This is a genomic window from Roseivivax sediminis, assembly GCF_900112685.1.
Lineage (GTDB): Bacteria > Pseudomonadota > Alphaproteobacteria > Rhodobacterales > Rhodobacteraceae > Roseivivax > Roseivivax sediminis.
Genome location: NZ_FOMS01000006.1, coordinates 115,344 through 169,754, shown reverse-complemented (window position 1 = coordinate 169,754; position 54,411 = coordinate 115,344). Strand labels below are relative to the sequence as shown.

The window sequence follows — 54,411 nt, the reverse complement described above, 5'->3', positions numbered from 1 at the left end:
CCTGGCGCGCCGTCTCGGCGCGGAACTTGCCCGGCAGGGAACCGCTTTGTGGCTCGACGCTGCGCCAGGGGTGGCGGTGCGGACCGGGGCCGAGCTTACGACGGAACTGGCCGGAGACGCATCCTTGCGAGGGTCCGGACTGATTCATGCGGTGATTGACCCGAACGATTGTTCGCCATCCCAGACCGACGTGGTTCTGACGCGCCTTGACCGGCGAATTGCGCTGCCCACAACCGGTATCGCGACGCTCGTCTACGCGATCACGTCATCCGACAATATCGAGAACGCGTTTCGCGCTGGGGCCTATGGCGTGTGTATCTGCGATGACTGACAGCCGGCGGAGAAAGGTGTGAGAACGAAGGAGATTCACAATGATTGGCTCCGCGGCGAGTAACCTGCTGGACCCCGCTGTCCTCTTTTTCGTTTTGGGCGCGGGTATTGGGTTACTGCGCTCCAATCTGGAAATCCCTTCAGCGCTTGCCCGTTTCCTGACACTTTATCTATTGATTGCTCTTGGCTTGAAGGGAGGCGCGGCGCTGTCCACCGGTGGACTGCCTGCCGAAGGCATCCTCGCCATTGGCGCTGCGATGGGTATGGCGACCTTCGTTCCTGCTTATGCTTTCTACTTGCTGTCCCGGCGTATCGACCCGTTCGACAGCGCGGCAATTGCGGCCACCTACGGATCGGTTAGCGCGGTCACTTTCATCACGGCACAACAATTTCTCACGGCCAGGGATGTCGATTTCGGCGGCTACATGACTGTTGCCATGGTGCTGATGGAAACTCCGGCGATCATCATGGCAGTGTTTCTTGCGACCATGGTTCGTTCCCGCCAGGCCGTTGCCAAGGCGGCATCTGCTCCTGAGTATGACGAGGCATTTGAACCACTTTCGACGCGCGAGGTCCTGCGAGAAGCTCTAACGGACGGCGCCCAACTCGTGCTGATCGGCAGCCTTGTCATCGGTTATCTTGCCGGAACGGAGGGTAAGGAAGAACTGCTGCCTTTCACCTCAGGCATCTTCAAGGGGATGCTTGCCTTCTTCCTGCTCGAGATGGGCTTGCTTGTCGGCCGGCAGATCAGCGAAGGCAGAGCGAAGCTCGACAAGGCGCTCTTTGCCTTCTCCTTCCTGTCGCCACCCGTCAATGCCGCGATTGCGCTGGTCCTAGCCTACATGATAGGGTTGCAGGTCGGCGACGCGGTGCTGCTTGCGATTCTGGCGTCATCGGCGTCGTATATCGTGGTACCGGCGGTCGTGCGATACGCGATCCCGGAGGCCCGGCCAGGCGTCTATTTCACGATGGCATTGGGGCTTACGTTTCCCTTCAATATTCTGATCGGGATCCCCCTCTATTTCGCGGCTGCAGAGTACGTCTGGCCATAGGTGCGCGCTTGAACGATTATCGTTTCAAACTTCGAACAACAGGACCGACGCAGCATGAGAGAAATCGAAAACAAGAAACTCCTGACGATCATTGCACCGGGCGAACTTCAGCGCATGGTTGTCGAACAGCTCAAGAAACGCGGAATCGGCGGCTACACAGTTGTCGCTGCATCCGGTGCGGGGACGTCGGGCCTGCGATCAGGTATGCTTGTCAGTGATTCTAGCGTCATCTTGTATGTTATCATGTCCGAGGAGCGGCTCCGGGAAGTGCTTGTCGACATGGACCAGTTCATGTCGCGGGGTTATCGGGTAAAAGCATTCTATCAGGACATCAGCATCTTGCCGCGAAAAGAGGCCAAGCCCAAGTCCGGCGAAGCTGTCACCGATTAACCTTGGATGAAGCTGGGTGCAAAATGCAAATTCCGAGGCATGTCGCCCCCTCGTTCCGAGAAATAGTCGCCCCCAGGAAGGGGGTGCTTGGGCCGGGTAGAGATGATGCTGATGAGAAAGTCCTCGTCCCAACCTGCCGTCAGTCCGTTTCGTCGTCATGGAAAGCTTGGCTGGATGACGGCGCAACAGATCCTTAGCGTCCGCTCCAAACTGCGGTGAGTGATTTCATTGGATTATGATTCTGTCGGGTTGCCAAGATTCAACGGAGAACATGGTGCCCTGGACCGAAATCACTTGCCACACTATGATATCTACAACAATAAAATCAGGTCTGGCGGTGTCGAGTTGCGTCCAGGCGCTGCTGAGCTGATCCGGCGATGTCGGGACGCAGCTCAGTCCGGCGGGTGACCGATCGGACGCCTTCGATCCCTCCAATCGCAATTGATATCCACGCAACAGGCTGATAACAAGGCAGGCAAGGTGGAAACTAAGTTGCATACTCATGCGGTCAAGCACAGTCGTCATACTGTCGGCCTCCGGCAGTGATTGGACAGAAGCCGTCGAAGTTCTGTCAGAGCGCTACACATATCGAGTGGTGTTGACAGGATCCATCGGAGAGGCGCTGACAGCGATGGGTAGCCTCAATGTGGATCTCGTAGTCGCGGAGGATCGACTGGACGAAATGGTCGGGATCGATTTCCTGACACGCCTGCGGGTCTCGCACCCCGATATCATGCGCGTCTACGTCACACGCTCGACCGCGCGGGTGTCGGACCAATTGCTGACGCAAGCCGCCATCTACCAGTTTCTCCTGACGCCGCTCGATCCAACGCAACTGGGATTGGCCATCGAGCGCGCACTCGAGGCTCGCGAACTCGCGCGGCGGCATCGTATCCTATCGCGCGAGTTTAAGATACAGGGCGACTCGTACATATTCACTGAGCACAAGGGCCCGGCCTTTCGTCCCGAAAGTCATCGGTTCGAGAAACTTGTCTATGCGAGCGAGAAGATGGCCGAGATGTGCAATCTTGCCCGTCAGGCCGCTACCACCGAACTTCCGATCTTGATCCAGGGGGAGACTGGAACAGGTAAAGAACTGCTGGCGAGGGCCATCCACTACAATTCACTTCGTCGCAGCAGCCCGCTGCTTGTTCAGAACTGTGGTGGCTTGCCCGACGAATTACTGCAATCTGAACTATTCGGCCATCAGCGTGGTGCATTCACCGGCGCTATTTCAGACCGGCTAGGGCTTTTTCGCGCGGCTGACGGCGGGACAGTGTTCCTAGACGAGATTTCGGAAGTTTCGCCATCTTTCCAAGTAAGTCTGTTACGCTTTCTCCAGGAGGGAGAGGTCAAGCCGCTGGGCTCGGACAAGGTGATCCACTGCAATGTGCGGATCATTGCGGCATCCAACCAATCTTTGAAACAGCTGGTAGAGCGCCGGGAGTTTCGCCAGGATCTCTATTTCCGGCTCAAGGGTTTCGAGTTCGAAATTCCACCGCTGCGGGACAGGCCCGATGATATCGCTCCGCTGGCAGAGTTCTTTGCTGCTAAACATGCCGATTCCATGGGTCGCAAGGTGTTGGGCATCACCGCAAATGCTATCGAGAAATTGGCGGCCGGCGACTTTCCCGGGAATGTTCGCGAACTGGAGAACGAGATCCGGCGAATGGTGGCGCTCGCTAAGGACGGCGAATACGTTACCGCGCGCGACATGTCGCCCGAATTCCTCGCAGCGGCTGCACGAAAATCGTCCGACGGATTGCGTGGCTTCCTGCCCGACGGGAAGACACTTAAGGATCAAGTCGAAAGCCTGGAGAAGCAAATCCTCGGACACGCGCTGCTGCGCAATCACTGGAACCAGAGCCGTACGGCCGTCGAACTCGGCCTCTCGCGTGTCGGCCTCGCTAACAAGATCAAGCGTTACAATTTGAACGAGCTAGGATGACGCCACAATTAGGATGACGCCACAATGATGGACGAAAAGGACGGCCGGGACAACGATGTAATTCGTTTTCCGCAGTCGCGTGTCACCCCGGGTGGAGGCAATCCGATAACGGTCCTTGGTTTCGGCAGGATGGCCGGCATTTTTGGCGTGCCTGAACGGCAGACGACCGGCCATTGGTGCAGCCGCTGCCGGGGGGTATGGTATGGTTATGTTCTTGAAGTCGACTGCCCCGTCTGCGGAAACCGGCATGGCTAATTCTAACGCTTCTCCTCCTTAAATGGCTAACGTCATTTACACCTGCAAAGTAGGTATGCAGAGAAAAACTACGCCATCTTGAACGGAATCTCTATAAGCACTTGACTTTCTGCGCCGTGAGCAATTGGCATGGTATTTGCCTCACCATCGTTCGTAGAAGCAGACCGCGCGCCAGCGGGTGATCTAGGGAGGAGAATCTATGGCCAACCTGTTGTGGCTCCAGGGTGGAGCATGTTCCGGCAACACGATGTCGTTCCTTAACGCAGAGGAACCCAGCGCTTGCGATCTGGTGACGGATTTCGGCATCAATGTGCTCTGGCACCCTTCGCTCGGGCTGGAGCTTGGAGAAAACCTCCAGAAGATGTTGCTGGCGCTGACATCCGGTCAGATGCCGCTCGACATCTTCGTGTTCGAAGGCACGGTGGTTAACGCTCCTAACGGCACCGGCGAATGGAACCGGTTTGCTGGTCGGCCGATGCGCGATTGGGTGACCGATCTGTGTAAGGTCGCCAACTTCGTCGTCGCTGTCGGCGACTGCGCGACCTGGGGAGGTATTCCCGCGACAGCGCCCAATCCTACCGAGAGCGAGGGGTTGCAGTTCCTCAAGCGCGATCATGGCGGCTACCTCGGCAAGGACTTCAAGTCGAAAGCTGGCCTTCCTGTCATCAACATTCCGGGCTGCCCGGCGCATCCAGACTGGATCACGCAGATCGTGGTGGCGGTCGCTACGGGACGTGGCGGCGAGCTCTCGCTCGACGAGTTTCAGCGGCCAAAAACGTTCTTCACCTCCTTCACCCAGACCGGCTGCACCCGCAACATGCACTTTGCCTACAAAGTGTCGGCAACCGAGTTCGGGCAGCGCAAAGGGTGCCTGTTCTACGACCTCGGCTGCCGCGGACCGATGACGCATTCGCCCTGCAACCGCATCCTGTGGAACCGCCAGTCGTCGAAGACGCGCGCCGGAATGCCATGCATGGGCTGCACCGAGCCGGAATTCCCCTTCTTCGATTTGGCGCCAGGCACCGTCTTCAAGACGCAGACCGTGATGGGCGTGCCGAAGGACATGCCAACAGGTGTCGACAAGACCGGCTACATCAAGCTCACGGCCGCCGCCAAGGCCGCCTCGCCGCGCTGGGCTGAAGAAGACATCTTCGTCGTCTGATCCGCGCGCTGTCTCGAACCTCTTTCAGAAAGGTCAAATGACCATGTCCGCTGCAGTTCAAACACTCGATATTTCGCCGGTTGGCCGTGTGGAGGGCGACCTTGACGTGCGCGTCGATATTCAGAATGGCGTCGTTGTAAACGCCTGGACCCAGGCCGAGCTTTTCCGTGGCTTCGAGGTTATCTTGCGCGACAAGGATCCACAGGCGGGTCTTGTCGTGACGCCGCGTGCCTGCGGTATTTGCGGCGCGTCGCACCTCACCTGCGCCGCCTGGGCGCTCGATACCGCCTGGGAAACCGAGGTACCGCGCAACGCGATCCTCGCACGCAACCTCGGCCAGATAGCGGAAAGCCTGCAGAGCCTGCCAAGGCACCACTACGGCCTATTTATGATCGACTATACGCATAAAAACTACTCTCATTCGAAATACTATGAGGAAGCAGTCAAACGCTGGTCCCCCTTCACCGGCACCAACTACGAGCTTGGCGTGACTATCTCGGGCCGCCCGGTTGAGATCTACGCTCTGCTGGGAGGCCAGTGGCCGCACTCGAGTTTCATGGTGCCCGGCGGCGTGATGTGCGCACCGACGCTGACCGACGTGACGCGCGCCTGGTCGATCCTCGAGCATTACCGCCGCAACTGGATGGAGCCGGTCTGGCTCGGCTGCTCCTTGGAACGCTACGAAGAGATCCGCTCCTACGATGATTTCATGGCGTGGATTGATGAAAGGCCCGAGCACGCCAACTCCGATTTAGGAATGTTCTGGCGGATGAGCCAGGACATCGGCGTCGATAGCTATGGTCGGGGCCATGGAAAGTTTGTGTCTTGGGGCTATTTGCCGCACGAGGACAAGTACAACAAACCGACTATCGATACCCGGGCAGCGTCGGTACGCATGAAAAGCGGCGTCTATGTTGGGGGAACTGACAAGCATGAGGTGATGTCCGAGAATTTCACGCGCGAGGACGTGATGCATGCCTGGTATGACGAGCCGAGCGGAAAACATCCGTTTGACCGCGTCACCAAGCCAGTCGTCAAGAATCCCACCGATCACAACGCGAAGTACTCTTGGTCGACTGCTGTCCGGCATGAAATCGACGGCAGACTGGAAGCAGGTCCACTCGCGCGTCAGTTGATTGCTGGCGGCTACCATGGCGAGGGATGGCAGCACACTGACCCGCTGGTGCTGGACATGTACAAGAAGCTCGGCGGCGCCAGTGTGGCTCTGCGGCACTTTGCTCGGATGCACGAAGGCGTGAAGCTGTATCGTGAAGCTGAACATTGCCTGCGCGAGTTTCGCTTGAATGATCCTTGGTATATCAAGCCAACAGAGCGCGACGGCAAAGGGTGGGGTGCTACCGAAGCGATCCGTGGCGCTCTTTGTCACTGGATCGAGGTGCAGAACGGCAAGATCAAGAACTACCAGATTATCGCGCCGACCACGTGGAACGTAGGACCGCGGTCGGATGCGGGCGAGCTCGGGCCGATCGAACAGGCGCTGATCGGTACGCCAGTCGCGGATGCGAGCGATCCTGTCGAAGTCGGCCACGTCTGTCGATCTTACGATTCATGCCTTGTCTGCACAGTACACGCCCATGATGCCAGCACGGGCAAAGAGCTTTCGCGGTTCCGCACTGCCTGACCGCCTATAAAACGGCGAACAAACTTCGGCCGCATAGACTAAGACTAGGCGGCCGGAGAACCTCGTCAGGAAATGTAGGACTAGTGATATGAACAGCGAGCAACAGAATGCCACGCTGCGCAAGATGGCTCAGCTTATGCGGGACGGGCTGAAGACGCAGACCGAACCGTTTCCGGAAACGGAAAAGGAGTTTGCGGCAATCCTCGAAGAGCTGCGTCGTCTCGATCCCGGCGATTTGGAGGGAAAGATGGTGATCAGCGGCTTCGTGGACCATCCATACGGACCCGACAGGCAGCGCTGCATGGAATGCATGTATTACCTAGTGCACCGCCAATGGTGCGACCTGCCCGAACTCGCCGTGCCCGTCGAGGCCGACTGGTGGTGCCGGCTCTGGCGAATCTGACGGAAGGCTTTTCGGCAGGGTACCCAAAAGGGAGACTGCTATGACGACGACCGAGAGCAACCAGGAGGTCCTGGAGGAGATTCGGTCTCTGCTGCAGGGAGGATTGGAGACGGAGGCTTTTCCGCGTGCCGACACACATGATGCTGTCATGGCCGTCATCTCGCGGTTGCGCGTCGCCGGTGACGACCTCAAGGCGAAGCTGGTGATCGGCGGCTTCACGCCCCATCCGGTCGAGCACGGTGGCATCGAGCAGCCCTGCGAAACCTGCATGTACTACCTCGTGCACAGGCGTTTCTGTGAACTGCCGGAGTTGTCGGTGCCCGTCGAGCCGGAGTGGTCCTGCCGGCTATGGCGGATATGACTTCGCGATGATCGCCGTTGTCGGCTGCGGCAACCCCGTCCGGCAGGATGACGGAGCCGGTCCTGAGGTCATACGCTTGCTCAAGACCCGCGGCCTGGTTGGACCTCACGTCAAGTTGCTCGACGCGGGCACGGACGGCATGTCGGTCATGTTCGCTGCAAGGGGCTGTACCTCGCTCATCATAGTCGATGCGGTCCGCGCCGGCAGTGAGGACGGTGCGATCTACGAGGTGCCCGGCGCAGAACTGGAGCGGCCCCATGAACCCGGCCTCAACCTGCACGATTTCCGCTGGAACGCGGCGCTTCATGCCGGCCGCCAGATATTCCGCGATGCATTTCCCCGCGATGTGACGGTCCTGCTGATCGCGGCCTCTCGCCTGGATTTCGGTATTGGACTGAGCGAGAGCGTGTCGGTAGCCGCCAGGACAGTCGCCGGCCGTATTGAGGACGCGATCGCCGCGCGCCTGAGGGCAGCCGAACATGAGTGACGGACAGGTGGCGATCCGGATCAGACGCAGAGCGCTCTATCTCTCACGGGAAGTCTGCGATCGCTATTTCGCCGGGGTCGACGCCGTAGTCCTGCTGAGGCGCGACACCGACCTGCTTGTGCTGCCTGTCCGCCATGCGGCTGCCGGCGGCTATCTGTTAAAGCAGCGCAATGGTGCGGGTGATCGCGTCGTCCACGCCGCCGACCTTCTGCGGGATGAGACGGATGCGGGAGAGGACGACCGGGAATTGCCGGCGTTCTGGGACCCGGCACAGGCAGGGCTGGTCGTCGAGAACGCGCTATCTGCAAACTAACTCTGCATTTAGTCGTCTATGTTGACAACGACTGAAGAGCTGTTAACGTCGAACCCAAGAGGAGAGTTGCACCGAGATGCAGCGGGAGGAGCCGCGGATGAAAAGCGCTCGCATGGAGGAAGAGGTTCGCGCCGCACTCGCTGCCGCGGAGGACGATTCCGCAAGTCCGGCCGAGCGCGCGGAAATGCTCATGGAGATTGCCATGGGCTTGCAGCAGCGCCCGAAAAGCTTAGATCAGATCGGAGCGGCGCTCGATCTCTACGAGCAGGCGCTGAAAGTGTGTCCGACAGACGAGCGGCTGCTGGCGGCGAGGATCGCCGCGCGCAAGGGCACGGCGCTGCTGGCGGTGCCTGAGGAAGGTGTTGACCGGCTGCTGGCGGCGCGTGCGGCGTTCGAAAGCGCCATTCCTCATTTCATAGACTTCGGCCGGCCGGAGGAACTTGCCGAGGCCGAGATGAATCTTGGCCTCGCGATCCAGAATCTGGCCGGCCAGAGTCGCGCGCGCATAACCGACGCGATTGCGGCCTACCAGCGGGCGCTGCGCACCTTCGACCGGGAGCGGTTCCCGAAGGAGTTCGCCATCCTGCAGAACAACCTTGCGACGGCGTTCCTGTCGATGCCCTTCACAGACAGCCGTGCCAGGATGCGCGAGGCGCTGGCCGTGCAGGCCTTCGAGGAAGGGCTAAAGATCGTCAACCTCATCGACCACCCGGCCGAGTACGCCATGCTGCAGAACAATCTCGGCAACGCCTTGCAATACGCTTCATCGAGTCATGCGATCGAGAACAATCTGCGTGCCCTCGAGGCATATGACGAAGCGCTCAAGGTGCGCACCCGCGAAACGATGCCGCTCGAATATGCCAACACCATCGCCAACAAGGCGAACTGCCTGTGGAATCTCCCTGACGATCCGGCGCAACCTGAGGGCGGCAACCGAGCCAACCTTATTGCGGCACGAGAGTACTACCGCGAATGTCGCGAAATCTTCGGCCGGGCGGGTGAGACGGAGAAAGCGCGAATGGTGGCCGAAGCATGTGAGCAGATTGACCGGGAATTGCTATCCGCGCCACCGGCAAAGTCGCCTGGGCTGGCGGACAACAGCCCGTTGCATCTCAACTGAAACGGGCAACGAGGGAGATCGAAGGATGACAGGTATTGAACTGACGGCAGGAAGCGTGGCGCTCGCGTTGGTAGCAGGCATCATTGCCTCGAGCATCGGCGGAGCCGTCGGCGGCATCGCGACCGGCGGCAAGGCGATCGGCAACCAGCTGGCCGCCATGATGGGTAGTTTCTACGGGCCGGTCGGTGGCGTGGCGGGCATTGTTGTCGGCCTGATCCTCCTGGCGCTGATCGGCTGAGGTGCATCCATGTGGGAGATGGTAAAAAGCTCTATCGTCCTCTTCCTTCAGGGCAAGCTCTTCGCCGAACCGGCCAAGGTTTATCGGCAGACCGCGATCGGTGCAGCGTTCACGGCAGCGCTGCTGGTCGTGCTCGCAGTAGCCGGCCTGCCGGTCGCTGGCGCGGCCGCGGTCGCCGGAATCGCCGGCGGGGCGCTGCAGCCCTACCTCTTCAAGGATCTACGCTACCGGTGAGAAAGCCATGAACGCGGTCGACTTCGTCCCCACACAGCGCGAGACGCTCGCCGGCTTCATCGGCGACATCGAACGGCTGGAGGCGCTTTTCGCTTCTTGGGACGAGACGCAGCGGGGCGCCGTGGAAGCCTATCGCCTTGCCATCGAGAGTTTGCAAGCTGAGGCGTTCCGCCGGCTCGTCCGCGGGCTGAAGGCCGATTCGGCGGCGCTGGAGGCGATGAAGCAGGCGGCGAGCGACGAGATCGTCTACGCTGTGCTACGACGTCACAACATCCTGAAGCCCAGCCTCAGCGAGCGCGTCGAAGCGGCGCTGGACAGCGTGCGGCCGATGCTCGCCTCGCATGGCGGCGACGTCGAGCTGGTTGCCGTGCGTCCGCCGGTCATCGAAGTCCGTTTCACCGGCGCGTGCGATGGCTGCCCGGCCTCAGCGCTGACCTTCCATGGTGGCGTCAAGAAGGCCGTGGAGGAAGCTTGCCCGGAGATCACAGATATACTCCAGCTCAAGGGTGCCGGCGGCGGCGGCAACAATGACAGCGTGCGTTTCGTCAGCCCGTTCGCGCTCGGCGCAGTGGACGGCTGGCACCTGGTCTGCCGCCTTGACGAGATTCCACAGGGCGACGTCGTCACACGCACGGTTGGCGGCGAGAATGTCATTCTGTCGCGCCAGGGTGCGATCGTATCCTGCTTTCAGAATGCCTGTGCGCATCTCGGTATGGAGATAGACGCCGGCGAGGTCGAGAATGGCATCATCACCTGCCCATGGCACGGCTTCCAGTATGACCTAGCAACCGGCGAGTGCCTGACCGCGCCGGAGGTGCAACTGCAGGCGCACATGGTGAAGGTCACCGGCAACCGGGTCGAAGTGAGGCTCGCCAAATGATGCGCGCCTCGGTCAGCGCCGCATTCCGCCGGCCTGCTCCGATGGCGCCGCCGGCCGCCGCGCTGCTCGATCTCGCCGGCGCCCGCGTCGTTCTCGGCGATCACGTTACCCCTGACGGATTGCCGGTTTCCATAGCGCCCGGCCCGTCGACGCTGTTCGGCCCGCGCGGCGTGACCTTCGCAGGCGCCGAGGGGCCTTTCTTCGTCGCAGATACCGGCCATCACCGCCTGCTGTCTTGGCGCCGCGTGCCGACGGAGGACAACCAGCCGGCGGACCTGCTGATCGGCCAGCCTGACTTCTTCTCCGAGGGGCGCAATGCTCGAAGCGAAGTGGGTCCGGCCACGCTGAACATGCCGACCGGCCTCGCCACGGACGGCCGTGTGCTGGCGGTGGCCGATGCCTGGAACCACCGTGTGCTGATCTGGCGGGAACTGCCCGAGCACTCCAACAAGCCGGCGGACCTCGTGCTCGGGCAGCGGGATTTCGCAAGCGGTCTTGCCAATCGTGGCATGGACCGGGCCGGTCCCGACACGCTCAACTGGTGCTACGGTGTCACCATCGCCGACGGCCGCCTGTTCGTCGCCGATACAGGGAACCGCCGCGTGCTGGTCTGGAACGCCATGCCCGACCGCAGCGGCCAGCCGGCCGATCTCGTGCTCGGGCAGGCCGACATGATGACGCATGACGACAACGCGGGCGCCGCCGCCGGTGCGTCCGGCATGCGCTGGCCCCACGCGATAGCTGTCACCGAAGGCCGTATCATCGTCGCCGACGCCGGCAATAGTCGCATCATGGTCTGGAACGGTATGCCCAATGCCGACGGCGCGCCGGCGAGCGTCGTGCTTGGCCAGAAGTCGTTCGGCAACATCGACCACAATCGGGCCGGCTATGATCCCAGCGAGCGGGCCCTGCAAATGCCCTATGGGATCACGGTACGCGACGACATGCTGATCTGTGCCGACACGGCGAATTCGCGATTGATCGGCTTCCCGGTCGAGGAACTGGGTATGGACGCGGGCGCCACGGCCCTCGCCGGCCAGAGGGCCTTTGCCGACAAGGGCGATAATCGCTGGCGCTTCGCGACACGCGACAGCCTGTGCTGGCCCTTCGCGGTCGCTGCTTGCGGCGATCTCCTTGCCATCGCGGACACAGGCAACAACCGCGTTCTGTTGTGGGAGGCGGCGCCATGACCGCGCTACTTTCCCGGCAGGCCGCCCAGCGGATCGAAAGCGTCCAGATTCGCGTGCGCGGCCGCGTGCAAGGGGTTGGCTTCCGGCCGACCGTCTGGCGGTACGCGAATGAGTGCCGGATCGATGGCGAGGTCCTGAACGACGGCGAGGGCGTGCTGATCCATGCCCGCGGGACCGCCTCGGATATCCAGCAGTTGCTCGACAGGTTGCGCGCGGAGCCTCCGCCGCTCGCCGACATCACGGCGATCGAGGTCAAGCCCTTCAGCCGAGCCGTCGCCGAAGGCTTCGTCATCGTCGAAAGCGCGTCGGGCGAAACACACACCGAAATCGCGCCCGATGCCGCAATCTGCGAGGCCTGCGCGGCAGAAGTGCTCGACCCGTTCGCCCGCCGCTACCGCTATCCCTTCACCAACTGCACGCATTGCGGACCGCGGCTGACCATCGTGCGCGGCGTCCCCTACGATCGCGGGACGACCAGCATGGTGGCCTTTCCGCTTTGCGAGGAATGCGCCGCCGAATATTGCGATCCCGCCGACCGGCGCTTCCATGCCGAGCCGATTGCCTGCCATGTCTGCGGGCCGAAGGCGCGGCTGATCCGCTTCGATGGCCGCGCCCTCAGCTACGAGCAGCATTCAATGCTCGACGACGTCGACGCGGCGATGAGCCTGGTCCAGAAGGGCGAGATCGTCGCCGTCAAGGCGCTCGGCGGCTACCAACTCGCCTGCGACGCCACCAAGGCCGAGACGGTGGAGCGCCTGCGAAAGCTGAAGCGCCGCGATGCGAAACCCTTTGCCCTGATGGCGCGCGACATCGAGGTCATCCGTCGCTTCTGCAGCGTTTCGCCCGACGAAGAAAAGGCGCTGAAGTCGCCCGCGGCGCCTATCGTTCTGCTGCAGGCGCAAGGCCCGGAAACGCTGTCTGAAGCGGTCGCGCCAGGGCTTGCGACGCTCGGGTTCATGCTGCCGTCGACGCCGCTTCATGTGTTGATGTTCCGTCGCATGGCGCGTCCCGTGGTCATGACCAGCGGAAACATGTCGGACGAGCCTCAGGCGACAGACGATGCGCAGGCGGCCAGCACGCTCGGCGCGATCACGCCCTATGCCCTGGTCCACGACCGTGAGATCGCCAACCGGGTAGATGATTCGGTGGTGCGGTCGATGGTCGGGAAGGTCCGGGTGCTGCGGCGTGCGCGCGGCTATGCGCCGGCTTCCATCGCGTTGCCGGAGGATTTTGCCGAAGCGCCGGAAGTGCTGGCCTTCGGCCCCGAGCTGAAAGCGACCTTCTGTCTCGTCAAGGATAGCCGTGCGGTGCTGTCGCAGCATCAGGGCGACCTCGAGGACGCAGCCACGTTCGATGACTACGGCAGGAACCTCGCGCTGTTTGAGGCTCTCTTCGACCACAAGCCGCAGGCTATCGCCTGCGACATGCATCCGGACTACCTGTCCGCCAAAATGGCGAGGGAGCGTGCAGAGCACGCCAGCCTCCCGCTGGTCGAGGTCCAGCATCATCACGCCCACATGGCCTCCTGCCTCGCCGAGAACGGGTGGCAGCTTGACGCGCCCGCAGCACTGGGCGTCGTACTCGACGGGCTTGGTTGGGGGACGGACGCGACGATCTGGGGCGGTGAGTTCCTGCTGGGATCCTATCGCGGCTACGAGCGCCTGGGGACCTTCAAGCCCGTCGCCATGCCGGGTGGAGCGCAGGCCTCGCGGGAACCCTGGCGGAATCTCTATGCCCATCTGATGGCCGAGATGGGCTGGGCGCATTTCGCCATGAATTTCGGCGATCTTGAGCTGTTCGGCAAGCTGTCGGCCAAGCCCCGCCCGACACTCGATTCGATGATCCGCAACGGCGTGAATTCGCCGGCAGCCTCGTCTTGCGGACGTCTGTTCGATGCGGTCGCGGGGGCGCTTGGCATCTGCTTTGAGCGCCAGGCCTATGAGGGCGAGGCGGCGATCCGGCTCGAAGCCGTCGTCTGCCGGCGCACGCTTGTCGAAGAAGGTGACGAACTCGCCTATCCGCTGACGATCCCCAACCTGAAGGGCTCAGGCCTGCCCTATATTGAACCGCTCGGCATGTGGAATGCCATCCTCGGCGACCTCGTCCTCGGGACGCCCGTCCCGGTCATGGCCGCCCGCTTCCACAAGGGACTGGCGAAGGCAGTCGCGGCCATGGCGCTCAAGCTTGCGCGCCGAGAGGACGAGGCCGGCCCGCGTTTCGACACGGTCGCGCTCTCCGGCGGCTGTTTCCAGAACAGCGTCCTGCTCGAGGAGACGGTTCGCCGCCTTGAGCAGAAGGATTTCAACGTCCTTACCCACGCTAAGGTGCCCGCCAATGACGGCGGTGTTTCGCTTGGCCAGGCAGCAGTCGCCGCTGCACATCTTATCGATGCCGGGATGACCCGGCGAAAGGGAGGAAGCTCATGTGCCTCGGTATTCCGGGACGGATCGTAAGGATCGATGACGCGGCGAAGAAACTCGCGACGGTCGATGTCAGCGGCGTGCGGCGCCAGATCAACATCGCCTGCGTGGTCGATGAGGCGCATCCAGTTGAATCCTGCATCGGCGACTGGGTGCTCGTGCATGTCGGCTTCGCCATGAGCCGCATCGACGAGCACGAGGCGGCGCAAACGCTGAAGATACTGACCGAACTCGGCGAGGCGCAGGCCGAGATAGAGGCGATGCGTCAAAGCTCGGTACATTAGGGAGGATCGAAAAATGTCCCAAGAAGGCGCTCTTCAAGGGTTATATCCGTACCTGCACGGGAAGGCGCAGGACCCCGCGAAACTTGAGGCGGCACTGCTGCATTCGGTCGCCGAGAAGGCGCGCGACTCGCGCGAGACCAGCGAGCGCTTCTTCGGTGGTCAGGCCGAAATACTTGTCGCGGCAGCGCATACGCTGGCCGATGTGTACCGGCGCAACGGCCAACTCTTCTCGATGGGCAACGGCGGATCGAGCTGCGACGCCTCGCATGTGGCAGTCGAGTTCGTGCATCCCGTCACTGCAGGGCGGCCGGCACTCGCGGCGACCAACCTCGTCGCCGATCTTGCCATGATCTCGGCGGTTGGCAACGACCTCGGCTTCGACCATGTCTTCGTGCGCCAACTCGTGGCGCATGCCAGGAAGGGTGACGCGCTGATCGGCATTTCGACCAGCGGCAACTCGCAGAACCTGATCGCCGCCTTCCAGAAGGCGAAGGAAATGGGCGTCGCCACCATCGGCCTCACCGGCGGCGACGGCGGCAAGATGAAATCGTCCGGCGCGGTCGACCACTGCCTCGTTGTGCCGTCGACCTCGATCCACCGCATCCAGGAATGCCACGTTGCAGCCTACCACATCCTTTGGGATCTCGTGCACACACTGCTCGCGGACCAAAGGGGCTCCGCGGCCGGCAAGGAGAAGGTCCAATGAAATTCGCAGACGAATTCCGCGACCGTGACAAGGCCAGGGCGCTGGTCCGCGAGATCGAAACGCTTGCCGACCAGATCGAGATAACCAGGACCCGGCCGCTGAACATCATGGAAGTGTGCGGCGGCCACACGCACTCGATCTTCCGCTACGGGTTGGAAGGCATGCTGCCGCCTTCCATCGAACTGGTGCATGGGCCGGGCTGTCCGGTCTGCGTTCTTCCTATGGGCCGCGTCGACGACTGCGTGGCGATCGCCGAGCGGCCCGGGGTGATTTTCACGACCTTCGGCGACGCCATGCGCGTTCCCGGATCAAAGAAGAGTCTTATGCAAGCCAAGGCCGACGGCGCCGACGTGCGCATGGTCTATTCGCCGATGGATGCGCTGGCGCTTGCCCGCAACAATCCCGACCGCGAGGTGGTCTTCTTCGGCCTCGGCTTCGAGACGACGATGCCTTCGACGGCGCTCACGGTGCTGCAGGCTGAGGCCGACGGCATCGAGAACTTTTCGGTCTTCTGCAATCACATCACCATTGTGCCGACGATCAAGGCGATCCTCGACAGCCCGGACCTGCATCTCGACGGCTTTCTCGGGCCCGGGCACGTCTCCATGGTGATCGGCACAGCACCCTACGAGTTCATCGCCGACTTCTACAAGCGGCCGATGGTGGTAGCGGGCTTCGAGCCGCTCGATGTGCTGCAGTCGATCTGGATGATCCTGAAGCAGATCTCGGAAGGCAGGGCCGAGATCGAAAACCAGTACAAGCGCATCGTTCCGGAAGCCGGCAACGACCCGGCGCTTGCGGCCGTCGCCAGGGTCTACGAGTTGCGCGAGTTCTTCGAATGGCGGGGCCTTGGCTCGATCGATCATTCAGGCGTCAAGGTGCGCGATGAATACGCCCGCTTCGATGCCGAGCGAAAGTTCGCAATCCCCAACGTGAAGATCGCCGACCCGAAATCCTGCCAGTGCGGCGAGGTGTTGAAGGGCGTGCTGAAACCGTGGCAGTGCAAGGTGTTCGGCACGCTCTGCACGCCCGAGACGCCGCTCGGCGCGCTGATGGTTTCGCCGGAGGGTGCGTGCGCCGCATACTATCAGTATGGCGGCGTCAAGCCACAGCGCGATGAAACGATGGCGGCTGCGACATGAACGTCATGCCACGGCCACCGAAACGTAGACTCGGCCAGGTCCATGTGCCGGCGGTGACGCTTTCCCATGGCGGCGGCGGCAAGGCGATGAAGGACCTTATCGACGATGTCTTCATCAGCGTATTTGCTACCGGCTCGCCCGAAGCGCTGGAGGACCAGGCGCGCTTCGATCTTGCCGCTCTCGCCGCCCATGGCGACCGGCTCGCCTTCACTACGGACTCCTTCGTCGTAGACCCGTTGTCTTTCCCCGGCGGCGATATCGGCAAGCTCGCCGTTTTCGGCACGGTGAATGACCTCGCCGTCGGCGGTGCAAAGCCTCTCTATCTTTCCTGCGCCGTCGTGATCGAGGAAGGCATGAAGATCGACGAACTGCGGCGCATCGCGCTCTCCATGGCGAAAGCAGCGGCAGAGGCCGGAGTCACCATCGTGACCGGAGACACCAAGGTGGTGCAGCGCGGCGCCTGCGACAAGCTGTTCATCACAACGACCGGCGTCGGCGTTATCCCGCCTGACCGGATCCTTGGCATCGATACGGTGCGACCGGGCGACGGCATCCTGGTCAACGGCCTGCTCGGTGACCACGGCGCGGCGATCCTCGCCGCGCGCGGCGATCTCGCGCTCGAGTCGGAAATCCTCAGCGACTGCGCCCCGCTGCACGGGCTGATCGATGCGCTGCTTGAGGCTGCGCCCGGCACGCGCTGCATTCGCGACGCGACGCGCGGCGGCATCGCCACGGTGCTGAATGAAATTGCCGAAGCCTCCGGCGTCTCGATCGAGATCGACGAGGGGGCAGTGCCGCTGCGCGAGGAAGTGCGCGGCTTCTGCGAGATTCTCGGGCTCGACCCGCTCTATCTTGCCAATGAAGGCAAGATTGTCGTTGCCGTGCCTGCCGAGGAGATCGACGCTGCGCTTGCAGCACTTCGCGCGCACCCGCTCGGGGCGGGTTCCTCGCTGATCGGCCGCGCCAGTCGCGGCGAGGCTGGCAGGGTGACGATGCAGACCGTCTTCGGTGGGCGACGGATCGTCGACATGCTGGTCGGCGAACAATTGCCGCGCATCTGTTGAGGTCGAGATGCACGAACTCAGCATCACCCGCAACATAGTGTCGATCGTCGAAGAGGCGGCAAAGGGCCGTCGCGTGAAGCGCGTCGCAATCGACGTCGGGAAGCTGGCGGGAGTGATGCCGGATGCGCTGGCGTTCTGCTTCGATGTGGTTGCAAAGGGCACAGCGCTCCATGGCGCTCGGCTCGATATCAACGAGATCGCCGGCCGCTGCCGCTGCCGCGACTGCGGCGGCGAATTCGAGACCGCCAGCCTGTACCAGGCTTGCGCCTGCGGCTCGCGACGTGTCGAGAGGATCGCCGGCGAAGAACTGAAGATAAGAGAGATGGAAGTAGAGGAGGCAGCCTGATGTGCGTGACCTGCGGATGCGGATCGAAGGCCGAGGCCCGGATGATGAACCTTCAGACCGGCGCGGAGCTGCCGCTCGGTGACAATCACGCGGACGATCATGTGCACGCCCATGCGCATCATCACGACCACCGCCACCAGCACGGTCACGCGCACGAGCATTCTCATGCCCACGATCACGGCGACGGCAATGTCCACGAGCACAGGCATAGCCATTCTCACGACCATCATCACGCCGACGACGAACTGCACGATCACGAGCATCACGATCACCACCATCACGGGCATGGTGGCCATGATCACACCACGAGCGTGGTCGATCTGGAGGCTCGCATACTGGCCAAGAACGACCAACTCGCCACGCGCAATCGCGGCTGGTTCGAGGGCCGGGAGATCCTTGCGCTGAACATCGTCAGCTCTCCGGGCGCGGGCAAGACGACGCTGCTCGAGCGCACCATCCGCGACCTCAAGGACGAACTGCCCATCTTCGTGATCGAGGGCGACCAGGCGACCGTCAATGACGGCGAACGCATCCGCGCCGCGGGAGCAGCGACCGTTCAGATAAATACGGGTGCCGGTTGCCATCTGGAAGCCGACATGATCGCTCGGGGGCTCGACGAGTTGAAGCCGCAGGTCGGTTCGATGGTGCTGATCGAGAATGTTGGCAACCTCGTTTGTCCTGCGCTGTTCGATCTGGGCGAACGGGCCAAGGTCATCGTCCTGTCCGTTGCCGAGGGCGACGACAAGCCGCTCAAATACCCGCACATGTTCCAGGCAGCGGACCTGATGATCGTCAACAAGACCGATCTGCTCCCGTACGTCGACTTCGACGTCGATACCGCGATCGCGAATGCGCGCAAGGTCAATCCGTCTATCCAGGCGATAAGTCTCTCCGTCCGCACCGGCGACGGCATGGCGGCCTGGTACGAGTGGTTGCGCGACCATCGGGGGGAGATCGTCTGACCAACTGAAAAGTCCCAACCGAACCGTAGTGACGCAGCCTGTTGTTCGCTGCCGCATTCAACAGCGGCGAGCGCGTTGGTTGTTGGAAGGATACACATAAGTATTTGAAATATATAACTATTTTGTCGCCCCTGTTGACGGTATGAAGTTTTCTCAATATCGTCTTACGGCACCAACTTGGAGGGATAACAACATGAGCAGAATGTTCACGGCGGGATTCGCCGCGCTTGCGCTAAGTGCAGTCCCGAGCGTTGCGCTCGCCCATACGGGCGTCGGCGATACGCATGGCTTCATGCATGGCTTCAGCCATCCGATCGGCGGCCTGGATCATGTGCTCGCCATGGTCGCGGTCGGCATGTTCGCGGCCTATGTCGGTGGCCGTGCGCTGTGGCTGGTGCCGGCGACGTTCGTGCTGATGATGGCAGTGGGCGGAGCGCTCGGCATCGCCGGTGCGCCGGTGCCGTTCGTCGAACTCGGCATCGTTGCTTCGGTGATCGTGCTCGGCCTGGCGGTCGCATTGCAGTGGCATGTGCCGACGGCGGCGGCGATGGCGCTGGTCGGGTTCTTCGCGATCTTCCACGGTCATGCGCATGGAGCGGAAATTCCAGCAGGCGTATCGGGCCTTGAATATGCTCTGGGCTTCATGTTCGCCACAGCCGTTCTGCACGCTATCGGCGTAGGAATCGGCTTCGGTTTCAGCCAAGTGGGCGCTCGCATCTCACGTGCTGCGTTGCAGGCGGGCGGTGGAGCCATGGCCTTGGCTGGAGTGGCGATACTGACCGGCTATCTCTGAGGGGAAGGACGACAGAGGAGCGTCCGATGGTACGATCGCCTGGCTGCGAACGATGCCAATGACGGCATGAAGCAGGTTGCCGGATTGCAATGCAGTGAGGCAACCACGTTCTGGACAGGCGATCACGTCCATCGTCAGCATCCGAAGGCGCGATAGGGGAGCGTGTGAAGCCGGAGGAAGACGATGTCCGCGAATAGCGGTATGGGTGTTGCGAAGATCAGAATGCGTATCAAGCAGGGTCGGTCGATCCCGCAGCTTCATCATCGAGATCCCGCGCCTGACGCTGCACGGCTGAACGGATCCGGACAATACTAGGTCGTGTTGACAAAGTGGATTCCCAAATCAGGTGAATTCTGATTCAAAACTCCTCTTTATGGGGAGTGATGATGGCGCGCGGCGATCTGACCGATGAAGAATGGTCAATAATCGAAGAGTTCTTACCCGCAGAGCGTGGTCGAAAATCCCGACCTGCTCACGATAATCGGCGGTTCCTCGATGGCATGCTGTATGTGCTGCGGGTCGGGTGCCCCTGGCGCGACATGCATGAGCGCTATGGCAAGTGGAACTCGGTCTATGTCCGGTTCCGGCGCTGGGCCGAACAGGGCGTCTGGGACGCCATCCTTGAAACGTTGGTCCAGATGGGGCTGACCGATGACTGGCAGCACATGATCGACAGCACTACCGTCCGGGGCCATGTATCGGCAGCCGGCGCAAAAGGGGGACTCATAAGGAAGCTTTTGGTCGATCACGCGGCGGCTTTACGTGCAAAGTCCACGCCCGCTGTGACAATCAGGGACGCCCTCTCGGCTTTGTCCTGACAGGCGGGCAAGCCTCGGACTATGGCGCGGTCGGCGAACTCATGGCCCTGCCGGTCAACAAGCCAAAGGCAATTCTGGCCGACAAAGGCTATGATGGCGACGCTGTTCGAGAAGCCTTGCTGCTACAAGGCATCTTGCCGGTCATCCCGCCAAAGGCCAATCGCAAGGCCCATATTCCTTGCGACTACCGACGCTACAAGGATCGCAATCGTATCGAGCGCATGTTCGGGTATCTCAAGCACATGCGCCGCATCGGCACTCGGTATGAGAAAACGGCCCTGTCATTCGCAAGCTTTCTCAACCTCGCAGCCATCCGCAGGTGGTTAAAGGACTTTGTCAACACGACCTAGACATGGAATCGTTCAGAGACGCCCGGAAGTAGCGCTGAACTTACGCGTCCCGTTGTGACTTCGACCCTCTCCGCTTCGCGCTCGCAAAACCCCTGTCTGTGCCGATGAACCGCTCCAGCATCGGCACGATGAGCTTGATGGGGTCGGAGGCGGGCTGGCCGGACTCGCGGGCCAGGACTTCGGCGTAGGCGACAAGATCGCGGTGAAGCGGCCCCGGCAGTTCCACCGTGACCTTTACCGGTTTGTCCTCGATGATGGGGCCGAGTTTCAGCTTGGTCATGGTCAGCCTCCGGCTGGCTCGAATACAAGATCGCGGGTCACGATGACCCTGACCGGGAAACCGGGCCGGATGGTCAGCGTTGGGGCGACCTGCAACTGGCGCTGGACGATCTGCTGGCCGGCCTGATTGATGGTGTCCTGCGCCCCATCCCGGATGGCGCGGATCAGTCGGTTCTCGTCATCGGTGGCAAGTTCGGCGCCGATGCCAAGCAACGTCGAAAGCCCGGCCGCCTTCATCAGATCCCACCAGTGGTAATCGACGCCATCCTCGAGCCCGGCATAGCCGGAAGTATCCGCGCCCTGCAGTCGTTCCAGAACAATCGAGCGGCCGCCTGGCAGGATCAGGCGGTTCCACACAAGCAACACGCGGCGCTGACCGAAGGTCACGCCGTCATCGTATTGGCCAATGATCCTCGTCCCCTGCGGAATCAGGAGCAGCGATCCGGTCGGGCTGTCATAGACGTTCTCCGTGACTTGGGCGGTGATCTGGCCGGGAAGGTCGGAGCGGATGCCGGTGATGAGCGCGGCCGGGATCACGGACCCGGCCTGAAGGATGTAGGGCGATGCCGGCGGCGTGACGCGATCGGGGGCAACGATCTGCCGGTCCACCGGCCCGTTGAGGAATGCCGTGTGCCGATCCTGCGTGGCAATCTGGTCGAGCTGACCGGTCAGGTCGAGGCCGGCGAGGTCCGTGCCGGTTCCGGGCGCGGCGCCCGTGCCCGGTGCGGTCAGGAAGAAGACGCGGCTCAATCGGGCGGCCTCTTCCTCGGCCAGGCGGCGTTCCTCTTCCGGATCGACGGCAGGCGCGGTGATGGCGGGCACCGTCACCGGCTGCCCGCGTGTCTGCGCATCGAGGATGGGGCGACCGAGGTCGCCGGGCAGCGCCGGGCCCAGGAGCGGGCCGGTATAGTCGGACGGTAGGCCGGACAGGCCGTCCGCCGTCGGTCGGTTCTCGGTCGAATAGAGTTCTTCCCCTCCCGGTCCCGCATCGCGGGTCTGGAGCGCGTAGATCAGCGCGCCGCCGATGCCGAGCAGCGCGACGGCGCCGACGCCGGCTAGCATCTTGCGGGACAGGCGGGTGACGCGCGGCGGTTCGGCGCGCAGCCGCATCGGCGCGGTGGTATCCGTGATGGTGCTGTTTTCGGTCATGAGGGGGAGGCTCCGATGGCGGCGGGTCGAGCGGCGGCCTGCCTTTGCTCGATACGGACGATCCTGACGACCTGCTGGCGGCTGCCGCTGCCAAGGCGCAGCTCGGCCGCGCCGAACAGGCGGTCAACTATCAGGACGTTCTGGTGGATGCGGCTGTTGACGATCTGCGGTTCGCCATCGTTGCCAAGCACGAAGATCGGCGGCATCTCGCCCTGCACGATGCCGCGCGGGAAGACGACATAGACGCGGCGGCCGTCGTCGAAGACGGAGATCGGCCGCCAGGGAGGGCTGTCGCCGGTCAGGCCATAGCGATAATTGCGCGCCGCCTCGACCGGAATGACCGGGGCGGCCGGAACGGTCGGGCGCTGACCGGCAGGCGGTGCGGGATAGGCCCAGGCCACGGCCGGCATGTAGAGCGATTCCCGCGCGCGCAGCTCGATCATGTAGATGCGGCGGTCGGTGGTGATGACGAGATTGGTCGAGATGTCCGGCCGCGTCGGCTTCACCAGCACATGCACACGGCGAGTCGTTCCCGAACCGCTTGCCGTATCGCCGATGATCCAGCGGGCGGTGTCGCCGGCCGCGATCGGTCCCGCGCCGGTCAGGCTCTCTCCCGGCTCCAGCGCAATCGTCGTGATCTGCCCGACGGCGGCATAGACCTGATAGAGCGCGCCTTCCGACCAGGGATAAATCTGGATGGCGTTGTAGTACCCCTCGCGTCGTGGCTCGACGCGGGCGGCGGCGTTGGCGTTCTCGACGCGGCCTGCCGGCGAGCTGGCCGCGGTTCCGCCCCGCGCGACGGTCCAAGCCGGCGGCGTGTGCAGCGGCCGCGGCCGTTCGTCGGTTGCGGTCGTCTGCACCACGGGCAGCGCGGGCACGTCGGCATCATAGGTGAACTGCGGCGTGCGGTTCGTGGCGCAAGCGCTCAGTGCGGTTGCAGAAAGCAGCAGAACCAGAAGACAGGATTTACAGAAAACCGCAGAACCGAATTCGCGCTTCGTCTTGCGGGTCATTGGCTCATCTCCCGCGACCAGTTGATGGCATTGACATAGATGCCGAGCGGATTGGCGCGCAGGCGCTCGGCGTTGCGCGGCGTCTGGATCACGATGGTGAGGATCGCCGTCCACCGCTCGGTGGTGGAGAGCTGGCCGTTCTCGTAATGGCGCTCGGTCCATGCCACGCGGAAGCTGTCGGGCGAGGCCCGGATTACGCTCGACACTTCGACGGCGATCTGCTGGCGGCCGATACGAGTGAACGGATCGTTGGCGCGGGCATAGTCGTTGAGCGCCGCCGCGCCGCGATCCGTCGTGAACTCATAAGCGCGCAGCCAGTTCTGGCGGACGATGATGGCGTCGGCCGGGATCGCGCGGACCTGTTCGATGAAGCGGCCGAGATGGAAGGCGATCTGCGGATCGGTGGGCCGATAGTCTGCCGTGGCCGGCGCGACCGCCTGCGCCTGGCCAAGACTGTCGACCTGTACCACCCAGGGCACGATCGTCCCGCGCGTCGTTTGCCAGACAAGAGCGGCGGAAAAGCCGGCCGACAGGATCAGTGAGCCGAAGGCCATGTAGCGCCAGTTTTTCGCCTGCACGCGGGCCGAGCCGATGCGCTCGTCCCATGCCTGAGCGGCCTTCTGATAGGGCGTCTCGGGTTCCGGCGATTTGCCGTAATGGGTCGATGGTCGTTTGAAGAGGTTCATGAGCGGTCGCTTTCGGAAAGATTGACGGAAGAACCGGAGCCGTGGCCGTCGCCGGAACGGACTGCATGCGCGGCCATGGTGGTGCCGTGGTTGAGCGCCTGCCGGCGCTGCATACGTTGCGCCCATGCGGGCGGGCCACTGACAGGGGCGGAAGATGATGCGGCCGCGACGTCCCGCGCGCCGCCGACTGTGCCCATGGATGATGTCCCGCCACCTGCGGCAAAGCCCGCGCGGGCGCCCTCGGCGAAGCTGGATTTGACGGATGCTCCAGCGCGGGTCGCGGCACGTTTGAGGGGTGAGACGGCGGCCGACCCTGCGGCGCGAGCAACACCGCCGAGTCCCGAGGCGACACCGGCAGCCTCGGTCTGGCCGAGCGAGTTGACGCTGTAGGCCGCGCTTGCTGCCCCTGCCGCGGTTGCACCGCCGCGAACGGCCGCGGCTCCGCCCGAAAGAGCAGCAGCGCCACCTCTTGCACCGAGCATGGCCGCGCCGCCCGCCGCCGCACCACCGGCGAGCAGCATGCCGCCGGCGGCCAGACCGGTGCCCACGGCCGAACCTGCGCCGAGCTGCGGCCCGCCCGAGACAATCCCTGAGGCGATGCCGGGACCGAAAATGCCTAGGCCCAGCAGCGACAGGGCCGCGAGCACGATAGCCATGGCGTCGTCGATGGTGGGCGTCGCCCCGCCGAACCCGGCCGTGAATTGCGAAAACAGCGTCGAGCCGATGCCGATGATGACGGCCAGCACCAGGACCTTGATGCCGGAGGACATCACGTTGCCCAACACGCGCTCGGCCATGAAGGCGGTCTTGCCGAACAGGCCGAAGGGGATCAGCACAAAGCCGGCGAGCGTGGTCAATTTGAACTCGATCAGGGTGACGAAGAGCTGTACGGCGAGGATGAAGAAAGCGAGGATGACCAGTGCCCAGGCGAACAGCAGGCAGGCGATCTGGATGAAGTTCTCGAAGAAGCTCCAATAGCCCATCAGGTCAGAGATGGACTCGAGCAGCGGGCGACCGGCGTCGAGGCCGGTCTGCGCGACACGGCCGGGGCGCATCAGGTCGGCGGCGCTGAACCCGGTGCCCGACGCCATGAGGCCGAGGCCGGCGAAGGAGTCGAAAACGATCCTCGCCAGATTGTTCCAGTTGCCGATGATGTAGGCGAAGATCCCAATGAAGAGCGTCTTCTTCACCAGCCGCGCGATGATGTCGTCATCGGCGCCCCAGGCCCAGAACAGCGCGGCCAGCGTCACGTCGATGACGATCAGAGTGGTGGCGATGAACGCGACCTCGCCGCCGAGCAGGCCGAAGCCGCTGTCGATGTAGGAGGTGAAGACCCCGAGGAAATTATCGATGACGCCTGTGCCGCCCATCGGTCATTCCCTGGTGCCGGATTGCGGGACTGCGGGTGCTGGCGCAGGTGCGCGACCCAGGAAACGGTCGCGGCTTTCGGCCCAGGCGGTGAGGCAATCGGCGTTGCGGGTCGCGGCCTCGCCGAGTTGCTGGCACCGGCGCAGCGTCGCCCGCAAGGGATCGGCCGGAGGCTGGAGCGCCGGTGCCGTCGTGGCCGGTGCGGGATCGTCCTTGCGGGTCATCTCGACCACCGTGACCGTGATCGCGACGGCAACGAAGGCGACCGCGCCGATCCGTGCGAGGATCTTTCCCTCCATCGCTTTCCCCTTTCCGGCCGTCCGCCGCCTCAGTTGCTACCGTTGAACATCTGCGCGTTGCCGGGCTGGTAGCCCGAGCCCGGCGTCAGGAAACGCTCGCGCTGGACACGGCCCTGCTCGGCGGCGGTTGCGCGCTCGGCGTCGATGAGCGCTTCAGAGCGGCCGTTGGCCGACATCACGGCGATCAGATCGGAAAGCTGCTGTGATTGGAGCGCGAGAAGCTGGTTGCCGGCCTGCGTGGCTTGCAGGGCACCGGCAGCATTCTGGCTCCGGCCGACAAGTTCGGACATTTGGTTGCGGTTGGTCTCGATATTGCCGACGACTCCGGCCTGAACGCGCATGGCGTCCTGCAAGCCGCCCACCGTGTTCTCCCATCGGCTGCGCGCATCGGCGACCAGCTGCTGGTCGGTGGCCGAGAGCGAGACGTTGCCATATTGCTGCTGGAACGCCTGGTCGATGTTCTGCACGTCGAAGGCGATGCTTTGCGCTTGGCTCAAAAGCTGCTGCGTGCGCTGGACGTTCTGCTGGATCTGCTGGAGCGCCGAATATGGCAGGCTCGCGAGGTTGCGGGCCTGATTGATGAGCATCTGCGCTTCGTTCTGGAGTTGCTGAATCTGGTTGTTGATCTGTTCCAGCGACCGGGCCGCGGTCAGAAGGTTCTCGGCGTGGTTGGTCGGGTCATAAACGATCCGGCCGAAGCCGAAGAGCGCATGCGCAGGACTGGCCAGCATGGGTGAAATTGCAATGGGCGCGGCGAGCGCCAGCGCGATGACGGACGCGCTGGCGAGGCGGGGAACGAGAATACGGATCATGGCAATATCTCCTCTTCGGTCAGGGTGGGTTCGAGGGGTTCTCCGGCCGGAATGGAGCCGTCCGGCTGGAACTCTGTCGGGTCGCCAGGCGCCGCCGCCCCTTCCGTTGTGTCTGGCGCGGTGGTTTCCGGTCGCTCAGTGAGATTGGTGAGATCGGGGATCAGGTCGGTGGCCCACTCGACGCGGCGAAGGCGCAGCCAAGCCGTCAGGAATTCGTCGCGGCCGTGTTCGGCAACGATGCGCTCGATGGCCGCCTGGTCGGATTTGGCGGAGGCGGCGCAGAGAGCGAGCCCGACTTCGCTGAGGCCCAGCTCGAACAGGCGGTTGCCGCGCCGGGACTGGCAGTAATAGTCCCGCTTGGGCGTTGCCCGGGCGAGGATCTCGATCTGGCGGTCGTTGAGGCCGAAGCGGCGATAGATGGCCGTGATCTGCGGTTCGATGGCGCGCTCGTTGGGCAGCAGGAGGCGCGTCGGGCAACTCTCGATGATGGCAGGCGCGATATTGCTGCCGTCGATGTCGCTGAGCGACTGCGTGGCGAAGACGACGGAGGCGTTCTTCTTCCTGAGCGTCTTCAACCACTCGCGGAGCTGGCCGGCAAAGCCCTCGTCGTCCAGCGCAAGCCAGCCCTCGTCGATGATGAGCAGGGTCGGGCGGCCGTCGAGCCGGTCGCCGATGCGATGGAAAAGGTAGGAAAGGACGGCCCGAGCCGCGCCGGTCCCGACCAGTCCCTCGATCTCGAACGCCTGTACATCGGCCGACCCCAGATGCTCGGATTCCGCATCGAGCAGCCGCCCATAGGCGCCGCCGACGCAAAACGGCCGGAGCGCCTGCTTCAAGTCATTCGACTGGAGCAGAACACTCAAGCCGGTGATGGTGCGTTCCCCGACTGGCGCGGATGCCAGCGAGGTCAGCGCCGTCCAGAGATGCTCCTTCACCTCGGGCGTGATCGTGACGCCTTCCCGCATGAGGATGGCGACGATCCAGTCCGCCGCCCAGGCGCGTTCATAGGTGTCGTGGATGCGGGCGAGCGGCTGGAGCGCGACAATCCCCGCGTCACCGTCGGTCAGGCCGCCGCCGAGGTCATGCCAGTCGCCGCCCATGGCGAGCGCGGCGGCGCGGATCGAGCCGCCGAAATCGAAGGCGAAGAGCTGGCTTCCCACGTAGCGGCGGAACTGAAGCGCCATCAGCGCGAGCAGCACGGACTTGCCGGCGCCCGTGGGGCCAACGACAAGGGTGTGGCCGACGTCGCCGACATGAAGGGAAAACCGGAACGGGGTCGATCCCTCGGTCTTGCCGTAAAGCAAGGGGGGCGAACCGAAATGCTCGTCCCGTTCCGGCCCCGCCCACACGGCGCTGAGGGGGATCATGTGGGCAAGGTTGAGCGTCGAGATGGGCGGCTGACGGACGTTCGCATAGGCGTGTCCGGGCAGTGAGCCGAGCCAGGCATCGACGGCGTTGACGGTTTCGGGCATGGCCGTGAAATCGCGGCCCTGAATAACTTTCTCGACCAGGCGCAGCTTCTCTTGCGCCACGCGTGGATCGGCGTCCCAGACGGTGACGGTCGCCGTGACATAGGCCATGCCGGCGACATCCGATCCGAGTTCCTGCAGGGCCATGTCGGCGTCGGCGGCCTTGTTGGCGGCATCCGTGTCGACCAACGCGGATTGCTCGTTGGTCATCACCTCTTTCAGGATTGCCGCGATGGACTTGCGCTTGGCGAACCATTGGCGGCGGATTCGGGTGAGCAGCCGCGTCGCATCGGTCTTGTCCATGAGGATGGCGCGCGTCGACCAGCGATACGGGAAGGCGAGCCGATTCATCTCGTCGAGCAGACCCGGCGTCGTCGCGGTCGGGAAGCCCACGATGGTCAGGACGCGCAGATGTTGCTCGCCAAGGCGCGGCTCCAACCCTCCGATCAAGGGTTGATCGGCGAGCAGCGCGTCGAGATGCATCGGCACCTCGGGCACGCGCACGCGGTGCCGGTTCGTGGAAACCGCCGCATGAAGGTAGGTCAGCGTCTCGCCGTCATCCAGCCAGCGGCATTCGGGCATGAATCCGTCCATGAGCGCCAGCACGCGGTCGGTGCGATCGATGAAGCCACGCAGGGCTTCCCACGGATCGACGCCCGTTTTGTCCCGACCCTCATAGAGCAAGGCCTCGGTGCGGGCCGCTTCTTCGGCAGGCGGCAGATAGAGGAAGGTCAGATAGTATCGGGACTCGAAGTGGCTTCCGTCCTCCTCGAACTGCGCCTTCCGCTCGGCGTCGACCAGGGCCGAGGCCGCGTCGGGAAACGTGCTCTCGGGATATTGCTGCGCCGTAAGCCGAACGGCTTCGACGAAGATGCTCCAGCCGGAACCGAGACGGCGGAAGGCGTTGTTGATGCGTCCGGCAACCGCGACCAACTCGGCTGCGACGGCGGAATCCAGATCGGGACCGCGGAATTTCGCGGTGCGCTGGAAGCTCCCGTCTTTGTTGAGCACGACGCCCTGACCGATGAGCGCCGCCCATGGCAGGTAGTCGGCGAGGCGCGTGTTGCGGTTGCGATATTCGGCGAGATTCATCATCGGTCCGGCTCCTTCAGGCCGCCAGGTAGCCGGGAAGCTTGAGATGCCGCCGCCCGACCTCGACGAAGAGCGGGTCGCGCTTTGCCGCCCAGACGGCCGCGAAATGTCCGACAGCCCAGATGACGATCCCGGCCAGCCAAAGCTGGAGCCCGAGCCCGACTGCGCCGGCCAGCGTCCCGTTCAGGATCGCGATCGAGCGCGGCGCCCCGCCAAGCAGGATCGTCTCGGTCAGCGCCCGGTGGACCGGGACAGTGAAGCCCGGCACGGCATCGAGTTGTTCAAAGCTGCCCGCCATCAGACGAGCGCCCCGCCGCCGAAAGAGAAAAACGACAGGAAGAAGCTCGATGCCGCGAAGGCGATGGAGATGCCGAAGACGATCTGGATCAGGCGCCGGAAACCGCCGCCGGTATCGCCGAAGGCCAGCGTCAGGCCGGTAACGATGATAATGATAACCGCGACGATCTTGGCGACCGGTCCCTCGATGGATTCGAGGATGGATTGCAGCGGCGCTTCCCACGGCATCGATGAGCCGGAGGCGTATGCGGCGGGCGCCATGAGCAAGCTGACATAGGTGGCGGCTGCCACCGTCGCGATATGACGGCGAAAACGCGGGGCATTGCGGATCATTCTGGACTTCCTTCCGGGTCGGTTGCGGGGATGATGCGGTAGTCGCCGTCGGTGCCGAGTCCTTCGACGCGGGCGAGTTCGGCCAGCCGGCGCGCGGAACCGCGCCCGGACAGGACGGCAACGAGGTCGATGGTCTCGGCGATTAGCGCGCGCGGGACGGTGACGACTGCTTCCTGAATGAGCTGCTCGAGGCGGCGCAGCGCGCCGATACCGGAACCGGCATGGATGGTGCCGATGCCACCCGGATGGCCGGTGCCCCATGCCTTGAGCAGGTCGAGCGCTTCGGAACCGCGCACTTCGCCGATGGGGATGCGGTCCGGGCGCAGGCGAAGCGAGGAACGGACCAGATCGGACAGCGTCGCCACGCCGTCTTTTGTCCGCATAGCGACAAGATTGGGCGCCGCGCATTGCAGCTCGCGCGTGTCCTCGATGATGACGACGCGATCCGCACCTTTCGCCACTTCGGCGAGCAGAGCGTTGGTGAGCGTGGTCTTGCCCGTGCTGGTCCCGCCCGCGACGAGGATGTTGGCGCGCGACGCGACAGCTTCGCGCAGCCTCAAAGCCTGGTGGACGGTCATAATCCCGGCGGCCACATAGTCATCGAGCGTGAACACCGCGATGGCGGGCTTCCTGATCGCGAAGGCCGGCGCGGCCACTACCGGCGGCAGCAATCCCTCGAACCGCTCTCCCGTCTCGGGTAGTTCGGCCGAGACACGCGGCGCCCTGGGATGGACTTCCGCGCCGACATGGTGGGCGACCAGCCGCACGATGCGCTCGCCATCGGCCGCGCGTAGCCGCTCCCCCGTATCGGCCAGGCCCTCCGACAGCCGGTCCACCCAGATGCGGCCGTCCGGGTTCAGCATCACCTCGACCACGGCGGGGTCTTCGAGCAGCCCTGAAATGGCGGACCCAAGCGCCGTGCGCAACATGCGCGCGCCGCGTGCGATTGCCTCCGGTTTGTCGTGAGTGGCAGTCATCTCGGCCCCGCTTCTTAACGGGGCGTGACAGACGGTCCCCGCATCGGGGTCGATTAAGAAAGCCCGAAATCCGGCCGGTTCAACACCTATTTACGCGTGTGCGGGCATCGGCGGAGATCGGCGGCAAATAGGATGGGTTGAAGGTTCAGGGCTGGTCGCCATTGACCCCAACTTGCTCTTGCAACGAACTGACGCCAGTCGAATCGACGTCGCGTGACAACTCTTTCAGGAACCTGTCTCCCGTCGCCAGCCTCCGGCCGAGGGTCTGCATGAAGCCCTCAAATCGCTCCACGCCCTTGGCTCGAGCCGACTCTTTTCCGGCCTCCGAGATTGGCGGCGTGATGGTCAGCCAGAAGCGGATGAAGAGCGAGAGGGTTTCGCCGAGGATGGCGAGATCTTCGTCCAGCCCGTCGATCTGGCGACCGAGCCTGTCGAGGCGGCGCGACATGGCCGCTCCCAGCCGATCCGCCGTGTCCCCGGACAGGAATGAGGCGACGGCCGCCTCGATGATCGCGGACTTTGACACCTTGCGCCGCAATGACAGCGCCTCGACCTGTTTCAGCAATTCCGGGTCGAAATAGACGTTCATGCGCGTGCGTTTGGTCACGTGGGGTCCTTCAAAGCTCGATGCCGTCATCGGGGTTCATCGACGCCTGCCGCGCGACCATGCGCATGCGGGAGCGCAAGGCGCGGGCCTTGGCGGCGTCTACATCGGGTTCGTCGTCGAGGATGTCGAATTCCCGCGCCGGAGAAGGCGGCGGCGGGACGATTTCCTCATGCTCGGGCAGTTCCGGTTCGCGGCGGATACCGGCATTGGCCGGATCGCCGGGAGCGCCTTCCGTGGCACCCGACGCCGATCGGTCTGCCGCGGCAATCACGCGGCGTGACCAGTCGTCGGTTGAGGGCGCCGGTGCGCAAGCCGGCCCGGCGGCCGGGTCGGGCGGGGCGAGGACACGCTCGGTGAACTGCGCATCCTCATAATAGCGGGCCTTGGTGGCGCGGATCGGCGGTATACCCGCCACCATGACGATTTCGTCGGTGGGCGGAAGCTGCATGATCTCGCCGGGTGTCATCAATGGCCGCGCGGTTTCCTGCCGCGACACCATGAGGTGCCCCAGCCAGGGCGCGAGCCGATGCCCGGCATAGTTGGTGGAGTCACGCAACTCGGTCGCGGTGCCCAGGGAATCTGAAACGCGCTTGGCGGTACGCTCGTCATTGGTGGCGAAGGCAACGCGAACATGGCAGTTGTCGAGAATGGAATTGTTCTGCCCGTAAGCGCGCTCGATCTGGTTGAGGCTCTGCGCGATCAGGAAGCTCTTGAGACCGTAGCCGGCCATGAAGGCGAGCGCCGATTCAAAGAAGTCGAGCCGGCCGAGCGCCGGGAACTCGTCCAGCATCAACAGCAGGCGATGACGTTGGCCGGACGTGGTCAGCTCTTCGGTGAGCCTGCGGCCGATCTGGTTGAGGATGAGGCGAATGAGCGGTTTGGTGCGGTTGATGTCGGACGGCGGCACGACGAGGTAGAGCGTGACGGGCTGGCGGCTGCCAACCAGATCGGCGATGCGCCAGTCGCAGCGCGAAGTCACCCGAGCTACCACGGGATCACGATACAATCCCAGGAACGACATGGCGGTAGACAGGACACCCGATCGCTCGTTCTCACTCTTGTTCAGCAATTCGCGCGCGGCCGAAGCGACGACGGGGTGGACGCCGGCCTCGCCCAGGTGCGGCGTATTCATCATGGCGCGCAAGGTCGCTTCGACCGGGCGGCGCGGGTCGGACAGGAAATTGGCGACACCGGCCAGTGTCTTGTCGGGTTCGGCGTAAAGCACATGCAGGATCGCGCCGACCAGCAGTGCGTGAGAGGTCTTTTCCCAGTGGTTGCGCTTGTCGAGGCTGCCTTCGGGATCGACCAGAATATCGGCGATGTTCTGCACATCGCGGACTTCCCATTCGCCCTGCCGCACTTCCAGCAGCGGATTGTAGGCTGAGGATTTCGCATTGGTCGGATCGAACAGCAGCACACGGCCGTGCCTGGCGCGAAAGCCGGCCGTCAGCGTCCAGTTCTCGCCCTTGATGTCGTGGACGATGCAGCTTCCCGGCCAGGTCAGCAGCGTCGGCACAACAAGGCCCACGCCCTTGCCGCTGCGGGTGGGTGCGAAGCACAAGACATGCTCCGGCCCGTCATGGCGCAGATAGTCGCGGTCATATTGGCCGAGCACCACACCGTCAGGGCCGAGGAGCCCGGCGGCACGGATTTCCCGATCCTCGGCCCAGCGTGCCGAGCCGTAGGTGGCGACGTTCTTTGCCTCCCGCGCCCGGATGATCGACATGAGGATAGCGGCGGCGATGGCGATGAAGCCGCCGGACGCGGCGATAATCGCGCCCTCGACGAAGATCGCAGGCGCATAGGCATCAAAGGAGAACCACCACCAGAAGAAGGCGGGCGGGTAGTAGACCGGCCAGCCGGCCAGATCGAACCACGGGTTGCCGAGTTGCGGCTGAAATCCGAGCCGCCATGCGGTCCATTGTGTCGCCGCCCAGGTCATCACCAGAACAATGGTGAAGACGACGGCGATCTGGCCCCAGAGTATTCTGCCTCCGCGCATAAAGGCTCCAATCGGCAAAAGAGATGGAGCCGATCAAAGAATAGGCATTTGCGCGAGAGGCAACAGGAAAGACCGGGGCGGAGAGCGGGAGCATACCACAGCGCGCGAATAGGACGGTTCCTAGCGGCGGGGCACGCGCCAAGCGAACGCGCGTCTGCTTTTGGTCAGATTCCGATGCCGCGCGATCTGCCAAGCTGCCACGACACCGAACCGCCCTGGACGACGCACATGACCTCGCGGCCGAGCTGACGGTCGATGACCGGCCGCCACGGGACCAGGGTGAACTCGTGGCTCTTTTCCACGATGGCGAACTTGCCGCTGGACAATTGCACAGTGCCCGTAAACTTGCCGCTGACGCTCTCGCCCTCCGCCGCTGCCCGGAACGGCAGCGCCTTGCTCGCCGCCATCTCGGCGCCGACACGGGCCAGCTCGCGCTCGCGCAGGGTGGCGAGAAGATTGCGCCGATAGAAGACGCGGCCGTTCTGTTGCCGCGTGGCGTCACCCCGCTCGATATGATGCTCGCGGCGCTGGTCGATCGCCTCGCGCACCTGGCTCCCGAACCCGGCCGGTGCTAGATCCGATGCCTCGCCGGAGATCAGCCGCCGGTCCAGCCAGGTCGCGCCATCGGCGCCGATCTGCTGTTCCAGATCGAAGGCGGACAGGACGCGCACGCTGGCCTGCCGGTTGCGGCCCGCATCATAGGCGGCGGCGCGGCTCTCGAAATCGTCGGGGACGCGCCATTGGTGAGCGTCGATCCGCTCGACGATGCCGGCGCGGCGCAGCGCTTCCAGCCGGCGCACATGGGCATCGACATAGCCCTCATAGTCACCGCCCGGCACGCGGCCCTCGAACCTGGCCTGTTCCAGATGGCGGCTTGGCCGATAGATGCTGTCCTCGGCGATTGTCGCAATCGTGCGGTCGGACGGGCGCTGCGTGGTGTCGGCCGGGCCGATCTCGATCACACTGCCGATGCGCGCGTCCTCGACGCGGACCGGGTCGATGCCGGCGACGTGATGCGTGCGGCCGTCGATCCCGTCCACCACCAGCGTCAGGTTCTCGCCCAGTTCGTCCGACAGATATTTGTCCACGACGCGGCCGACGATGGGAGACGCGGGCGGCCCGTCATGAATCTGGAAGGTCACCGGGTCGCGCTCCAGACCATCGGCCTTCAATGCCTTGTGCATGGTGCGGATAATGTCGCCACGCTCGCCCAGCTCACGCAGCGCCGGTTCCATCCTCTCGCTCAATTCCCAGGCGCCGGGGGCGTGCTCCGTGGCCAGGCCCATCTTCTCGAGCTTGGCGAGCCGGCGAAGGCGCAGCGCGCGGTTGAACTGCCGCCTCGGTTCGGCGGGCTCGTGGCGCAGATCGAGGAAGCGGCCATCGGCCTCGTCTGCCATTGCCCGGTCGATGCGGGTGAAGCGGTCCTGATCGATCTCGGCCAACAGCTTTCGGCTCTGCTCGATCCCGGTCACGGGGCCGAGCTCGAGGGTGGTCAACTCGCTCGCCCGCTCGCGAATCCCGTTGGCGAGATAGTCGCCATTGATGACCAGATTCTCGCCGAGATCGTCCTTGCCCCGGACGATGACATGCACATGGGGATGGCCGGTGTTGTAGTGATTGACCGCGACCCAATCGAGCCGCGTGCCGAGGTCGGATTCGATCCGGCTCATCAGATCGCGGGTGTGCGCCGTCAGGTCGGTGAGGTCGGCTCCGTCTTCGGGCGAGACGATGAATCGGAACTGGTGACGATCATCGGCACCGCGATCAAGAAAGGCGTTGCCATCGGCGCGGTCCTCGTCGGCCGAATAGAGCTGGCCGCGCTCGCCATCGCGCGAGGTTCCGTCGCGCTGGATGTAGCGCAGATGGGCGGCAGACCTGCCGTTCCTGCCGGCGTTCTGGACGTAGCGGGTTTTCACGATGACGCGGCGCATGCCGGGTGCGCTGTGCCGCCAGCCGCCGGAGAGCGTGCGCGACCGGACGAAGGCCGCGCCACGACCGCGCCGCACACCTGGTCCTCCCCTTGCCCGCGATGCCTTGCCGCTCTTTCCGGCCGCACCGGACACGGAGCGCATTGATGATCGCGTCGCTGATCTGGACGGGCCATTGCTGTGCTGCCGCGCGAGCTTCTTTGCCTGGGTGAGAAAGCTCTTTGCCTTGCCCGTGCGCGGCCTGTCGGAGCGGATGCGGCCGGGCCTGGGCCGGAAGCGGTTTTCGTCGTCGGCGCTCATCGACGCGCTCCGGGCCAAAATGGTGCGAAACCGACCGATTTCGGACGATAGTGCCGGTCAAAACCCAGCAAGGCCAGGGCGTTGCGAGACATCGCGGCACGCGAGGCCCCTGAATGGGGTGCCGTTCGCGCGCCACCCAACCAGTGTGCAGACAACAGTAATTTCGAGAACTGGCCCGACCTGGTGCCATGTTCCTTTATCTTGCCCTCCGCCCTTTCTGCCCTTCCTGCCGTCATTGCGGCCAGGCGCAAATATGACGGTCTGCACACTGCAATCGGCGCACTGAAGCAGGGCAGCGCCATGCTCATGGCGTGCTTGCCTCGCTCGCGCGGGCGACGAAAAGGCTGCCGTCCTGCGGCTCTGCATCGGCGGTATCGCGCACCGGAACGGGTGTGCGGGCGTCGCCGGACTGCGCTTCGGATGGCCGCGCGTCGGCGGTCTGTGTGTCGCCCGAGCGTATGACGAAGAGCGGTGCATCGCGCCAATCAGGGACTGGTGGCGTCGCCGGGATCGCCGGATCGGAAGCAAGGCCGCCGCCAAGAACCGGCACGAGGGAAGCGACATAGGCACGGGTCTCGGCGGGCAATGCGCGGCCCGTCGCGAGGTAGTCGTCATAGCGGGCGGGACCGGCATTGTAGGCCGCGAGCATGGCCGCGACATTGCCATAACGGTCCCACATCTCGCGCAGGTAAGCTGCACCGGCAAGGATGTTGTCGCGTGGATCATAGGGGTCCCGGCCGAGGCGATAGCGTGCGCGCAGCTCCGCCCATGTGGCAGGCATGACCTGCATCAATCCCATCGCACCGGCCGACGAGATTGCGCGCACGTCACCCGCGCTCTCGGCGCGCAGCACGGCCGCGATCCAGGGCTCTGGAATGCCGAAGCGCTGCGCAGCTTCGGCAATGTGAGCCGCATAGGGATGGCTCGCGGGCGTGGCGGTCGCGGGCGCTGGCTGAGCGAAAGCGGTCCCATCGGGCGATACCAAAAGTGGAAGGCCGGAAAGGAGAAGGAGCGCGATGCGCCGGGCGGTAAGACGACGCCCGGACGCATGCTGGTGGCGTGGCCGAGCCATGCTCAGTCCTTCCCGCCACGCCTGGGCCGGCTCCAATGCAGCGACCAGGACGTCGCCTCGGCGCCATCGCGGAACAGATTCGCGCGGATCGGACGCGGCAGCGCGGGGTCGTAGATCAGGACCGAAAGATATTCACCGGCCTTCTCGCCTGTGCGTTTCCACGCCGCGCCGATCTCGGGCGCCGCATCGTCCGCGCCGTGAAAGATGCGGTAGTCGGGCGCGTTCTCGGCATCGGAGGGTTCGGCCGGAACGATGCTGACTTCGCGGTAGAGGGTGAGCGTGTGGACGCGCCCGACAAAGTGCGTTTCCTCGCGTGTGAATTGACCGATCTGCGGCATGGAAAGTCTCCTGCGTTTGGGGGTGGATGTGCGGGGTCAGTGCGTCGGCGCGCGCCAAACGAAGCGGCCATCGGCTTCCTCATCGGTCCAGAGCGGTCGCGCCCGGCCGATGACGGAATTTGCGGGGATAGGTCCGAAATAGCGGCCGTCGAGGCTGTCGCGGACCTGCCAATTCATGAGGAAGAGTTCGCCCTCATGGACGGTGCCGCAGCCCTGCCAGACAGGAAGTTCGCGGCCCAGGCTGTCGCGCTCCAGCGCTTCGCCCATCTCGATCCCGTCCACCGTGATCGCACGGCCGGTGCGACAAACGCGCTGCCCGGGAAGGCCGAGGACGCGTTTGAGGAGCGGCACGCCGCGTCCGACATAGCCACGCTCGACCATGAAGTGGGCAAGCGGTTCGGGCGGTATCACGGCGACCAGTTCGGGCACCTCGATCCGGTCTGCCGGCTCGACGGTGTAGAAGCCGACCGGCGCGCTCGCCGTCGAATTCCAGATCAGTTTGGTGGGCGTCTCGACGGTGCTGGCGGCGGCGATGCCGATGACCGCCAGCGCCGTCACCATGAGGGTGCGGCGGCGCGTCATGGGTCGATCCTCCGGCGATGCAGCCAGGCGGCGTGTCGCTCGGGCGTATAGACGTGCGGTTCCAGGCCGGCGCTCAGCCGGTTGTGGACGTGCCGCCAGTGATCCGGCGCGGCGTCGGCCGGATCGAGGCCGAGCGCTTCCACGGCGTCGATGGCGGCAAGCGCGCGCTGCACCTTTGTCCAACTGTCGAGACGCAGCAGGATGTCGCCACCGGGGCGGACGAAGGGCAGCGTCTGGAACGGCTCGCCGCGACGAACCGCGCGCACGATGTCGATGCGCGAGATGATTGTGCCATGTTCGCCGGCCGCCCAGCGGACGAAGGCGAAGACGCTGTCCGGCGCGAAGCCGACGATGCTGCGGCGGCGGTCGAGGATCTTCTCGTAGCTCTTGCGGCCGAACCTGATCCAGTGCTCGACCTTCTGTTTCTGGAAGGTCAGCTCGACCAAGGTGGTGAAGGGTTGAGGCCCGTCCGGCAGCGGACGGCCGTGCATGCGGTGGGCCGGCTTGCCGGTCATGTCGGATCTCCCTCGCTGGATGGAAATTCACGGGCGAGCAGGTCGCGCAGCATGTCGGCGACGGTGATCCCGCGCCGGAAAGCCGCGACCTTGATGCGCCCGCGCAGCTCGGGCGTGATGTCGATGGTCAGGCGCGCGGTGAACGCTTCGCCGGCGGACTTGCCGTTCGGCGGTGCCTCGGTCGCCCTGATCCAGCTTTCGGGATCGCCCGGCCGGGATGCAAAACCGGGTGTGCGGGTGGGTTTGCTCATGGCGCGGCCTTCCGGAGCGACAGGCGGTCGATCTCGGCGGTCAGTGTTGCGATCTCGCGCGCGGCCGGGCTGTCGCCGTCGATTTCGCTGACAAGCCGGCCGGACTGTGGGGCGTCGGCGAAGACGACGCGCTGGCCAATGGTGGCAGCGAGTACCGGCGGGTCGTGTTCGGCCAATGTTTCGGCCGTCTCGCGGGCGATGACGGTGCGCGCGCCGCAACGGTTGAGAATGAAGCGTGCGGCCAGCTCGGGCCGGTAGATGCGGGCTTCGTTCAGAAGCGACAGCATCTCGGCCGAGGCCCAGCCGTCGAACGGCGATGGCTGCACCGGGATCAGCACCAGGTCGGCGGCGAGCAGCGCGGAGCGCATGAGGCCGGCGACACGCGGCGGCCCGTCGATGACAACATGATCGGCGTCGCGGGCCAGCTCCGGGGCCTCGCGGTGCAATGTGTCGCGGGCCAGACCGACGACGCCGAAGGCGCGCGGCAAGCCCTCATGGCTGCGGCGCTCCGACCAGTCCAGAGCCGAGCCTTGCGGATCGGCATCGATCAGCGTGACCCGCTTTCCCCTTGCGGCCCATTGACCGGCGAGATGCAGCGCCAGCGTGGTCTTGCCGACGCCGCCTTTCTGGTTGAGGAACGCGACGATCATGGCGCACCTCGCCGGGTGGCACCGGCACCACGGATCGCGTGCGCGCGCGTCAAAGAAGAAGAGTTAGATTCTCTGTTAGATTCTTCTATAGAGTCCGGCGCGCGATTTGCGCCTAATGTCCCGATACTGTGTGCGCCTAATGTCCCGATAGGATTCACAGGCGTTTCCACAGGCACTGTGGACAGGTTTTCGGGCAGAAAACGCAGCAGTTCCCGCCCGTCCTCCCATTCGATCTGGAGCCGATAGCCGGGCAATGACTGGCGGGCTGTCAGCCGGCGCAGATCAAGCGCGAAGTCGGACGGTCGCGCCAGGCTGCCGGACTTCTGATGGAGGTGGGAAAACTCGAACGCCCAGCCTTCGGGCTGGCGTCCGGCGTGCTTGCGGGCGACGCGATAAAGCCATCGCTCGATGCCGCCCGTCAGCCGGAAATAGGCCGGGTCGATGGTGAGCACCAGCGAGCGGTCGACGACGCTGTTGTAGAACCATTCGGGCAGGACGAACTCCATGCCCTCGACACGGCCGGCGCGCGTCGCCATCTCTTCCCATTCGTTGATCCATGAGAATTGCCGTCGCCGCCAACGCCGGCCGTTGCGGATCGTCGTGGCGATAACGGTCGATTGCAGGCGCGCAAGGGCGGCCTTGAGCAGAAGATAGTCACGATTGCCGGTGGCCCGCCCGATGGCGCGCAGGAGCTGATAGGGCATGAAGCGGAAGAAGCGCGACGTGGCGAAGCCGTTGTTCTCGGCCGCGACGATCTGCGAGGCGGCCCAGATCAGCACATCGGCATCCCATATCGTCGCCATGCCGTGCTCGGGCATGGCGAACACCTGCACTTCGACATCGGCGGCCCGGTAAGAAATCGGTTTGGTGCGCGGTCGCTTCGCCAGCGAGAAGAACGGCCGTTCCATGAGATCACGCTGATCGCGGGGCGATGCGTCACCGGTTGCGACCACAAAAGGATCGAGGTGGCTGCGCTCGCTGGACGTGGTGCTGCTACGATGCGGCATTGCAGCCTCAGCGGCCGTGCCGGCCAGCACCGGCCGACGGCGCGAAATCGTGCCGCTTGGCCGGCAATACGCTGCCGCGTGGATCAGAGGTGGAGGTGACGGCGCCGCTGTCGGCCCAAGCGCGCAGGTCGTCCACCGAATAGACGACGCGCCCACCGAGCTTGCGATAGGCGGGGCCGGTTCCGTAGGTGCGGTGCTTTTCGAGGGTGCGGGCAGAAAGGCTCAAGAAATCTGCGGCTTCCTTGGTGCGCAGATAGCGTGGCGGGAGTACGGCGAGATCGGGACGCATGGATCGGGCCTCCGTGGGGTTCGTTGAGGCCGCTGGTGCTCAGCGGTTGACGAAGGCAACGATGGCGAAGGCGGATCGGCGAGTTGCAGTGGGAAGTTGGGGGGACCTAAAATTCCACACCGGTGGAACGGCCGGCGCGAACTATGATCGGCGGCGATGACGAAGCAGTTTTCGATACCCGCCCGCGATCATTTCCCGAGCACCTTTGAGCAGGTTCATGACGGCATGGCGCTCGGAAGCCGCCTGCCATTCGTCGCGGGTCAGCTTGCCTGTGTTGAAGATGACTTCAGCGATTTCCTGCTGGGTGGCGCCGGCGCGACGACCGTCGAAAGCCTGCAACATACGCCGCGCACGTGCCCGCTGCTGCCGTGTCAGCCGCGTGTCCGGTGGCACGGTCCGGCCGTGAAGAACAGCGAGCAGGCGCGTGATCGCCTCGACGCGATCGAACCCTTCGCTTCCCAGCGGCACCAGGGCCGCAACCGGCGTGTCCGCGGAGACGCCTTCGGCGAGCACGAGATGGAGGTGCTGGCCGTTGCCCAGCGGATGCAGGATGTGGCTTACTTCCAGCCCAACGCGCGGGTGCTCGGAAGCCAGGGCATCCGCCGGAGCGGAGTCCCTCGACAGCACTGGCGGCGCAGGCGCGAGAACGACCGCGCTCGTGTCGTCCTCGGGAAGCCAGAAGACGGGTGTCTCAGTGGCGTTGAGGTTTGGTGCGACGGCGAAATCGCAGGCCCCAACGCGCGCTTGCTCGATCGATCAGATCCGGTGTCTGGGGCGTTGCCTTTTGAAGGGCGTCGAAGTCTCGCTGATAGTCCTCGTTGCGCCGCAGCCATTCCCAGCCGACATCCGGCGCCGTCAGATGGTCCAGATAGTCATAGGTCGATGGCGATCGCCACCGGGTCGCGTCGGGAGACATCCAGCCCTCCAGCCTCGTGTTCTGGTGCGTATCGAAGCGGAAACGTTCGCCGGAAGACGCGAAGGGCGGAAGCCGGCGCGCACGCAATGGGTGTTGCAGCCGTTGCAACACCAAGCGTCAGTGGTGTTGGCCTTCCCGGACCAGCAAGCGATAGCCATGCGTGGTCATCCAGCGGGCGCGGGCGAGATGACGGTCATGGATCCGGCGAGCGCGTTCAGGCTCGCGTTCCGGATCGAGACCGAAAAGAACGGAGACGGCCTCGCGCCAATCGGCGCCATCGGATGCGGCGTCGAGCAGGCGCAGGTAGAGCTTCATATGCGCACGGTCGTAGTCCGTGAGCATCGCGCTGTCCGGCGGTTCATCGAGAAAATCGAGCTTCGTCACGCTGCCCCCTTCCAGACATTCTTATCCATGTTGGAGGCAATTGTTAACCACGCCGCGATTGCAGTTGTCCTGTCAGCGATCGGTGTCGCCGCCGGGCGGCTACGCGAAGGATGGGACCGGCGGTGTTTGTCATCGACCAGCAACACTACTATACCCTGGTCGGAATTCAGGAAGATGACACCGTTGCCCTCGACGGTCCTGCGGGCCTGATCGCGTGTTGATCCGCGCCTCGGGGCCGCCCTCGGATTCGCGCGGTCAGCGATGCCCGGCCTTGTCAGCGTGCCTCTCCTGCGTCCAACCTCGGCAACGCGCGTGCGGCCCGCGAATATCGGATCAACGCGCATGCCAACTTCTATATTCGGACCATGCCTCATGCACGGTCCCACCTTCCTCAGTCTGTCAGATTACATACTATAGTTGATAAACTTAAAGTATGTAAATCGCGATCCTTCTGCGCATGGACATGCGCAAATTGGTCGGCCGAAACTTCGCCCGCCTGCGTCGGGAGAAGGGCCTGACCCAGGAGGAAGTCGAAGCGCGGTCCGGGTTCAGTCAACAGTATCTCAGCAGTCTCGAGCGCGGGCGGCGTAATCCGACCGTGATCACCCTCTTCGAGCTGGCCCAAGCTTTGGACGTCAGCCACGTTGAGCTCGTCAAACCGGACGGCGAAGACTAATCGGCACGCCCGCGCCCGCGAGGACCATGCTCCTCTTCGGGGTCGGCACAAGGCCGCCCCAGGATCGGTTTAGAGGAGCCGGCGGAACCGTCTATCACGCGGCATCGCGTTGGTAGGATTCGACGCGGCCAAGTCTTTGTGCGGACCCACCATCCCCCTCGCGGAGAACCCCTTGCATCCAGCCGCGGCCCGGCACGAGATCGTCAGGCCGCTGCCGCTGAAGGTGGCGAAATCAGGAATCAGCATTCTCACAACCAGTATTTGGCCGGGCTTTGTGAACTACGGCCAATAATCATCCTCGCAGCGTTCCATTTGCGCGGAACCCATGTGGGGCAGTGCGCGTTCGCTCAAGTAAGGCAAAATGGAGCGCTCGTTTAGTCGGACACTAACGCGCTTGGGGGTATACGCAAGTGACGCCACAAAACAGGACTAAGGTTGAATCGACCAGCGCTCCGCACCTAAGCGTTCTCCTCGTAGAAGATGAAGTTCTCATCCGGATGGACGTTGCCGACGCCCTGAGGGCGGACGGTTGGCATGTGGTCGAGGCTGGGACAGCGGAGGATGCTTTAGTGACGCTGGAGGCCGCCTCGTTCGATCTCGTTCTGACGGACGTTCACATGCCGGGAGACTTGTCTGGACTGGATCTAGCCCGGATTGTTGCCCAGAGCAGGCCGGAGATCAAAGTCGTCGTAATGTCGGGCCAACACGTGCCGACTGAAGATGAACCGGTCCATTTCTACGCCTTCCTCGCGAAACCGGTTCTGAACCGCCCCGGATTTGCCGGCAACTGTATTCAGATTGGCTGAACTTCCCGGAAGTAGCTGCCGTCCGCGACCATGCTGTTGAGCACGCTGAGCAGCTTCCTGGCCGTCGCGGTCAAAGCGGCTTTCACCGGTTTTCCTGCGTCCTGTAGCTTTTGCCGGAACGCCCTGAACGTCGCCGAGTGACGGGACGCATGCAGGGCGGCGAGATAGAGGACGGTCCTGACGGTTGCCCTTCCGCCACCGATGACTCGTCTTCCGTTGCGCTGGCCGCTATCCCGGGCGATCGGCGCAAGGCCGGCGAGAGCCGCGATCTTTCGGCGATCAGTCGATCCGATCTCCGGCAACTCGGCCATGAGAGTGGCAGCGACGATCATGCCCACACCGGGCACCGACTTCAGCTGGCGATCGGTTTCGGCCAGTTCGGGCGAGGAGCGAATGATCTCCGCGATCCTTGTCTCAACCTTCTCGATCCGCCGCTCAAGGAGCTGGATCAAGCTTTTGATGTCCGACCGGGAATCGCAGTCTGTCGTCTGCTGAAGTCTGGTCACCTCCTGCTTTCGCATCTCAACCAACTGACGGCGCCGGGTTATCTGGGCGAGAAGCGCCTGCCGCGTCGGTGAGCCGGGCGGGGTTTGCGGTGGCTGTAACCTCTGACCAAAAGTCGCGAGCATACGTGCGTCGACACGGTCGGTCTTACCGATCACTCCCATGGCTCGCGCAAAATCGCGTGCCTGACGAGGATTGACGCGGCTGAAGCTGGCCTGGGCAGCCTCAAGCCCATCGCGGAGCACCCGGTCATAGCCGCCGCTGGCCTCGAAGATCACCCAGACACCCTCGCGCGCGGCCTTCCGGGCGAAGCTGCGGACACTGAGCGGTGTGTTCTCTATCCGCTTGGCTCCCCGGGCTGGATGGTAGATGTCGAGCCACGCCTTGGCGACATCGACGCCGATGTAGATCTGGTCCATCATGTCTCCTGTTCCTGTTCTGCGGGGTCTGCGCCAACAGCCCCAATCAACTGTTCAGGATGAATGCGAAGAAACGGGCGGCTCCCTTGCCGGCAAACGGGCTTCGTTGATGGCCCCGGAGGCTCGCGGGATGCCGCCCGCACCATCCTAGATAGCGGATTCTGCAAAGACAGGAGGCTCCAACTTCCAAATAGGATGGAGCCATGACGAGCAAAACGACGAACAAGTTTTCCCCTGAAGTGCGCGAGCGTGCGGTGCGGTTGGTGTTGGATCATGAGGCTGATCATTCCTCCCGCTGGACGGCCTGCCAGTCGATAGCCGCCAAGATCGGCTGCTCGACGCACACCCTGCTGGATTGGGTGAAGAAGGCCGAGGTCGACGCCGGCAAGCGAGCTGGGGTCCCGACCGAGATGGCCGAGAAGATGAAGGCACTTGAGCGGGAGAACCGCGAGCTTCGGCAGGCCAATGAGATCCTGCGCAAGGCTTCCGCTTATTTTGCCCAGGCGGAGCTCGACCGCCCATTCAAACGATGATCGCGTTCATCGACGATCACCGCGAGGCGCATGGGGTCGAGCCGATCTGCAAGGTGCTGCCGATCGCCCCGTCGACCTACCGCGACCATGTCGCCAAGCGGGCCGATCCCGAGAAGCTGTCTGCGCGGGCGAAGCGGGACCTGGCGCTGAAGCCGGAGATCGAGCGTGTCTTCGCCGAGAACTTCGAGGTGTATGGCGCACGGAAGGTCTGGCGGCAGATGCTGCGCGAAGGCTTCGCCATCGCGCGTTGCACGGTCGAGCGGCTGATGGCCGACCTCGGCCTTTACGGGGTCATTCGCGGCAAACCCATCCGCACCACGGTGCAGGACAAGGCCGCGCCATGTCCACGCGATCATGTGAACCGGGTCTTCCATGCCCCGGCCCCGAACATGCTCTGGCTCTCGGACTTCACCTATGTCAGCACCTGGTCGGGCTTCGTCTATGTGGCCTTCGTCATCGATGCCTATGCTCGCCGCATCGTCGGCTGGCGGGTGAGCAGGACCGCCCATGCGAGCTTCGTCCTCGATGCTCTCGAACAGGCCCTGCACGAACGGCGGCCTATCCATCGCGGCGGCCTGGTGCACCATTCCGACAGGGGGTCTCAATATGTCAGTATCCGCTACACCGAGCGCCTGGCCGAAGCGGGCATCGAGCCCTCTGTCGGCAGCGTGGGAGATTCCTATGACAATGCGCTCGCCGAAACGATCAACGGCCTCTACAAGGCCGAGGTGATCCATCGACGCGGACCATGGCGCTCCTTCGAGGCCGTCGAGTTCGCCACGCTGACCTGGGTCGACTGGTTCAACAATCGCCGGCTGCTGGAGCCCATCGGCAACATCCCGCCGGCCGAAGCCGAGGAACGCTACTACGCCATGCTGGAAGAACCCGCCATGGCAGCGTGACTTAAACGAAACGGCCTCCGGCAAATCCGGGGCGGTTCAGTTCTAGATGTTGCCACCACGCTAAGAAGGCTTGTGGAGATCAAGGATCTATGAGTCCATCGGCGGAACTTGGGACCATTCTGCTGGTGGAGACCGATCCTCTTCTGCGGGCCACAGTGTCGAAGTATTTGCGCGGCTGTGGCTACCGAGTGATTGAGGCCACGAACGCAGCGGAGGCTATTGAAGTGCTGGGCTCGCACGACGTCCAAGTGCTCGTTACAGATGTTGAGTTGCGAGACGCCAGCGGATTTCAGCTGTCGGCGCAGGCGAGGGAACGCAGACCGGGGATCAAGGTCATCGTCACCCGCTCGGCGGAGCGAACTTCAGCCGCAGCGGACGATCTGTGTAAAGAAGGCCCGCTGGACCATCCCTATCACCCGCAGCAACTGATGGACCGGATAAAGCGGCTCCGCCGTTCCTGACTCAAGCGTGTCTTCAGACGGTGTAGGTTGAGCTGGATACCTATCCGTAATCGCCGTTCTTGACCGACGAGGCCAGCCTGCACAGTCAGTTTCGATGACGGTCGCGGATGAAACGCATCCGGCTGCTTCGGTCGTTCTCATGCGATAGGCCCCGCCCAGAAATTCCGGGCGGGGCGTCGCGCTCGCGCCTTACTCGCCGTTGCGGCGGGTCGGGCGGGACCAGATGAGGCTGTAACCCTCGCCGTCCTCGTCGTCGAAGAGGTTGGCGTAAATCGGGGCGGTGAAGCTCGGATCGTCGAGCTTGAGGCCCAGATAATCGCGGCCCTCATTGGACTGCTTGGCCCAGGCGGCGCCGATCTCTGCGCGGCCGACGAAGACGCGGTGGCTGGGGGCGTTCTCGCCGGTGGCCCGGGTCTCGGGGACGATGCGGACGCCCTTGGCCTGGACGCTGAGGGTGACGATTTCGCCGGTGAACTCGTTGTTGCCGGTCTTCTTGAAGGTGCCGATGGTCGCCATTGTCAGTTCTCCTTGATCTGAAGCTTCGAGCCCGCGCCATGCGGCCTCGATGGCGATCGGGAGGCCGAAGGCGATCGACGGCGCACCCCGAAGGGGCTCGACAGCAAAGGAGGAACTTTCTTGTCCCGCGCGGAATGGCGGCGCCCTCGGGGTCCCATGCGACCTGTCGCATGGGGTGGGGGTCCGGCAGGGGAAGAAAGTTATGACGACGCTGTTGCGCCATAGGCGATCGAGGCGTCAGCCGTCCTTCGGCCAGATCAGCCCATTGGAGAGGCCGCTCCGGTGCGCTCGATCCGGCTGCGATCACATGGAGAACGTGGCGACCCGCCGCAACCGCCGGAATCCGGCCATGCAGTTCCGCGCTCGGGCTCCCATCACGACAGGCAAGCTCACCGCATTCCCGGAACGCCGGCGCACGATCCGCCTTCAACGCCTTTGCCGGGTTGCCGGGATTAGCGTTCACTGGATTCAGGCATCGCGAGAGGAGGATGTTCTGTGCCTCGCATGCCGCAGGCCGATCGCCGCACCATCACCGTTCAGCACGATAACGAAAATGGCGCCTGGCTGCCCCGGTCCGCCCGTACATCACCGGCCGGCTCAGGCCGTCGCGATGCCCTGTCCGGAGGCTTCGGGCGTAGCCAATGCCGACACGCGCACGAATGCTATGATGCCGACCGCGGCCGCGCCGATGATGGAGAAGACGAATTGCCAGGTTTCCGACGGCATGGTGTGCTCTAAGATGCCGCGCGTGGCGTAAAAACCAGCGAGAGCGGCCGGAGCGGCGAAGGCGAGCGCAACAGGGAGCCTCAACCACATCGGGCGGAGCACGGCGAGCAGGAACTGACCGACGCCGAAGGTGGCGCCGGCGGTGAAAGCGCCGATTAGAAAAGCTGCGAATATCCCGGTACCAGCCTGATGCGTCCAGATGCCGACATTCACGCCAACGAAGAATGGCAGCGCGAATACTGCGAGGGTGAAGAGCAGCCAGCACAGCAGGCCTATGACTGCAAACGATCCGAGGATTCCCAGTACGATCATGGTGGTGGTCTCCGTGAGATTAGGTCTGACGGTCGCGCCATCCACCACCACCGCGGCGCAATCGTCAGCATAGCCGGAACCAGCTCAATCCGGGAGCGGAAATCGTCGATCCGCGTCCGCAAAGCGGGTCGCCTCCGCTCAGGAGGCGAAGGGGTCGATTTCGCCAAGGATGGCATCGTCGTCGCCGTCATATTCGGTGGCGGGCATGGCCGAGACGGTGCCGTCACCAGCGCGGAAGATGACGATCACGGTCATCAGGGTGGCGGCGAGGCTGAAGGCGAAAGCGTGGGCTTGATCGAGGGACATCGTTCCGGCTCCTGTCCTGGAGGCGGGGGACCATCCCCCGCGCGACAGGCGCCCGATGTGTCCGGCGGAAGGCCGCGATCACCGCGGAGGCGAAGCCTCAAGGCCGCACGCTTGCGTAGCGGACCCTCCACGGGTTGATGGCGTCAGGCCGTCGGCCGGACCAAGGATCAGCGCATAGGAAGCGGGGGTGTGCTCTGCTGGGGAGCCAGGTCGATGTCATTGAGCAATGCGCGGATTGCCACGCCCCAGTTTTGGCACTGTGACCGGCCTATGGTGAACTGCAGCAGCTTTCGACACCATCTTGGACGCTCAAAGACCTTGCGGTTTGCCGATAGCCGCCGCTCGAGCAGTGAGCGAATGCGACAAGACGAGGCCGGAGCTGCCTGTCCGCTCTTGGTGACCAGCTCGAAAGCGGACATCCGACTTTCGATCGCGATGTCCGCATGTCGACCAAAGGAAACTCGTCACTGGCTTGGAGCAGATAAAGTTGCAGCCGCGACGGATGCGAGGTCGATCCACCGCTACAGGCCCCGTTCAGTCCCTGCCCGGCGTGCTAGTATAGTGCCGCTCGCGCGGCGGGGCCGCCTGCGCGAAGAACGGCGCGATGGACGGCTCGTGGACGGCAAAATCCGCCGCCGCCAGCGCCGGCAGGCGCGCAAACGCCCCGTCATAGTCGTCCATCTCGACGGCCGCGTCATCGCCCGCCGGTTCGATCCGCAGGCAGCGTTCGGGACCGAGCAGCAGCTTGACCTGCGCGGTGGCGTTGTCGGTGGTCAGGAACATCGCGGCCTTGATGGCTTCGCGCCAGGCGACGAGGCCGCTCAAAACCTTGTCCCTGCTGAGGGAGAACGGCGCGTTGCCGGTGCCGATGCTGAGAACCTCCACCTGGTCCGGGGTAATGTCGTAGGCAGTCAGCGCGTCCACCAGCGCGACCATGGCCGGGTTGTTCGCCCACACGCCGCCGTCGATGAAGATACGGCCGCTTTCCTCGTGCTCAAGCCCCTTGAGATAGCTCGGCGCGGCCGACGTCGCCCGCGCCACTTTCCACATCGGCGTGGCGTGGTCGTTGCGGAAATCCTCGTGATGATCTGTCTTGAAGACGGCGATCTCGGTCTTCGGCATCATGAAGGCGGGGATGACAAGCCGGCAGGTCGACTCGCCGAGAAGATGATCCTCGAAACGCCGCTGCAAGGCGCGTTCCAGTTCCTCGTGCTTCAGCTTCGGGCCGTGCAGCGCACACCAGAGCTTCCACCACCGCATCAACCTGTGTTGCGGCAGCGGCGGAAAGATGAGCCGCCCGTCGTCGCGGTAGAAGGCGGAGATTTCGGCGGCGGGTTTGCCGAGTCCCAGGCCGAGGGCGATGATGCCCCCCGTCGAGGTGCCGGCGATCATGTCGAAGACCGATGCCGCCGGCTTGCCGAAATGCGCCTCGCACAGGCGCATCAGTTCGGCGGTATAGACGCCCTTGATGCCGCCGCCGTCGAGCGCGAGAATCCTGAACGGCCTGTCCGCGGGCCAGGGCTGCTTGCCCCGGCGCGTTGCCCGGCTGCTCGCGCGGCGGTCAGTGAACATCGGCCAGCACCGCCTTCACGGCTTCCGCGTCGGCCCGCATCATGCGCGCGACGCTCTCATAACCCACGCCCGGCGCGAGCCATGTGCCGGTCAGGTGCCACAGCTCATAGTAGGTCAGCCACTCGGCGGTCCACAGCACCGTAGTGTCGGCGACCAGGTCGGCGGGCGACCACTCGCGCCCTTCCGGATCGAACAGGCACAGGCCCGACTGTTCGGGCTTCTCGGCATAAAAGATCAGGTGCGGAATCTCCGCGAACGTGGCGCCGGCGCGCGGCCGCAGCGGCGGATCGTCCACGATGACGTAAGGCAGGGACATCGTGACGGGATGCCAATAGATGAAGGTCGTATAGAGCTGCGCCTTGGGCCGCAGCGGCCCCCGCCAGATCAGCGTGCCGTCGCCGAGGCGCCGCCCGTCAAAATCCGGCCACTGGCGGCGCATTGCCGCCAGCTGCGCGTCGGAAGAGCGCCGGGGCGCGGGCTCAGCCTTCATCCCCGCCACCGAGGATCAGGGGATGGAAGTTGTGGCGCGGGACCTCACGGTAGGTCTGCGGCGCGGTCACGATAGCCGGAGCGGCAATGGCGCCGCTGCGCGGCGCGGCGAACAGCAGGCCCGGCTCCTGGCGGCGGTCGTAGCGGGCGGTCATCGCCTCACGCTGCGCCTTGCCGACGCGCTCGCCGAACAGTTCGTCAATGGCTTTGGCCATGTCGTCGAGCGGGGCGATCGCCATCTGCTCAAGCCGGGCGCAGAGATATTCAAGCTGCTCGGCGAACATCTTCATGTCCTTGACGCCCGCCGCGCCCTCGGCCGGCCAGCGGTCGTTGATGCGGTCGGGAGGGTAGGAGGGATTGAGTTCGCGAGGGCGCGTGCCGGACGCGATGTGGTTCCGCATGATCTTCGCCGTCGAATCGGCGAGCGCGAAAAGCTGAGCCGTAAGGGCCTGGGGGACGTAACCGACATCCCCGGCCCGCTTGGTCAGGTAGATCGAGGGCGCCCGCTTCACCGGCAGACCCTCATAGCGCAGGTTGAGGAAACGCTTCATGAGCTTGAGCGCGACGGCCTCCTGCGCGTCGATCGCGCTCGGGATCATCGGCGGCAGATCGACCTGGTCGGCCTTGGCGACGACGAGCCGTTCATTCTCGTTGAGAAGCGGCAGCCGGTCCCGTCCCGCCGCGCCGCGGTGGCGGCGCAGGATTTCCTTGAACGCCTCCTGCCCGATGCCGACCGTGCGGCGGAACCACGACGTGAAGCCCCACGGATTGGATGGGACGCGGGACGATTCCCCCTTGTCGGGGGAGTGGAAAATCTCCCCCGCCCGCTCGACCGCGAGGCGGGCGCTGCGGTCCATGATGGTTACGTCCATGTGCATGAAGGCGAACTGAAGCTGGACGCAGCGCGTGCAGCGCACGATCTTCACGACGCCGGGAAAGCCCTGCAACGACTCCTCAAGAAGATCGAGCGCCCGGTCGTTGTCCCAATGCGCCGGCACGTCGATCTCGACGATGGCGTCTACGTCGAAACGGTCGTCCTCGGTGCCGCTGACGATCGTCGTGCTGGTGGCGATCGAGCCCTGCGCGTAGATCAGGCTGACGCCGTCCACGAGGTAGGGCGCGAGGGGACTGCCCTTGCGCTCCAGATGCTGCTTGAGAAGCCGGTAGCGGTTATCCGCGACGCGACGGTCGCGGGGGCTCAGTTCGATCAGCGCCGCGACGTCGAGCAGCACTTCGTCGAGGGCATCGGTCTGCCGGAAGGGGTTCAGATGCTGGTTCATGGGCGGGGGTCCCTATGCTGGCGCGCCGGGGCCTTCCCAACGCTTTCATACAGATTAAGTTGTATATTGACCAGAGTCAAACTGTTCTGGTACAAAATCGTATGGCGACGTGTTCGCCATGAGATTCAAAAGGTTAGAGGTGACGGATGGCGCTGGCGGACCGGATCAAGGCGTTCCGGATGAGGAAAAAGCTGTCCCTACAGGAGCTTGCCGATTCTGCCGGGGTATCGAAGGCGCACATCTGGGACCTTGAAACGGGGCGCAGCAAGAACCCGTCGATGGACCTTCTGATTAAGCTCGCCAACAAGCTTGATGTCGCTATCGTCGACCTCGTCGGCGAGAACCCGGACGCCGAAGAAGAGGGCTCGCGGGTGCTGGGCATGTACCGCGAACTTAAGAACCTGTCCGACCGCGATCTCGACGTCATCAACTCGATGATCGAGCGGTTGAAGAGCAAAGATAGTTGACATGCAGGTGACTCGGCTCGATCTCGACGGCACCGGATCGCCCGAGGGTCTGGTCACCAAGATTCTGAAGGCCGAACCGGGCCTGACCTACCCCATACCCATCGAAGAGCTGGCCCAGGCGCTCGACATTATGGAAATCGGCGAGCTGGAGACGAAGGGATTTGAGGGTAGCCTCCTGATGCTCGAACACCGTGCGGCCGGCAGTATACTCGTCAACAAGAAAGCGCGCGGCGGACGGCGGCGCTTCACGATCGCACATGAGCTTGGGCATTTTTTGATTCCGAGCCACAAGCCCGTAAAGGGCGATGTCTTCCTATGTTCGCGCGACGACATGCGCATGTGGTCGGCGGCGGAACAGGACACCTATGCCCGCATGGAGGTCGAAGCGAACAAGTTCGCGGCGCTGATGTTGATGCCGCCGCCCCTGCTGCGCCCCTATCTTGAGCGCAAGCGCGATCCTGATCTGGCGCATGTGCTCGCGCTTCACGAGGATTTTGACGTCAGCAAGGATGCTGCCGCCCGCGCCTACGCACAGTACCACGGTGCGGGCGTCGCCGTTGCCGTCGTGCACGATAGCAAGGTCTTGAGGGTCTACCGGCCGCCCACGTTTCCACGCCTTGGCGCGCTTGAGGGGCAACCGGTCCCGCGCTCCTCTGTCTACTGGCACACAAGGCAGTCGGGCATGCCGCTGTCCGACCTCGTCGAGGGCCAAGCGGGCCACTGGCTGGAATCGGACTGGGGGAAAAAACTCCCAGTCCTGTACGAGCAGGTCCTACACCAGCAGATGGAATATGCGCTGGTGATGCTGTGGCCCGAGTTCGCAGAGGAAGACGAGGACTACGATCCGGACGAGGACCGTACGTCGAAACAGCGTCTTGCGGAGCGTCTCGCGTCGAGCCGGCAGCGCAGCTGATTTCGCGATAGGTAGCTCACACGTCAAAAGAAGGACCGCCACTGTCATCATGGCGGCAGCGGCCGAACTGATGGCGCAGCCGTCGATTGTCTCGGCTACCTGAAGTCAGCTTACATCACTAGGTCGCCGAAAAGCGGACAGGCAGGAAACCACCCAAGGGTCGCTGATTCCACGCAAGACGGCGACGGCGCTCACGCGCCGCCGAATCGCCAGACCGGGATGCCCATCTTGCGGGCCTTGTCGGCGAGATTTTCCTGTATCCCGGTACCGGGGAAGACGATAACCCCGATCGGCAGGACGGCGAGCATGGCATCGTTGCGCTTGAAGGGTGCGGCCTTGACGTGTTTGGTCCAGTCGGGCTTGAAGGCGACCTGCGGCACCTTGCGCGTGTCGGCCCAGCGGGCGGCGATCTTCTCGGCGCCTTTGGGCGAGCCGCCATGCAACAGCACCATGTCCGGATGCTTGGCGTGAACCTGGTCGAGCTTTGCCCAGATGAGGTGATGATCATTGAAGTCCAGTCCCCCGGTGATCGCCACCTTGGGGCCTGTGGGTAGCATGACCTCTGTCTCGGCCCAGTGCCTGGCGGCCAAAAAATCCCGGCTGTCGATCATCGCGGCCGTGAGGTGGCGATGGTTGACGCGCGATCCGGTTCGCGGCGACCAGGGTGATCCGGTGGCGCGCAGGTAACGGCCGGCGGCGCTCTCGCGAAAGACTTCCAGGCTGTCGCGCCGCTCGATCAGGGATTGCCCGCTCTCGATCAGGCGCTCGAGCTGCACCGATTTGACCTCGGATCCGTCCTGTTCGCGCTGGAGGCGCTTCTGCGCCTGCTCATTGTCGTCGAGCTTCCTTTCGACCCGCTCGACGGCGCGGTGGAACATGTTGACGCTCGACCAGAGCAGTTCGTCGAGGTCGAAATCGAGGCAGGTATCGGCCATGGTGGCGATGAGCGCGTCGAAGATGTCGGCGACGGCGCCTTCGATGATACGATCTTCGGGGGCCGGTCGCGGATCGGGTTCGCCTTCGGCGGGACGCCAGCCGTAGAGCTGCAACTCGGTAAGGATGTGGTCGGTTGGGGATGCGCTGTGGTGCGGTTCGAACTCGTCATGCTCGCTCATGGGATGCTCCATCGGTAGGGCTGCGACCCTCGCGGCCTTCATGGCGACGAAGCCCACGGGCGGGACGGGCCTGCACCCGGAGCGAGAGCGTGAGGGCCGAAGCGACAGCGGAGGATGGCGACGGCCGACTATTTTGTTTCGCGATGGAAAGCGCTCCCCTCGGAGCGCGCCGGAAAATAGCCGGTCTTCGCCATTGCCGGCCCGGCCCGTTTGTGGGCCGATCGCCCTCTCGAAGGCCGAGGCGCGGTTCTCATCCTGCGGCTGGCGCATCCGGGCGGGCATGGCGGCATCGCACCGCTTTGTATCCCCTTCCGGCTATGCCGCACGCGACATGAAGCGGGCGACGTCCTCGGGTGCAAGCTGCGGGCGCAGTCCGGCTCTCAGTGCATCCAGGCCGAGATGCCGGAGATCCTCGTTGAGATCGCCCATTTCCGGCGAGAGCACGATTGCCTCGATCCCGGCCGCGCCCGCCCGGTCGATCAGGCTGTCCCGTGCGCCGTCGCCTGCCGGGTCGTTGTCCTTGACGATATAGAGCCTGCGAAGCTCTGGCGGGAACAGGATGGCGGCGAGATGGGCGGCGGACAATGCAGGCGCGACGGCGAGGTCGGGCAGAACCTGCCGGAGCGACAGCATGGTTTCGATGCCCTCGCCGGCGGCCATGACGGTCCCCGGCACACCGATGCGGACGGCGTGACCGAGCAGATCACCCATCGCCTTGCGCTGTATATCGATCGGCGCCTTGCCGGCACCGTCCGGGGCAAGCCAGGTGCGGTGCGCGCCGGTGATCCTGCCATCGAGATCGGTGACGGCGGCGATCATCGCTGGCCAGGTCTCGGTCGGACTGTGCTCGTCGGGCCGATAATAGCAGCGCGGATGGAAACGCAGGCTTCCGGTTCCGTGCAAAGCCGT

At 64.0% G+C, this 54,411-nt stretch carries 63 protein-coding genes, 1 pseudogene and 1 other annotated feature (2 of these 65 running past the window's edge); of the genes and pseudogenes, 30 read left to right on the top strand and 34 right to left on the bottom strand.

Going from position 1 to position 54,411, the window contains the following annotated elements; genetic code table 11:
* From F3H57_RS11185 to F3H57_RS22795, 24 genes and pseudogenes are all read left to right on the top strand, one after another.
* Positions 1 to 331: the 3' end of an NUDIX domain-containing protein gene (locus tag F3H57_RS11185; RefSeq protein ID WP_149755998.1), read on the top strand. 581 nt of this gene lie to the left of the window's left edge; the window shows 331 of its 912 coding nt (coding positions 582–912); its start codon lies beyond the left edge, outside the window; its stop codon occupies positions 329 to 331.
* A gap of 40 nt (positions 332 to 371) precedes the next feature.
* Positions 372 to 1,382 (top strand): sodium-dependent bicarbonate transport family permease, encoded by a 1,011-nt coding sequence (locus F3H57_RS11180; RefSeq protein WP_149755997.1) that lies wholly within the window; start codon positions 372 to 374, stop codon positions 1,380 to 1,382.
* A 54-nt stretch (positions 1,383 to 1,436) separates the two neighbouring features.
* Positions 1,437 to 1,772, top strand: a complete 336-nt coding sequence (locus F3H57_RS11175; protein ID WP_149755996.1) for a P-II family nitrogen regulator — start codon at positions 1,437 to 1,439, stop codon at positions 1,770 to 1,772.
* A gap of 502 nt (positions 1,773 to 2,274) precedes the next feature.
* Positions 2,275 to 3,720, top strand: a complete 1,446-nt coding sequence (locus F3H57_RS11170; protein ID WP_149755995.1) for a sigma-54 dependent transcriptional regulator — start codon at positions 2,275 to 2,277, stop codon at positions 3,718 to 3,720.
* Positions 3,721 to 4,174: 454 nt separating this feature from the next.
* A complete protein-coding gene (locus F3H57_RS11160; protein ID WP_149755993.1) occupies positions 4,175 to 5,137 on the top strand; it encodes an NADH-quinone oxidoreductase subunit B family protein in 963 nt (320 codons plus the stop codon).
* A gap of 37 nt (positions 5,138 to 5,174) precedes the next feature.
* Positions 5,175 to 6,779: a nickel-dependent hydrogenase large subunit gene (locus tag F3H57_RS11155; protein ID WP_223163050.1), complete on the top strand. Its 1,605-nt coding sequence runs from the start codon at positions 5,175 to 5,177 to the stop codon at positions 6,777 to 6,779.
* 88 nt (positions 6,780 to 6,867) lie between these two features.
* The gene (locus tag F3H57_RS11150; RefSeq protein WP_149755992.1) at positions 6,868 to 7,182 is read left to right on the top strand and encodes a hypothetical protein; all 315 of its coding nucleotides are present in this window, start codon (positions 6,868 to 6,870) and stop codon (positions 7,180 to 7,182) included.
* A 40-nt stretch (positions 7,183 to 7,222) separates the two neighbouring features.
* Positions 7,223 to 7,543, top strand: coding sequence for a hypothetical protein (locus F3H57_RS11145; protein WP_149755991.1), 321 nt, complete (start codon positions 7,223 to 7,225; stop codon positions 7,541 to 7,543).
* Between the two features lie 7 nt (positions 7,544 to 7,550).
* Positions 7,551 to 8,030, top strand: a complete 480-nt coding sequence (locus F3H57_RS11140) for a hydrogenase maturation protease (RefSeq protein WP_149755990.1) — start codon at positions 7,551 to 7,553, stop codon at positions 8,028 to 8,030.
* Positions 8,023 to 8,343 carry a hypothetical protein gene (locus tag F3H57_RS11135; RefSeq protein ID WP_149755989.1) on the top strand — a complete coding sequence of 107 codons (321 nt, stop codon included), beginning with the start codon at positions 8,023 to 8,025 and terminating at the stop codon, positions 8,341 to 8,343. The genes F3H57_RS11140 and F3H57_RS11135 overlap by 8 nt, the downstream gene beginning before the upstream one ends.
* A 97-nt stretch (positions 8,344 to 8,440) precedes the next feature.
* Positions 8,441 to 9,463 (top strand): tetratricopeptide repeat protein, encoded by a 1,023-nt coding sequence (locus F3H57_RS11130; RefSeq protein ID WP_149755988.1) that lies wholly within the window; start codon positions 8,441 to 8,443, stop codon positions 9,461 to 9,463.
* Positions 9,464 to 9,488: 25 nt separating this feature from the next.
* Entirely contained in the window at positions 9,489 to 9,701 is a 213-nt protein-coding gene (locus F3H57_RS11125) for a hypothetical protein (RefSeq protein ID WP_149755987.1), read from the top strand.
* A gap of 9 nt (positions 9,702 to 9,710) precedes the next feature.
* Positions 9,711 to 9,935: a hypothetical protein gene (locus F3H57_RS11120; RefSeq protein ID WP_149755986.1), complete on the top strand. Its 225-nt coding sequence runs from the start codon at positions 9,711 to 9,713 to the stop codon at positions 9,933 to 9,935.
* Between the two features lie 7 nt (positions 9,936 to 9,942).
* Positions 9,943 to 10,815, top strand: a complete 873-nt coding sequence (locus tag F3H57_RS11115; RefSeq protein ID WP_149755985.1) for a NifU family protein — start codon at positions 9,943 to 9,945, stop codon at positions 10,813 to 10,815.
* Positions 10,812 to 12,005: an NHL repeat-containing protein gene (locus tag F3H57_RS11110; protein WP_149755984.1), complete on the top strand. Its 1,194-nt coding sequence runs from the start codon at positions 10,812 to 10,814 to the stop codon at positions 12,003 to 12,005. Before F3H57_RS11115 ends, F3H57_RS11110 begins: the two co-directional genes overlap by 4 nt.
* Positions 12,002 to 14,458 (top strand): carbamoyltransferase HypF, encoded by a 2,457-nt coding sequence (gene hypF / locus F3H57_RS11105; protein ID WP_149755983.1) that lies wholly within the window; start codon positions 12,002 to 12,004, stop codon positions 14,456 to 14,458. The genes F3H57_RS11110 and hypF overlap by 4 nt, the downstream gene beginning before the upstream one ends.
* On the top strand, positions 14,428 to 14,709 hold the full coding sequence (locus F3H57_RS11100) for a HypC/HybG/HupF family hydrogenase formation chaperone (protein ID WP_149755982.1): 282 nt from the start codon (positions 14,428 to 14,430) through the stop codon (positions 14,707 to 14,709). Before hypF ends, F3H57_RS11100 begins: the two co-directional genes overlap by 31 nt.
* A 13-nt stretch (positions 14,710 to 14,722) precedes the next feature.
* Positions 14,723 to 15,415, top strand: a complete 693-nt coding sequence (locus F3H57_RS11095) for a D-sedoheptulose-7-phosphate isomerase (protein ID WP_149755981.1) — start codon at positions 14,723 to 14,725, stop codon at positions 15,413 to 15,415.
* Complete coding sequence (gene hypD / locus F3H57_RS11090) at positions 15,412 to 16,557, top strand: hydrogenase formation protein HypD (protein ID WP_149755980.1); 1,146 nt, start codon at positions 15,412 to 15,414, stop codon at positions 16,555 to 16,557. Before F3H57_RS11095 ends, hypD begins: the two co-directional genes overlap by 4 nt.
* On the top strand, positions 16,554 to 17,621 hold the full coding sequence (hypE, locus tag F3H57_RS11085; RefSeq protein WP_149755979.1) for a hydrogenase expression/formation protein HypE: 1,068 nt from the start codon (positions 16,554 to 16,556) through the stop codon (positions 17,619 to 17,621). Before hypD ends, hypE begins: the two co-directional genes overlap by 4 nt.
* A gap of 7 nt (positions 17,622 to 17,628) precedes the next feature.
* The gene (gene hypA, locus F3H57_RS11080; protein ID WP_149755978.1) at positions 17,629 to 17,967 is read left to right on the top strand and encodes a hydrogenase maturation nickel metallochaperone HypA; all 339 of its coding nucleotides are present in this window, start codon (positions 17,629 to 17,631) and stop codon (positions 17,965 to 17,967) included.
* 41 nt (positions 17,968 to 18,008) lie between these two features.
* Positions 18,009 to 18,929 (top strand): hydrogenase nickel incorporation protein HypB, encoded by a 921-nt coding sequence (hypB, locus tag F3H57_RS11075; RefSeq protein ID WP_262504509.1) that lies wholly within the window; start codon positions 18,009 to 18,011, stop codon positions 18,927 to 18,929.
* A gap of 193 nt (positions 18,930 to 19,122) precedes the next feature.
* A complete protein-coding gene (locus F3H57_RS11070; protein WP_149755976.1) occupies positions 19,123 to 19,722 on the top strand; it encodes a HupE/UreJ family protein in 600 nt (199 codons plus the stop codon).
* A 413-nt stretch (positions 19,723 to 20,135) separates the two neighbouring features.
* Positions 20,136 to 20,890 (top strand): annotated as a pseudogene (locus tag F3H57_RS22795) (IS5 family transposase); the annotation flags it as partial.
* 40 nt (positions 20,891 to 20,930) lie between these two features.
* Here F3H57_RS22795 and F3H57_RS11060 read toward each other — a convergent pair.
* The 25 genes from F3H57_RS11060 to F3H57_RS10940 form a co-directional block, all read right to left on the bottom strand.
* Positions 20,931 to 21,170 (bottom strand): DUF2274 domain-containing protein, encoded by a 240-nt coding sequence (locus F3H57_RS11060; protein WP_149755975.1) that lies wholly within the window; start codon positions 21,168 to 21,170, stop codon positions 20,931 to 20,933.
* A 2-nt stretch (positions 21,171 to 21,172) separates the two neighbouring features.
* The gene (locus F3H57_RS11055; RefSeq protein ID WP_188129662.1) at positions 21,173 to 22,318 is read right to left on the bottom strand and encodes a TrbI/VirB10 family protein; all 1,146 of its coding nucleotides are present in this window, start codon (positions 22,316 to 22,318) and stop codon (positions 21,173 to 21,175) included.
* A complete protein-coding gene (trbG, locus tag F3H57_RS11050) occupies positions 22,315 to 23,331 on the bottom strand; it encodes a P-type conjugative transfer protein TrbG (RefSeq protein WP_149755974.1) in 1,017 nt (338 codons plus the stop codon). The genes F3H57_RS11055 and trbG overlap by 4 nt, the downstream gene beginning before the upstream one ends.
* Entirely contained in the window at positions 23,328 to 24,017 is a 690-nt protein-coding gene (trbF, locus tag F3H57_RS11045) for a conjugal transfer protein TrbF (protein ID WP_149755973.1), read from the bottom strand. The genes trbG and trbF overlap by 4 nt, the downstream gene beginning before the upstream one ends.
* The gene (gene trbL, locus F3H57_RS11040) at positions 24,014 to 25,387 is read right to left on the bottom strand and encodes a P-type conjugative transfer protein TrbL (protein WP_149755972.1); all 1,374 of its coding nucleotides are present in this window, start codon (positions 25,385 to 25,387) and stop codon (positions 24,014 to 24,016) included. The genes trbF and trbL overlap by 4 nt, the downstream gene beginning before the upstream one ends.
* Before the next feature lie 3 nt (positions 25,388 to 25,390).
* On the bottom strand, positions 25,391 to 25,684 hold the full coding sequence (trbK-alt, locus tag F3H57_RS11035) for a putative entry exclusion protein TrbK-alt (RefSeq protein WP_149755971.1): 294 nt from the start codon (positions 25,682 to 25,684) through the stop codon (positions 25,391 to 25,393).
* Positions 25,685 to 25,713: 29 nt separating this feature from the next.
* Positions 25,714 to 26,496 (bottom strand): P-type conjugative transfer protein TrbJ, encoded by a 783-nt coding sequence (gene trbJ, locus F3H57_RS11030; protein ID WP_149755970.1) that lies wholly within the window; start codon positions 26,494 to 26,496, stop codon positions 25,714 to 25,716.
* A complete protein-coding gene (gene trbE / locus F3H57_RS11025; protein WP_149755969.1) occupies positions 26,493 to 29,060 on the bottom strand; it encodes a conjugal transfer protein TrbE in 2,568 nt (855 codons plus the stop codon). Before trbE ends, trbJ begins: the two co-directional genes overlap by 4 nt.
* Before the next feature lie 13 nt (positions 29,061 to 29,073).
* Complete coding sequence (locus F3H57_RS11020; RefSeq protein WP_149755968.1) at positions 29,074 to 29,355, bottom strand: VirB3 family type IV secretion system protein; 282 nt, start codon at positions 29,353 to 29,355, stop codon at positions 29,074 to 29,076.
* Positions 29,355 to 29,687, bottom strand: a complete 333-nt coding sequence (locus tag F3H57_RS11015; RefSeq protein ID WP_149755967.1) for a TrbC/VirB2 family protein — start codon at positions 29,685 to 29,687, stop codon at positions 29,355 to 29,357. The genes F3H57_RS11020 and F3H57_RS11015 overlap by 1 nt, the downstream gene beginning before the upstream one ends.
* Complete coding sequence (gene trbB, locus F3H57_RS11010; RefSeq protein ID WP_449421242.1) at positions 29,684 to 30,616, bottom strand: P-type conjugative transfer ATPase TrbB; 933 nt, start codon at positions 30,614 to 30,616, stop codon at positions 29,684 to 29,686. Before trbB ends, F3H57_RS11015 begins: the two co-directional genes overlap by 4 nt.
* Positions 30,617 to 30,809: 193 nt before the next feature.
* Positions 30,810 to 31,271, bottom strand: a complete 462-nt coding sequence (locus F3H57_RS11005; protein WP_149755965.1) for a ribbon-helix-helix domain-containing protein — start codon at positions 31,269 to 31,271, stop codon at positions 30,810 to 30,812.
* A gap of 10 nt (positions 31,272 to 31,281) precedes the next feature.
* Positions 31,282 to 33,273 (bottom strand): conjugal transfer protein TraG, encoded by a 1,992-nt coding sequence (locus F3H57_RS11000; protein ID WP_149755964.1) that lies wholly within the window; start codon positions 33,271 to 33,273, stop codon positions 31,282 to 31,284.
* Positions 33,274 to 33,437: 164 nt separating this feature from the next.
* Positions 33,438 to 34,670, bottom strand: a complete 1,233-nt coding sequence (locus F3H57_RS22220; RefSeq protein WP_188129668.1) for a DUF3363 domain-containing protein — start codon at positions 34,668 to 34,670, stop codon at positions 33,438 to 33,440.
* Between the two features lie 1,135 nt (positions 34,671 to 35,805).
* Entirely contained in the window at positions 35,806 to 36,573 is a 768-nt protein-coding gene (locus F3H57_RS10990; RefSeq protein ID WP_149755962.1) for a lytic transglycosylase domain-containing protein, read from the bottom strand.
* Between the two features lie 2 nt (positions 36,574 to 36,575).
* Positions 36,576 to 36,911 (bottom strand): DUF736 domain-containing protein, encoded by a 336-nt coding sequence (locus F3H57_RS10985; RefSeq protein ID WP_149755961.1) that lies wholly within the window; start codon positions 36,909 to 36,911, stop codon positions 36,576 to 36,578.
* Between the two features lie 36 nt (positions 36,912 to 36,947).
* On the bottom strand, positions 36,948 to 37,493 hold the full coding sequence (gene traF / locus F3H57_RS10980) for a conjugative transfer signal peptidase TraF (RefSeq protein WP_149755960.1): 546 nt from the start codon (positions 37,491 to 37,493) through the stop codon (positions 36,948 to 36,950).
* Complete coding sequence (locus F3H57_RS10975; RefSeq protein WP_149755959.1) at positions 37,490 to 38,008, bottom strand: DUF2840 domain-containing protein; 519 nt, start codon at positions 38,006 to 38,008, stop codon at positions 37,490 to 37,492. Before F3H57_RS10975 ends, traF begins: the two co-directional genes overlap by 4 nt.
* A complete protein-coding gene (locus F3H57_RS10970; protein WP_149755958.1) occupies positions 38,005 to 38,259 on the bottom strand; it encodes a hypothetical protein in 255 nt (84 codons plus the stop codon). Before F3H57_RS10970 ends, F3H57_RS10975 begins: the two co-directional genes overlap by 4 nt.
* On the bottom strand, positions 38,256 to 38,909 hold the full coding sequence (gene parA / locus F3H57_RS10965; protein WP_149755957.1) for a ParA family partition ATPase: 654 nt from the start codon (positions 38,907 to 38,909) through the stop codon (positions 38,256 to 38,258). Before parA ends, F3H57_RS10970 begins: the two co-directional genes overlap by 4 nt.
* Complete coding sequence (locus F3H57_RS10960; protein WP_149755956.1) at positions 38,906 to 39,916, bottom strand: replication initiator protein A; 1,011 nt, start codon at positions 39,914 to 39,916, stop codon at positions 38,906 to 38,908. Before F3H57_RS10960 ends, parA begins: the two co-directional genes overlap by 4 nt.
* Positions 39,917 to 39,923: 7 nt before the next feature.
* Positions 39,924 to 40,205 carry a helix-turn-helix transcriptional regulator gene (locus tag F3H57_RS10955; RefSeq protein WP_149755955.1) on the bottom strand — a complete coding sequence of 94 codons (282 nt, stop codon included), beginning with the start codon at positions 40,203 to 40,205 and terminating at the stop codon, positions 39,924 to 39,926.
* A 141-nt stretch (positions 40,206 to 40,346) separates the two neighbouring features.
* On the bottom strand, positions 40,347 to 40,832 hold the full coding sequence (locus F3H57_RS10950) for a DUF2285 domain-containing protein (RefSeq protein ID WP_223163049.1): 486 nt from the start codon (positions 40,830 to 40,832) through the stop codon (positions 40,347 to 40,349).
* A 64-nt stretch (positions 40,833 to 40,896) separates the two neighbouring features.
* Positions 40,897 to 41,121, bottom strand: a complete 225-nt coding sequence (locus F3H57_RS10945) for a transcriptional regulator domain-containing protein (RefSeq protein ID WP_149756116.1) — start codon at positions 41,119 to 41,121, stop codon at positions 40,897 to 40,899.
* A 117-nt stretch (positions 41,122 to 41,238) separates the two neighbouring features.
* Positions 41,239 to 41,505, bottom strand: coding sequence for a DNA -binding domain-containing protein (locus tag F3H57_RS10940; protein ID WP_394349827.1), 267 nt, complete (start codon positions 41,503 to 41,505; stop codon positions 41,239 to 41,241).
* Between the two features lie 457 nt (positions 41,506 to 41,962).
* Between F3H57_RS10940 and F3H57_RS10935 the strand changes: the two genes are divergently transcribed.
* Together F3H57_RS10935 and F3H57_RS10930 are read left to right on the top strand one after the other, a co-directional pair.
* On the top strand, positions 41,963 to 42,181 hold the full coding sequence (locus F3H57_RS10935) for a helix-turn-helix domain-containing protein (protein ID WP_149755954.1): 219 nt from the start codon (positions 41,963 to 41,965) through the stop codon (positions 42,179 to 42,181).
* A 410-nt stretch (positions 42,182 to 42,591) separates the two neighbouring features.
* Complete coding sequence (locus F3H57_RS10930; RefSeq protein ID WP_223163048.1) at positions 42,592 to 42,987, top strand: response regulator; 396 nt, start codon at positions 42,592 to 42,594, stop codon at positions 42,985 to 42,987.
* Here F3H57_RS10930 and F3H57_RS10925 read toward each other — a convergent pair.
* Positions 42,975 to 43,913: an IS110 family RNA-guided transposase gene (locus F3H57_RS10925; protein ID WP_149755952.1), complete on the bottom strand. Its 939-nt coding sequence runs from the start codon at positions 43,911 to 43,913 to the stop codon at positions 42,975 to 42,977. The two genes, F3H57_RS10930 and F3H57_RS10925, sit on opposite strands and share 13 nt — an antisense overlap.
* A gap of 200 nt (positions 43,914 to 44,113) precedes the next feature.
* Here F3H57_RS10925 and F3H57_RS10920 point away from each other — a divergent pair.
* Together F3H57_RS10920 and F3H57_RS10915 are read left to right on the top strand one after the other, a co-directional pair.
* A protein-coding gene (locus F3H57_RS10920; protein ID WP_149755951.1) for an IS3 family transposase occupies positions 44,114 to 45,345 on the top strand; the annotation gives its coding sequence in 2 pieces (ribosomal slippage) (positions 44,114 to 44,405 and positions 44,405 to 45,345; 1,233 coding nt in all).
* Positions 44,398 to 44,514: a sequence feature (AL1L pseudoknot), on the top strand. Its footprint overlaps the gene before it by 117 nt.
* 89 nt (positions 45,346 to 45,434) lie before the next feature.
* Positions 45,435 to 45,806, top strand: a complete 372-nt coding sequence (locus tag F3H57_RS10915; protein ID WP_149755950.1) for a response regulator — start codon at positions 45,435 to 45,437, stop codon at positions 45,804 to 45,806.
* A gap of 189 nt (positions 45,807 to 45,995) precedes the next feature.
* Here the strand turns inward: F3H57_RS10915 and F3H57_RS10910 are convergent, their stop codons facing one another.
* The 6 genes from F3H57_RS10910 to F3H57_RS10885 form a co-directional block, all read right to left on the bottom strand.
* On the bottom strand, positions 45,996 to 46,322 hold the full coding sequence (locus F3H57_RS10910; RefSeq protein ID WP_149755949.1) for a DUF736 domain-containing protein: 327 nt from the start codon (positions 46,320 to 46,322) through the stop codon (positions 45,996 to 45,998).
* A gap of 597 nt (positions 46,323 to 46,919) precedes the next feature.
* A complete protein-coding gene (locus F3H57_RS10900; RefSeq protein WP_149755948.1) occupies positions 46,920 to 47,360 on the bottom strand; it encodes a hypothetical protein in 441 nt (146 codons plus the stop codon).
* Positions 47,361 to 47,498: 138 nt separating this feature from the next.
* Entirely contained in the window at positions 47,499 to 47,666 is a 168-nt protein-coding gene (locus F3H57_RS22215) for a hypothetical protein (protein WP_164481547.1), read from the bottom strand.
* Positions 47,667 to 48,200: 534 nt separating this feature from the next.
* The gene (locus tag F3H57_RS10895; RefSeq protein ID WP_149755947.1) at positions 48,201 to 49,238 is read right to left on the bottom strand and encodes a CBASS cGAMP-activated phospholipase; all 1,038 of its coding nucleotides are present in this window, start codon (positions 49,236 to 49,238) and stop codon (positions 48,201 to 48,203) included.
* Positions 49,228 to 49,728: a hypothetical protein gene (locus tag F3H57_RS10890; RefSeq protein WP_149755946.1), complete on the bottom strand. Its 501-nt coding sequence runs from the start codon at positions 49,726 to 49,728 to the stop codon at positions 49,228 to 49,230. Before F3H57_RS10890 ends, F3H57_RS10895 begins: the two co-directional genes overlap by 11 nt.
* Complete coding sequence (locus tag F3H57_RS10885) at positions 49,718 to 51,007, bottom strand: nucleotidyltransferase domain-containing protein (RefSeq protein ID WP_149755945.1); 1,290 nt, start codon at positions 51,005 to 51,007, stop codon at positions 49,718 to 49,720. The genes F3H57_RS10890 and F3H57_RS10885 overlap by 11 nt, the downstream gene beginning before the upstream one ends.
* 146 nt (positions 51,008 to 51,153) lie before the next feature.
* Here F3H57_RS10885 and F3H57_RS10880 point away from each other — a divergent pair, with 146 nt between their 5' ends.
* Positions 51,154 to 51,474 carry a helix-turn-helix domain-containing protein gene (locus F3H57_RS10880; protein WP_149755944.1) on the top strand — a complete coding sequence of 107 codons (321 nt, stop codon included), beginning with the start codon at positions 51,154 to 51,156 and terminating at the stop codon, positions 51,472 to 51,474.
* A gap of 1 nt (position 51,475) precedes the next feature.
* Positions 51,476 to 52,387 carry an ImmA/IrrE family metallo-endopeptidase gene (locus tag F3H57_RS10875; RefSeq protein ID WP_149755943.1) on the top strand — a complete coding sequence of 304 codons (912 nt, stop codon included), beginning with the start codon at positions 51,476 to 51,478 and terminating at the stop codon, positions 52,385 to 52,387.
* Positions 52,388 to 52,578: 191 nt separating this feature from the next.
* Here the strand turns inward: F3H57_RS10875 and F3H57_RS10870 are convergent, their stop codons facing one another.
* Positions 52,579 to 53,502, bottom strand: a complete 924-nt coding sequence (locus F3H57_RS10870; RefSeq protein ID WP_149755942.1) for a DUF2493 domain-containing protein — start codon at positions 53,500 to 53,502, stop codon at positions 52,579 to 52,581.
* A gap of 315 nt (positions 53,503 to 53,817) precedes the next feature.
* On the bottom strand, positions 53,818 to 54,411 hold the 3' portion of the coding sequence (locus tag F3H57_RS10865; RefSeq protein WP_149755941.1) for a DUF7146 domain-containing protein. It continues 447 nt past the right edge of the window; only the last 594 of its 1,041 coding nucleotides appear in the window; its start codon lies beyond the right edge, outside the window — the gene reads right to left on this strand; its stop codon occupies positions 53,818 to 53,820.

Coding starts and splice junctions, on each gene's coding strand:
- F3H57_RS10890 (WP_149755946.1), bottom strand. CDS start 49,728: ATGAAGGCTGAGCCCGCGCCCCGGCGCTCTTCCGACGCGCAGCTGGCG.
- F3H57_RS10885 (WP_149755945.1), bottom strand. CDS start 51,007: ATGAACCAGCATCTGAACCCCTTCCGGCAGACCGATGCCCTCGACGAA.
- F3H57_RS11170 (WP_149755995.1), top strand. CDS start 2,275: ATGCGGTCAAGCACAGTCGTCATACTGTCGGCCTCCGGCAGTGATTGG.
- F3H57_RS10895 (WP_149755947.1), bottom strand. CDS start 49,238: ATGTTCACTGACCGCCGCGCGAGCAGCCGGGCAACGCGCCGGGGCAAG.
- trbF (WP_149755973.1), bottom strand. CDS start 24,017: ATGAACCTCTTCAAACGACCATCGACCCATTACGGCAAATCGCCGGAA.
- F3H57_RS10915 (WP_149755950.1), top strand. CDS start 45,435: ATGAGTCCATCGGCGGAACTTGGGACCATTCTGCTGGTGGAGACCGAT.
- trbK-alt (WP_149755971.1), bottom strand. CDS start 25,684: ATGGAGGGAAAGATCCTCGCACGGATCGGCGCGGTCGCCTTCGTTGCC.
- F3H57_RS11000 (WP_149755964.1), bottom strand. CDS start 33,273: ATGCGCGGAGGCAGAATACTCTGGGGCCAGATCGCCGTCGTCTTCACC.
- hypF (WP_149755983.1), top strand. CDS start 12,002: ATGACCGCGCTACTTTCCCGGCAGGCCGCCCAGCGGATCGAAAGCGTC.
- F3H57_RS10960 (WP_149755956.1), bottom strand. CDS start 39,916: ATGCCGCATCGTAGCAGCACCACGTCCAGCGAGCGCAGCCACCTCGAT.
- F3H57_RS11060 (WP_149755975.1), bottom strand. CDS start 21,170: ATGACCAAGCTGAAACTCGGCCCCATCATCGAGGACAAACCGGTAAAG.
- F3H57_RS11070 (WP_149755976.1), top strand. CDS start 19,123: ATGAGCAGAATGTTCACGGCGGGATTCGCCGCGCTTGCGCTAAGTGCA.
- F3H57_RS10990 (WP_149755962.1), bottom strand. CDS start 36,573: ATGGCTCGGCCACGCCACCAGCATGCGTCCGGGCGTCGTCTTACCGCC.
- F3H57_RS11055 (WP_188129662.1), bottom strand. CDS start 22,318: ATGACCGAAAACAGCACCATCACGGATACCACCGCGCCGATGCGGCTG.
- F3H57_RS11115 (WP_149755985.1), top strand. CDS start 9,943: ATGAACGCGGTCGACTTCGTCCCCACACAGCGCGAGACGCTCGCCGGC.
- F3H57_RS11015 (WP_149755967.1), bottom strand. CDS start 29,687: ATGATCCGCAATGCCCCGCGTTTTCGCCGTCATATCGCGACGGTGGCA.
- F3H57_RS11160 (WP_149755993.1), top strand. CDS start 4,175: ATGGCCAACCTGTTGTGGCTCCAGGGTGGAGCATGTTCCGGCAACACG.
- traF (WP_149755960.1), bottom strand. CDS start 37,493: ATGACGCGCCGCCGCACCCTCATGGTGACGGCGCTGGCGGTCATCGGC.
- hypE (WP_149755979.1), top strand. CDS start 16,554: ATGAACGTCATGCCACGGCCACCGAAACGTAGACTCGGCCAGGTCCAT.
- F3H57_RS11120 (WP_149755986.1), top strand. CDS start 9,711: ATGTGGGAGATGGTAAAAAGCTCTATCGTCCTCTTCCTTCAGGGCAAG.
- F3H57_RS11020 (WP_149755968.1), bottom strand. CDS start 29,355: ATGGCGGGCAGCTTTGAACAACTCGATGCCGTGCCGGGCTTCACTGTC.
- F3H57_RS10955 (WP_149755955.1), bottom strand. CDS start 40,205: ATGCGTCCCGATCTCGCCGTACTCCCGCCACGCTATCTGCGCACCAAG.
- trbB (WP_449421242.1), bottom strand. CDS start 30,616: ATGTTGCGCACGGCGCTTGGGTCCGCCATTTCAGGGCTGCTCGAAGAC.
- F3H57_RS11095 (WP_149755981.1), top strand. CDS start 14,723: ATGTCCCAAGAAGGCGCTCTTCAAGGGTTATATCCGTACCTGCACGGG.
- F3H57_RS11125 (WP_149755987.1), top strand. CDS start 9,489: ATGACAGGTATTGAACTGACGGCAGGAAGCGTGGCGCTCGCGTTGGTA.
- F3H57_RS11150 (WP_149755992.1), top strand. CDS start 6,868: ATGAACAGCGAGCAACAGAATGCCACGCTGCGCAAGATGGCTCAGCTT.
- F3H57_RS11145 (WP_149755991.1), top strand. CDS start 7,223: ATGACGACGACCGAGAGCAACCAGGAGGTCCTGGAGGAGATTCGGTCT.
- F3H57_RS11100 (WP_149755982.1), top strand. CDS start 14,428: ATGTGCCTCGGTATTCCGGGACGGATCGTAAGGATCGATGACGCGGCG.
- F3H57_RS10880 (WP_149755944.1), top strand. CDS start 51,154: ATGGCGCTGGCGGACCGGATCAAGGCGTTCCGGATGAGGAAAAAGCTG.
- F3H57_RS10970 (WP_149755958.1), bottom strand. CDS start 38,259: ATGAGCAAACCCACCCGCACACCCGGTTTTGCATCCCGGCCGGGCGAT.
- trbG (WP_149755974.1), bottom strand. CDS start 23,331: ATGACCCGCAAGACGAAGCGCGAATTCGGTTCTGCGGTTTTCTGTAAA.
- F3H57_RS11155 (WP_223163050.1), top strand. CDS start 5,175: ATGACCATGTCCGCTGCAGTTCAAACACTCGATATTTCGCCGGTTGGC.
- F3H57_RS11175 (WP_149755996.1), top strand. CDS start 1,437: ATGAGAGAAATCGAAAACAAGAAACTCCTGACGATCATTGCACCGGGC.
- F3H57_RS10985 (WP_149755961.1), bottom strand. CDS start 36,911: ATGCCGCAGATCGGTCAATTCACACGCGAGGAAACGCACTTTGTCGGG.
- trbL (WP_149755972.1), bottom strand. CDS start 25,387: ATGGGCGGCACAGGCGTCATCGATAATTTCCTCGGGGTCTTCACCTCC.
- F3H57_RS10910 (WP_149755949.1), bottom strand. CDS start 46,322: ATGGCGACCATCGGCACCTTCAAGAAGACCGGCAACAACGAGTTCACC.
- F3H57_RS22215 (WP_164481547.1), bottom strand. CDS start 47,666: ATGTCCCTCGATCAAGCCCACGCTTTCGCCTTCAGCCTCGCCGCCACC.
- F3H57_RS11135 (WP_149755989.1), top strand. CDS start 8,023: ATGAGTGACGGACAGGTGGCGATCCGGATCAGACGCAGAGCGCTCTAT.
- F3H57_RS10870 (WP_149755942.1), bottom strand. CDS start 53,502: ATGAGCGAGCATGACGAGTTCGAACCGCACCACAGCGCATCCCCAACC.
- F3H57_RS10935 (WP_149755954.1), top strand. CDS start 41,963: ATGGACATGCGCAAATTGGTCGGCCGAAACTTCGCCCGCCTGCGTCGG.
- trbJ (WP_149755970.1), bottom strand. CDS start 26,496: ATGATCCGTATTCTCGTTCCCCGCCTCGCCAGCGCGTCCGTCATCGCG.
- F3H57_RS10925 (WP_149755952.1), bottom strand. CDS start 43,913: ATGATGGACCAGATCTACATCGGCGTCGATGTCGCCAAGGCGTGGCTC.
- F3H57_RS11140 (WP_149755990.1), top strand. CDS start 7,551: ATGATCGCCGTTGTCGGCTGCGGCAACCCCGTCCGGCAGGATGACGGA.
- F3H57_RS11180 (WP_149755997.1), top strand. CDS start 372: ATGATTGGCTCCGCGGCGAGTAACCTGCTGGACCCCGCTGTCCTCTTT.
- F3H57_RS10900 (WP_149755948.1), bottom strand. CDS start 47,360: ATGATCGTACTGGGAATCCTCGGATCGTTTGCAGTCATAGGCCTGCTG.
- F3H57_RS10975 (WP_149755959.1), bottom strand. CDS start 38,008: ATGACCGGCAAGCCGGCCCACCGCATGCACGGCCGTCCGCTGCCGGAC.
- F3H57_RS10945 (WP_149756116.1), bottom strand. CDS start 41,121: ATGTCTCCCGACGCGACCCGGTGGCGATCGCCATCGACCTATGACTAT.
- trbE (WP_149755969.1), bottom strand. CDS start 29,060: ATGATGAATCTCGCCGAATATCGCAACCGCAACACGCGCCTCGCCGAC.
- hypA (WP_149755978.1), top strand. CDS start 17,629: ATGCACGAACTCAGCATCACCCGCAACATAGTGTCGATCGTCGAAGAG.
- hypB (WP_262504509.1), top strand. CDS start 18,009: ATGATGAACCTTCAGACCGGCGCGGAGCTGCCGCTCGGTGACAATCAC.
- F3H57_RS22220 (WP_188129668.1), bottom strand. CDS start 34,670: ATGGCAGACGAGGCCGATGGCCGCTTCCTCGATCTGCGCCACGAGCCC.
- F3H57_RS11110 (WP_149755984.1), top strand. CDS start 10,812: ATGATGCGCGCCTCGGTCAGCGCCGCATTCCGCCGGCCTGCTCCGATG.
- parA (WP_149755957.1), bottom strand. CDS start 38,909: ATGATCGTCGCGTTCCTCAACCAGAAAGGCGGCGTCGGCAAGACCACG.
- F3H57_RS11130 (WP_149755988.1), top strand. CDS start 8,441: ATGAAAAGCGCTCGCATGGAGGAAGAGGTTCGCGCCGCACTCGCTGCC.
- hypD (WP_149755980.1), top strand. CDS start 15,412: ATGAAATTCGCAGACGAATTCCGCGACCGTGACAAGGCCAGGGCGCTG.
- F3H57_RS10875 (WP_149755943.1), top strand. CDS start 51,476: ATGCAGGTGACTCGGCTCGATCTCGACGGCACCGGATCGCCCGAGGGT.